At 70.5% G+C, this 57,671-nt stretch carries 38 protein-coding genes and 8 pseudogenes (2 of these 46 cut by a window edge); 20 read left to right on the top strand and 26 right to left on the bottom strand.

The window, feature by feature from the left end; all coding sequences use genetic code 11:
• Together AB0H82_RS08520 and AB0H82_RS08515 are read left to right on the top strand one after the other, a co-directional pair.
• Positions 1–1,413, top strand: partial view of a TIR domain-containing protein gene (locus AB0H82_RS08520; protein WP_362990222.1) — the 3' portion only. It extends 1,122 nt beyond the left edge of the window; the window shows 1,413 of its 2,535 coding nt (coding positions 1,123–2,535); its start codon lies off the left edge, out of view; it ends in the stop codon at positions 1,411–1,413.
• Between the two features lie 275 nt (positions 1,414–1,688).
• On the top strand, positions 1,689–1,928 hold the full coding sequence (locus tag AB0H82_RS08515; RefSeq protein ID WP_362990429.1) for a hypothetical protein: 240 nt from the start codon (positions 1,689–1,691) through the stop codon (positions 1,926–1,928).
• A gap of 45 nt (positions 1,929–1,973) precedes the next feature.
• Here the strand turns inward: AB0H82_RS08515 and AB0H82_RS08510 are convergent.
• The 7 genes and pseudogenes from AB0H82_RS08510 to AB0H82_RS08480 form a co-directional block, all read right to left on the bottom strand.
• Positions 1,974–3,337, bottom strand: a pseudogene (locus AB0H82_RS08510) (site-specific integrase).
• Positions 3,334–3,528: an excisionase gene (locus tag AB0H82_RS08505; RefSeq protein WP_362990221.1), complete on the bottom strand. Its 195-nt coding sequence runs from the start codon at positions 3,526–3,528 to the stop codon at positions 3,334–3,336. Before AB0H82_RS08505 ends, AB0H82_RS08510 begins: the two are co-directional and overlap by 4 nt.
• Positions 3,504–3,890, bottom strand: a pseudogene (locus tag AB0H82_RS08500) (replication initiator); the annotation flags it as partial. The gene AB0H82_RS08505 and the pseudogene AB0H82_RS08500, both read right to left, overlap by 25 nt.
• Before the next feature lie 26 nt (positions 3,891–3,916).
• A pseudogene (locus AB0H82_RS08495) lies at positions 3,917–4,186 on the bottom strand (transposase); the annotation flags it as partial.
• Between the two features lie 17 nt (positions 4,187–4,203).
• A pseudogene (locus tag AB0H82_RS08490) lies at positions 4,204–5,192 on the bottom strand (IS110 family transposase).
• A gap of 291 nt (positions 5,193–5,483) precedes the next feature.
• Positions 5,484–5,741: pseudogene (locus AB0H82_RS08485) on the bottom strand (DDE endonuclease); the annotation flags it as partial.
• A pseudogene (locus AB0H82_RS08480) lies at positions 5,738–6,213 on the bottom strand (winged helix-turn-helix domain-containing protein). The pseudogenes AB0H82_RS08485 and AB0H82_RS08480, both read right to left, overlap by 4 nt.
• Before the next feature lie 468 nt (positions 6,214–6,681).
• On the opposite strand from AB0H82_RS08480, the gene AB0H82_RS08475 reads away from it, so the two are divergent.
• A complete protein-coding gene (locus tag AB0H82_RS08475; RefSeq protein ID WP_362990219.1) occupies positions 6,682–9,060 on the top strand; it encodes a hypothetical protein in 2,379 nt (792 codons plus the stop codon).
• Positions 9,061–10,127: 1,067 nt separating this feature from the next.
• On the opposite strand, the gene AB0H82_RS08470 is transcribed toward AB0H82_RS08475, so the two are convergent.
• Positions 10,128–11,474, bottom strand: coding sequence for a DNA methyltransferase (locus tag AB0H82_RS08470; RefSeq protein ID WP_362990217.1), 1,347 nt, complete (start codon positions 11,472–11,474; stop codon positions 10,128–10,130).
• A 49-nt stretch (positions 11,475–11,523) separates the two neighbouring features.
• The gene (locus AB0H82_RS08465; protein WP_362990215.1) at positions 11,524–13,386 is read right to left on the bottom strand and encodes a TIR domain-containing protein; all 1,863 of its coding nucleotides are present in this window, start codon (positions 13,384–13,386) and stop codon (positions 11,524–11,526) included.
• 119 nt (positions 13,387–13,505) lie between these two features.
• Here AB0H82_RS08465 and AB0H82_RS08460 point away from each other — a divergent pair, with 119 nt between their 5' ends.
• The 5 genes and pseudogenes from AB0H82_RS08460 (at position 13,506) to AB0H82_RS08440 (ending at position 17,242) form a co-directional block, all read left to right on the top strand.
• Positions 13,506–14,039 (top strand): hypothetical protein, encoded by a 534-nt coding sequence (locus tag AB0H82_RS08460; RefSeq protein ID WP_362990213.1) that lies wholly within the window; start codon positions 13,506–13,508, stop codon positions 14,037–14,039.
• 548 nt (positions 14,040–14,587) lie between these two features.
• On the top strand, positions 14,588–14,851 hold the full coding sequence (locus AB0H82_RS08455; protein WP_362990211.1) for a CopG family transcriptional regulator: 264 nt from the start codon (positions 14,588–14,590) through the stop codon (positions 14,849–14,851).
• Positions 14,848–15,263, top strand: a pseudogene (locus AB0H82_RS08450) (DNA-binding protein). The gene AB0H82_RS08455 and the pseudogene AB0H82_RS08450 overlap by 4 nt, the downstream one beginning before the upstream one ends.
• Positions 15,264–15,648: 385 nt before the next feature.
• The gene (locus AB0H82_RS08445) at positions 15,649–16,275 is read left to right on the top strand and encodes a YceI family protein (RefSeq protein WP_362990209.1); all 627 of its coding nucleotides are present in this window, start codon (positions 15,649–15,651) and stop codon (positions 16,273–16,275) included.
• Positions 16,276–16,423: 148 nt separating this feature from the next.
• Positions 16,424–17,242 carry an alpha/beta fold hydrolase gene (locus AB0H82_RS08440; RefSeq protein ID WP_362990207.1) on the top strand — a complete coding sequence of 273 codons (819 nt, stop codon included), beginning with the start codon at positions 16,424–16,426 and terminating at the stop codon, positions 17,240–17,242.
• Between the two features lie 10 nt (positions 17,243–17,252).
• Here the strand turns inward: AB0H82_RS08440 and AB0H82_RS08435 are convergent, their stop codons facing one another.
• The 10 genes and pseudogenes from AB0H82_RS08435 to AB0H82_RS08390 all read right to left on the bottom strand — a co-directional run bounded on the left by AB0H82_RS08435 (position 17,253) and on the right by AB0H82_RS08390 (position 40,070).
• Positions 17,253–19,457, bottom strand: coding sequence for a beta-ketoacyl synthase N-terminal-like domain-containing protein (locus tag AB0H82_RS08435; RefSeq protein WP_362990205.1), 2,205 nt, complete (start codon positions 19,455–19,457; stop codon positions 17,253–17,255).
• Positions 19,454–22,864, bottom strand: a complete 3,411-nt coding sequence (locus AB0H82_RS08430) for an amino acid adenylation domain-containing protein (RefSeq protein WP_362990203.1) — start codon at positions 22,862–22,864, stop codon at positions 19,454–19,456. The genes AB0H82_RS08435 and AB0H82_RS08430 overlap by 4 nt, the downstream gene beginning before the upstream one ends.
• Before the next feature lie 4 nt (positions 22,865–22,868).
• On the bottom strand, positions 22,869–27,002 hold the full coding sequence (locus tag AB0H82_RS08425) for an amino acid adenylation domain-containing protein (protein ID WP_362990201.1): 4,134 nt from the start codon (positions 27,000–27,002) through the stop codon (positions 22,869–22,871).
• Positions 26,999–32,032, bottom strand: a complete 5,034-nt coding sequence (locus AB0H82_RS08420; RefSeq protein ID WP_362990199.1) for an amino acid adenylation domain-containing protein — start codon at positions 32,030–32,032, stop codon at positions 26,999–27,001. The genes AB0H82_RS08425 and AB0H82_RS08420 overlap by 4 nt, the downstream gene beginning before the upstream one ends.
• 53 nt (positions 32,033–32,085) lie before the next feature.
• The gene (locus tag AB0H82_RS08415; RefSeq protein ID WP_362990197.1) at positions 32,086–33,174 is read right to left on the bottom strand and encodes a MupA/Atu3671 family FMN-dependent luciferase-like monooxygenase; all 1,089 of its coding nucleotides are present in this window, start codon (positions 33,172–33,174) and stop codon (positions 32,086–32,088) included.
• Positions 33,159–35,990 carry a condensation domain-containing protein gene (locus AB0H82_RS08410; protein ID WP_362990427.1) on the bottom strand — a complete coding sequence of 944 codons (2,832 nt, stop codon included), beginning with the start codon at positions 35,988–35,990 and terminating at the stop codon, positions 33,159–33,161. Before AB0H82_RS08410 ends, AB0H82_RS08415 begins: the two co-directional genes overlap by 16 nt.
• A 123-nt stretch (positions 35,991–36,113) precedes the next feature.
• Positions 36,114–37,081, bottom strand: a pseudogene (locus AB0H82_RS08405) (AMP-binding protein); the annotation flags it as partial.
• On the bottom strand, positions 37,062–38,606 hold the full coding sequence (locus AB0H82_RS08400) for an MFS transporter (protein WP_362990195.1): 1,545 nt from the start codon (positions 38,604–38,606) through the stop codon (positions 37,062–37,064). The gene AB0H82_RS08400 and the pseudogene AB0H82_RS08405, both read right to left, overlap by 20 nt.
• Entirely contained in the window at positions 38,551–38,757 is a 207-nt protein-coding gene (locus tag AB0H82_RS08395) for an MbtH family protein (RefSeq protein ID WP_362990193.1), read from the bottom strand. The genes AB0H82_RS08400 and AB0H82_RS08395 overlap by 56 nt, the downstream gene beginning before the upstream one ends.
• 200 nt (positions 38,758–38,957) lie before the next feature.
• Complete coding sequence (locus tag AB0H82_RS08390; RefSeq protein WP_362990191.1) at positions 38,958–40,070, bottom strand: Ku protein; 1,113 nt, start codon at positions 40,068–40,070, stop codon at positions 38,958–38,960.
• A gap of 68 nt (positions 40,071–40,138) precedes the next feature.
• On the opposite strand from AB0H82_RS08390, the gene ligD reads away from it, so the two are divergent.
• Both ligD and AB0H82_RS08380 read left to right on the top strand, forming a co-directional pair.
• Positions 40,139–41,026, top strand: coding sequence for a non-homologous end-joining DNA ligase (gene ligD, locus AB0H82_RS08385; protein ID WP_362990189.1), 888 nt, complete (start codon positions 40,139–40,141; stop codon positions 41,024–41,026).
• A 125-nt stretch (positions 41,027–41,151) separates the two neighbouring features.
• A complete protein-coding gene (locus tag AB0H82_RS08380) occupies positions 41,152–41,580 on the top strand; it encodes a nuclear transport factor 2 family protein (RefSeq protein WP_362990187.1) in 429 nt (142 codons plus the stop codon).
• Position 41,581: 1 nt separating this feature from the next.
• Here the strand turns inward: AB0H82_RS08380 and AB0H82_RS08375 are convergent, their stop codons facing one another.
• Positions 41,582–42,391 (bottom strand): nuclease-related domain-containing protein, encoded by an 810-nt coding sequence (locus AB0H82_RS08375; protein WP_362990185.1) that lies wholly within the window; start codon positions 42,389–42,391, stop codon positions 41,582–41,584.
• Between the two features lie 192 nt (positions 42,392–42,583).
• Between AB0H82_RS08375 and AB0H82_RS08370 the strand changes: the two genes are divergently transcribed.
• The 6 genes from AB0H82_RS08370 to AB0H82_RS08345 all read left to right on the top strand — a co-directional run bounded on the left by AB0H82_RS08370 (position 42,584) and on the right by AB0H82_RS08345 (position 48,390).
• Positions 42,584–42,778 carry a hypothetical protein gene (locus AB0H82_RS08370; protein ID WP_362990183.1) on the top strand — a complete coding sequence of 65 codons (195 nt, stop codon included), beginning with the start codon at positions 42,584–42,586 and terminating at the stop codon, positions 42,776–42,778.
• Between the two features lie 70 nt (positions 42,779–42,848).
• Positions 42,849–43,610 carry a hypothetical protein gene (locus AB0H82_RS08365; protein WP_362990181.1) on the top strand — a complete coding sequence of 254 codons (762 nt, stop codon included), beginning with the start codon at positions 42,849–42,851 and terminating at the stop codon, positions 43,608–43,610.
• On the top strand, positions 43,607–44,914 hold the full coding sequence (locus tag AB0H82_RS08360; RefSeq protein ID WP_362990179.1) for a HAMP domain-containing sensor histidine kinase: 1,308 nt from the start codon (positions 43,607–43,609) through the stop codon (positions 44,912–44,914). Before AB0H82_RS08365 ends, AB0H82_RS08360 begins: the two co-directional genes overlap by 4 nt.
• Before the next feature lie 130 nt (positions 44,915–45,044).
• Positions 45,045–45,497 (top strand): SH3 domain-containing protein, encoded by a 453-nt coding sequence (locus AB0H82_RS08355; protein WP_362990177.1) that lies wholly within the window; start codon positions 45,045–45,047, stop codon positions 45,495–45,497.
• A 62-nt stretch (positions 45,498–45,559) separates the two neighbouring features.
• Positions 45,560–46,933: an FtsW/RodA/SpoVE family cell cycle protein gene (locus AB0H82_RS08350; RefSeq protein WP_362990175.1), complete on the top strand. Its 1,374-nt coding sequence runs from the start codon at positions 45,560–45,562 to the stop codon at positions 46,931–46,933.
• Positions 46,930–48,390, top strand: a complete 1,461-nt coding sequence (locus AB0H82_RS08345) for a penicillin-binding protein 2 (protein ID WP_362990173.1) — start codon at positions 46,930–46,932, stop codon at positions 48,388–48,390. Before AB0H82_RS08350 ends, AB0H82_RS08345 begins: the two co-directional genes overlap by 4 nt.
• A 14-nt stretch (positions 48,391–48,404) precedes the next feature.
• On the opposite strand, the gene AB0H82_RS08340 is transcribed toward AB0H82_RS08345, so the two are convergent.
• The gene (locus AB0H82_RS08340) at positions 48,405–49,511 is read right to left on the bottom strand and encodes a ferritin-like domain-containing protein (protein ID WP_362990171.1); all 1,107 of its coding nucleotides are present in this window, start codon (positions 49,509–49,511) and stop codon (positions 48,405–48,407) included.
• A gap of 126 nt (positions 49,512–49,637) precedes the next feature.
• Between AB0H82_RS08340 and AB0H82_RS08335 the strand changes: the two genes are divergently transcribed.
• The 4 genes from AB0H82_RS08335 to AB0H82_RS08320 all read left to right on the top strand — a co-directional run bounded on the left by AB0H82_RS08335 (position 49,638) and on the right by AB0H82_RS08320 (position 53,285).
• On the top strand, positions 49,638–50,576 hold the full coding sequence (locus AB0H82_RS08335) for a diiron oxygenase (RefSeq protein WP_362990169.1): 939 nt from the start codon (positions 49,638–49,640) through the stop codon (positions 50,574–50,576).
• A gap of 107 nt (positions 50,577–50,683) precedes the next feature.
• Positions 50,684–51,409, top strand: coding sequence for a TetR/AcrR family transcriptional regulator (locus tag AB0H82_RS08330; RefSeq protein WP_362990167.1), 726 nt, complete (start codon positions 50,684–50,686; stop codon positions 51,407–51,409).
• A gap of 35 nt (positions 51,410–51,444) precedes the next feature.
• The gene (locus AB0H82_RS08325; RefSeq protein WP_362990165.1) at positions 51,445–51,696 is read left to right on the top strand and encodes a hypothetical protein; all 252 of its coding nucleotides are present in this window, start codon (positions 51,445–51,447) and stop codon (positions 51,694–51,696) included.
• A 431-nt stretch (positions 51,697–52,127) separates the two neighbouring features.
• A complete protein-coding gene (locus tag AB0H82_RS08320; protein ID WP_362990425.1) occupies positions 52,128–53,285 on the top strand; it encodes an NlpC/P60 family protein in 1,158 nt (385 codons plus the stop codon).
• Here AB0H82_RS08320 and AB0H82_RS08315 read toward each other — a convergent pair.
• The 5 genes in view from AB0H82_RS08315 to AB0H82_RS08295 are tightly spaced (at most 28 nt apart) and all read right to left on the bottom strand, a layout consistent with a single transcriptional unit that may run on beyond the window.
• Entirely contained in the window at positions 53,255–54,493 is a 1,239-nt protein-coding gene (locus tag AB0H82_RS08315) for a styrene monooxygenase/indole monooxygenase family protein (protein WP_362990163.1), read from the bottom strand. The two genes, AB0H82_RS08320 and AB0H82_RS08315, sit on opposite strands and share 31 nt — an antisense overlap.
• Positions 54,494–54,521: 28 nt before the next feature.
• Positions 54,522–55,139, bottom strand: coding sequence for an ATP/GTP-binding protein (locus tag AB0H82_RS08310; RefSeq protein ID WP_362990161.1), 618 nt, complete (start codon positions 55,137–55,139; stop codon positions 54,522–54,524).
• Entirely contained in the window at positions 55,120–55,545 is a 426-nt protein-coding gene (locus AB0H82_RS08305; protein WP_362990159.1) for a DUF742 domain-containing protein, read from the bottom strand. Before AB0H82_RS08305 ends, AB0H82_RS08310 begins: the two co-directional genes overlap by 20 nt.
• Entirely contained in the window at positions 55,542–56,087 is a 546-nt protein-coding gene (locus AB0H82_RS08300) for a roadblock/LC7 domain-containing protein (protein ID WP_362990157.1), read from the bottom strand. The genes AB0H82_RS08305 and AB0H82_RS08300 overlap by 4 nt, the downstream gene beginning before the upstream one ends.
• 8 nt (positions 56,088–56,095) lie before the next feature.
• Positions 56,096–57,671 carry the 3' portion of a nitrate- and nitrite sensing domain-containing protein gene (locus AB0H82_RS08295; RefSeq protein WP_362990155.1) on the bottom strand. 1,433 nt of this gene lie beyond the right edge of the window, so 1,576 of the gene's 3,009 nt are visible here — the last part of the coding sequence; the start codon falls outside the window, past its right edge; it ends in the stop codon at positions 56,096–56,098.

Here is a 57,671-nt window from a genome sequence, read left to right as displayed (position 1 = left end):
ATCCGCGGCCGGATGCTCTCAGATTTCGGCGCGTCACCGCTCACCACCTATCTCAAACAGAACAAATTCAGCAACCTGGAGCGCAAGATCCTCCGCGTCATGGCGGCGAACAGCCCGCTTCCGCTGTCCGTCCTGCAGGAGACGACGAGCACCTCAGACGACGGTATTGAGAAGGCCCTGATCCATCTCATCAACGTCTCTCTGATCGTCCCGACCGCTGGCGGTTGGTACGAGGTGTCCGGGCCCGCCGTGGACGCGATCCGCCGCGAGTTCGGCGCCTGCAGCAAGGGCGAGTACGGGGCGGTCGCGAGCAAACTCGACGAGTTCCTGGCCCGGTCCGAGGATGGAACCGACTACTTGGCCCTGCAACGCACCCTGTTCCGCGCCATGGACAAAGCCGGGCGGCAGTCCACTTCCCGGGCGTACGCCTTGCTCACCGACCGAGTGAAGTTGGCCGAGCAGTACTACCACGAGCAGGAGTACCAGCGTGCTGTCGACATGGCGACCGACGCGCTCGACACCGATCCCAGCATCCACCAGGCCCGGACGACGCTCATTCGCGCCCATGTGAAGCTCGGCGAGTTCGCGGAGGCGGGCGACCACATTGCAGAGCTCAAGAAGCGTGGTCAGGTGCGCGACGCGTTCTTCCTTATGGGCTTTTTGGAGAGGCACAGGGGCGAGCACCGAGAGGCCCTGAACCACTATCAGAAGGCGCTCGACAGTGGACGCGGTGGCATGGCGATCCACCGCGAGATGGCGGACTGCTGTCTTCGTCTGGGCGATCTGCTCTGGGCAGACGAGCACATCTCGCGAGCGGAGGAGAAGCAGCCCGACAACCGCTACGTCGTGGACCTGAAGATCCAGATCGCCTGCAAGTTGGGCGACCGGGACACAGCACTCTCGCTGCTCGTGCGTCTGGCGGACATCGATCGCGCCGAGATGGTCAGCCACCGCGCGTCACGTGTGGAGTATCTCTTCGGCAACATGGGAACCGCGTACGAGTTCGCCCAGAAGGCAGTGGAAAAGTCCGATAACACACGCTTCGAGGTGCTGGCCAACTACGTGCTCTGTGCGCTGCGCACCTCACGCATCGGCGAGGCAAGCGCAGCCTTGGACCAACTTGACCGCAAGTTCAGCAAGCAGCGCCGTGACATTCGGACCGGCCTCAGAGCCCGGCTGAGCATTGCGCAGCAGGACTACCAGACCGCGTACGCATACACGGAGCGGTTCATCAGCCCCGAGCGCCCCGTCCACCTCCTCATCCGTCGGGACGCCCTGCGGGGAATGCTCGACCGGACCGCGCTCGCGCCGCAGCGGCGTGCCGATCTCAGGGCGGAGCTGAAGCGGTGCGAGGACCGACTCGCCGGCCGTGAGGAGGACTTCGACCTGGATGCGCGGGGCGACCTGGGCTGACGGGTTCACTGACTCCGTTCCAGTGCCAGCATTACCTCGTCCCGATAGGCGGTAAGGCGTGTTGTCGCGCACAGCGGCACCCGACCGTGGCGGGTCCACGGTCCTCGTCGTTCGGTCATGGCGGAAGTCATGCCGGGACTCACCAGTTCGGCGTCAGCGAGCTGCGATGATGCGTGCCGCGGCACGCCGACGGGTTCCCCAACACCTTGCACGCCCCCGCGCCGGACCGGACATGGTCCTGACCGACAAGGCGTACCCGCGCCACTCGCGATCACCTGTGCAAACGCCACGTCCTCGCGGTGATCCCCGTCCCTGCAGACCATCGCGGCCACAGGCAGCGGCGTGGCAGCCAGGGCGGCAGGCTCCCTGCCTACGACGGTGAGGCCTACAAGCAGCGCAACACTGTCGAACGGTGCATCAACCGACTGAAGCAGTGGTGCGGGATGGCCACCCGCTATGAGAAGACAGCCACGATCCACCCGGCCGGACTCCACATAGCGGGCATTCACCTCTGATCCGCCTAGTGATCCAAAAGAAAGTTCTTAGATCTTGAGGCAGCCTTATCGCTCGTCCTCGCGAAGTAGCTCCTCGATGCGGCGGTTGGCGACGTCCTGCCGTCCGTCGAGGCACTTCGCGTAGCGGGTCAGCAGGACCTCGACGCTGTTGCCGGCGCGCTCGGCCACCTCGGTGGGGTCGACACCGGCGTTGAGCCACGTCGACAGCGCCGAGTGCCGGAGGTCGTACGGCCGACTCGCGAGGCCGCGACGGCCGGCGGAAGCGCGAGAAGCCGAGCTTCCTGCCACACGCGATAGTAGGTCGAGGACGGGACGACCGAGCCCTTCTCCCTGAAGAAGAGCCGTCCGTCGTCCGCCGTGCCAAAGGTGGCCAGGTGCTCGCGGAGCACGGCCACGAGATGGGGCGGGATAGGCACCCGCCTCACGTCCTCGGTTGGCCGATTCTTCAGCCCGCGGTCGTCATGGGTCTCCCCCGAGTCGGTCCACTGCTTGCCGGCAGACGGACGGGTCCGGTGGAGCCGCGCCGAGCCCCAGCCTTCCTCGGGAAGGTTCAGGTCCGTCTGGGCAAGACCGACCGCTTCCGCCGGCCGGAGACCGCCGAAGTACATGGCGGCGAACAGACCCACGAGGCGACGACCACGAGCACGCCGGTACCCGCCCACATAGGAATCCGCCGCCAGAAGTTCCGTGCCTGCTCCGGGTTGGCGACAACCCGCGGGTCGACCTGGTTAGACACCTTCGGCTTCTGCCAGCGGACAGCCGTGATGGGGTTCTCCCGCAACTCCCCCAGGTCGACGGCGTAATTCGCGGCATTAACGAGCGTCCGGCGCTTGCGCCGCACGGTCTCCGCCGCTGCTGCCGTGCCGTCGAGCTCGAGCTTCAGCGAGTCGAGGACCGCGCGAGCCGTGGCCGCTTCAGCGAGATCGGCGAGCAGCTGGGACGCCTTGGACACCCAGTGGAGAACGTTCCGCACGTCGTCCGGGACTTCCCGGTCATCGGGCCCCTGCAGCACGAAGGCCCAGTTGCGCAGTGCTGTGCAGATCTCCTCGTCGGCTGGTCGTCCGGCGCGTTCGTCGAGGAGTGCCAGCGTCACGCTGGTGAGGGCTTCATTAATGTCCTCCCGTGTGTCGGGGGCGGCATGAGGCCATTTCATGGCGAGGTACTTGAGAGCGAAGGCGTACCACGAAGCGGCCGACTTCTTCTCTTCCATCGAGGCCGGAAGTCCAGACTCCGTGTCGGACTCCTCGCCCTCGCGCATCGCACGCATGAGCTTCGTGCGGTAGTGGTCGGCGAGCGCCTTGGTGCGGAAGGACTCTGAGAACACACCGCCTGCGACGGACCACCGGACACCGTACGAGGGCGTTTTGGTGTCCCGCTTGCGGACTGACCTTCACATCGAGAGACTTCACGCCGCCTCCTCCAGCTGTCGCAGCCATGTGTAGAAGTCACTCCGCCGAACCCCCAGCTCTCCGTTGGGCAGCTTGAATGCGGCTGGCCCGTAACCCAGTTCTCGCCAGCGGTGGAACGTCCGACGGGAAACACAGCTCAGCTCATCCAGGACTTGGCGAATGGTCATCAGCTCGTCGCGACGGGCATCCATGTCGGTCCTCGTTCCGTTCCGGGCGTGGGTTCGAGGGACACAGCGAGCCAGGCTTCACCGGTACTGAGGCCGGTTCCAGCGAAGGCCCAGTGGGCGACAACGAGCGTGGTTTCGCCGTCCTGGGGAGCGGCCGTGGCGGCTTGTGCGCGGCGCCATTCGGCGCGGACGTGGCGGAGGGCGCCGAGAGTGGTGGAGTAGCGGCGGGACTTGGTGGAGAAGTGACCGCGGAAGCCGAGCATGTGGGCCCAGGCGCGCAGGCGGAGGTGTTCGAGGTCCTTGCGGGCGCTGAGGGCCCAGGCCGTCCGGATCATGCGCCGCGCGTGGTCGATGATCCGTGCCTGTGCCAATTCGGCGAGGAAGCGTTACTGACCTGCAAAGCGTGATGTCGTCATGATGGTTGGCGTCGAAGGCCAGTGCCGGTGAGGCAGCCATCGAGGACGTCGTGGCGGTACTGAAGCTGACGTAAGCCGCGCCGGACGGCAGTGATCAGGTCGTCGGGGTCGGCGAACGCGCGGTTGGCCGTGGCGGTGCGTCGCAGGACGGACCAGATGCCCTCGACCGGGTTGAGGTCGGCTGCGTAGGGCGGGAGTTGGTAGACGGTGAGCCAGTCACGTTCGGCGATGTAACGGCGCATCCCTGCTGTGAGGTGTGTGTTGAGGATGCCCCTATGTTGCGTCAAGTGGCAGAGGCTGAGGCAGCAAGGGCTGGCGTCGGCTGGATCTGACGGTAGATCTCGCGTTTCGACATGCCCTGTTTCGTGCGTCGTTCGAGGTAGAGGCGTGTGCGGGCATCACGGCGGATGCGTGTGACGACGATACGGTAGAGGGCGGCGTTGGCCTGTCGGTTGCCCCCGCGGTTGAGCCTCCGGCGCTGGGTCTTTCCGGAAGACGCTCGACAGGGCTGACGCCGCACAAGGCAGCGAACGATGCTTCACTAACCAGCCGTTCCGGGTTGTCGCCGACAGCGATCAGCAGGGCAGCGGCACTGTCGGGCCCGACACCGGTGATGTCCAGGAGCTGCGGATGGTCGTGACGGAGGGCCTTGGTGACCCGGTGGGTGAGTTCCTTCACCTCGGCGGTCAACTGCTGGATGCGCCGGGCCAGCAGCCGGAGCGCGAAGACGGCCGCGTCGCCGGCGTCGGGGAGGTCGGCGCACGCGGCGATCAGGGCCGTGTTGCTCAGCTTGGACAGCGTCTCGCGCAGCGCAGGATCGATGCCGAGCAGCACGGCCTTGAGCTGGTTCTTCGCCTGCGTGCGGGCCTTGACGGCCGATTCCTTCGCCAGCCGCAGCACGCGCATGTCGGCCGCCGGGCCCTCGCCGGTCTTGGGCGTGACGTCAGCGCGTCCGGACAGGACCGCGCGGGCGGCGGCCTCCGCATCGACGGCATCGGTCTTGCCTCGCTTGCGGCGCATGGCGCGGTCGGGCTGATTGACCTCGACGACCTGGACGTTCTCCCGGCTCAGGAAGCGTGCCAGGGCCGCCCCGTAGGAGCCGGTACATTCCACACCGGCTCGGTGCAGGGTGCCGAAAGAGCATGCCCAGAACAGGAGTTGGCGGTATCCGAAGGCGGTGGCCGGGAACTTCTGGTGGGCCAGGAGCACCCCGAGCACGGTGATCACGGCGGCAACGTGTACGTCCTTGTGGGTGTCCACCCCCAGGATCATGTCCTCTGCCGGCGGTTCTTCCGGCTGTGCGGGCAGATTCGGCTGGGGCATGCTGATGATGGTCACGCGGCTCCTCGATCGGCACGGGGCTGTGGCCGACGTCGAACCGGTGCGCGGTCAGAACTGTGACGGTGCCTTGTGCGGCAAGGCCCCTATCGAGACACGCCCGCCGGTCCGGCGGCAGCAGACACCGCCCGGGATCCAGGGCCGACAGATCCTCAACAAGGCAACCTGGGCCAGTTGTCCCACGGGTCAGACCCTGGCCCCGGGCAGCACCCCATGAGTCTCACAGTTGTCCCACACGAGCACGATCGGACCGCCGAGCTGCTGGTGGGCGACCTGGATAAGGTCGCGGTAGTCGGTCCAGGCGAACGACTTGCGTCCATTGGGGCGGGCATCCGGACGGGGCCGGTAGAGCAGCCGAGAAGACTGCCCTGGCTTGTAGCAGGCGAGGGCGGCGACCGACAGGCGCCGGCGGGAGCGGCCGCGGACCCGCACAATGGGGGTGTGACCCCGCCGGGACCATGTGCGGGAGATGGGCGGCGTCATCGAGAATCCGGCCTCGTCCTCGAACACGAGCCAGGCGCCGAGCGCCACCGCGGTCCTTCCACCTGGGCCAGGTCTCCTTCACCCAACCGGCCACCAGGTTCTCGTCGCGCTCCAGGGCCCGGCGGGTGGGGACCTGGCAGGTCCAGCCGTACCGCTTGAGCAGGGCGGCCACCCCTTGCACGGTGTAGCCCTTGTGGAACCGGTGTCCAATCAGCGTCTTGTTCCGCGGCAGGGTCCAGGTCTGGTCTGGCCAGCCGTGTGCCACCGGCCCCCTGGCCGGCTCACGCTCGAGCACGGTGAACAGCTCGTCGCCGAGCAGCGGCAGCGACGCCGGGCCCTTCGAGGCCAGGGCTCCCGGCCCGTCCTGCGACCAGGCTTTTCGCCAACGCTGTACTGACCGGAGGCTGACCCTCAGGTCGTGGGCGATGACCGTGTTCTCATGGCCCTGCCTGAACCGCTCGGCCGCTTCCATCCGCAACTTCTCACGGAAGACCCGCCCTTCATCGGTCAGCCCACCCCCTTGCGCATACCTCATGTAGTCGGCATACCGCAGGGATCACCAGACGTCGGCCTCTGCGACACCACGCTTTGAAGGTCAGTAAGCGCTCCGGCGCAACTGCGCCAGCATGGCTTGCTAACGGGCCGCCAGTTTCAGGCGCCAGGCCGTTGCCCATGGATGTATGCAGATCAACTGCTCGCCACGCACAGTCGCCGGTAAGCTACAAGCTCATGCACCGTGCAGGGCGGATCGGAGGGTGGGGTATGCCTGGTTCAGGTCAGGAAATGCTCAGAATCATGCACGAGGTGGATGCAGCGTTAAGAAATGGCCGCTCAGGCGACGATGAGAACGCACGAACTGGCCTACCGGAACTCTCAACGATTGACGGAATCGCCGTAGACCCCTTCAGCAGCCAGGACGTCTTGGAAAGGCTGGTGCGCCGTGCATATCGCGATTAACGCCGAGTGCCGTCGGGGATTGCGCATTATTGAGGAAATTCCCAACATTCCACTGTGTCGCCTCGCCGGATACAACGGAATAGGAAAAAGTAACGCGATCAAGCTTCTCCAGCTATGCACGGGAAGTCAACCTTTCTCTGGAGACACGCCAGCTTGGCAGAGCTTTCGCAGCCAGCTAGTACGTGCCCAAATTAAGGTAACGGGCCTAAGAGGCGCAGACGAGATCACGTGGCAGCTTTCACCGAAGTCTTGGCCCGCATCACCGGAGCCACTGGGGGACCTTGTAGGGAGCATTCAGATTGATGGCCGGAGCGCTCGACCCCGCGACCTCTCCGCGCTCCTAAGCGTCTATCACGTCATCGCCGCAGAAACTCCTGCTACCGTTCTTGCCGATCGAGTGCGCACAGCCCATATGGAAGTTGCCGATTGGCTGAATGAGCCAGGCAATGGCCGAATCGCCGACCTCGACTTGATTCTCGCAGAAATCCAAAACAGGATCAACGTATGCGATCCAGACGATTTTAAACGCAACGCCGCTGCAGCCTCTGAGGCACAGATAGTAGCGCACGACGTTACATCTAAAGTAGAGGAAGGTCGCCGACGTCTCTCCCTTATGGATAAGGCTATCGACGTTGCCGAGAAACTAGAGCGTGTGCGAGGTCGCGGCCCTGAGATGGATGCGAAAATAAAGGAACTGCAGGCCAGGCTCGAATCGATTGACCTACAGCGCCAGAAGCTTGACGAGAAGGTCACAAAAGCAAGCGCACGGCAGCACAGTGACGAAGAGGCGAAACGGAAATTCAACAACGCCCAAAAGCACCTGATCCGTCAGGAAAAGGCACTCCGTGAGTGCAGAAGTTTACTCCAGCGCCGCGCTGCAGACGTTGGCGTCGCTCCTAAGCGAGACGCACTCACAGCTCAGCGATCGACGCTTGGCCGACGCCTCAAAGAACTACAAACACAGCTTCCCCAAGTCAATGCCACCCCCATGCTGGTGGAGCTTCTGACCCACCTGACGTGGAAGCTGGAAGAGGCAGAACAGCAAGACCTGGGTAACGCTGTTCTCATCGAATCTAGCAGTGAACATGGCGAGTGGACCGTCGCCCGGTTCAAGGCCGCATGTGAACATCAAATCTCGATGCTCTCCGACCGAGCGCCTTCTAAAGATGCAGAGGCTCTAGAAGCACACATCGAAGAGACGCGGGCTGACCTCGATGCAGTCGCACAAGCGTTGGAGCAAATCGAGACGTACGAATCTGTCGAGCAAAACTTCGTTAAGGCCCAAGAACGACTCCGTAAGGCCACGAGTGAGCTCCCAGCGTCAACTGCACAGACCCTCGATGAGCTGATGGCTCTCCGCAATGAGCTGGATCAGCAGAGCCGTGCCGTGCAAAACGAGTACGCAAACCTAAGTCATGCCAAGGACATGCTCGGCGGGGGAATGACTGAAGACGCTCTCTCAGCTGAGCTATTCCGACTCTGCCGCGAGGCAGAGGTACCGGTGGTAAGGGTTCGCGGACGTCGGGATCGGCAGCGGGTTGAGCTAGAGGAAATCGAGCGCCGCGAAATCACGGCCACCCATACAGCGGACAACGCGCGGCGCGGGCTGGAAAAGCAAACCGCGGACATTTCAAAGGTACTCGAATATCTTTCCCAGGAAGCGAGCCTGGCGTGGCTGCGCAAGGCTGTGCCGGGTGGGATTGAATCTATCCGAGACGCCGATCCTATCGAGCAGGCAGAATCGCTTCAAGATTTGGCTGTGCGCCTCGAGTCTGTACGCGACTCACTTCGAGAGGCCCAGACAACCGTCCAGGGAATCGGGTCAGCCTTGGGTGACCTGTCAAACAACTTGCGTCGACCGACGGATGAGACACCTCGGGATAACCTTGCCAATTCCGCAGCTCGTTTGTGGCTAGCGGGGGAAGTACGGCAGTGGTTTGACACTGAACTCGTTCGCCGAGCCTTGTTCGACGGAGGTTCCGACATTTCTCTCAACCCCCGCAACATGACCGTTTCATGGAACGTAGACGGCGAACTCCACGAGCGGCCGCTTTCAGCCTTTTCGAGCGGACAGCAGGCCTTCGCGTACACGCAAGCCCAAGTTGCAAACCTTGATCGCGAGGAGGTTCCTGCCCAGAACCGCCTGATTGCCCTGGATGAGTTTGGCTCCTTCCTGGACAGCGACCGCATGCAAGACTTGGCGAGCTACCTGTCGAATCGGCAGACGACCGCTCCACAAGATCAAGTCCTTGTCATCCTACCGCTCGAAGCTCCACCCGGTCAGGCATCAGAGGGGCACACCGATCCGAGAATTGATTCTCTGGAGCGGCGAGGATACTTCGCGGAGGCGTTCAAGCCGTGAAGGATAAGGGCAGCTCCGTCACTAAGGGCAGGGACATTTTCGGGGTGCCGGTCGTTCTCAGTGGGGAAGAAATAACGAGCCTTATCCGAGACCTGACTGTGCTATGGAAGACGACGTATGGAAAGTCTCCCAAAGACCTTGAGGCCGACCTACAGCAATGTCGCAGGTTCTTTGACCCATTGGCGAGAGGTCATACGCTTCGCGAGCGCCTATCGACACTTCAGCCGGCCCCGCGCGATTTACGCAGAAGCACCATGCTGCAGCGGGAGCCGCTAGTAGTTGACGCGGGCGACGGTGTGATGATTGTAGGCATCGAAGCGCGTCTATTGCTCGAACTACTGGAGCAAGAAGACGTTAGCGACGATCACGTTGTTCTTTCCGCAGCTCAGGTCGCTGCGGCTGAGCGGCGCGCCTTAGAAATCTACCGTGGATGGTCACTCAGCAGACTCGATCAGGTCATCGCCCTCAGGAGTGGACAAGGGCGTGAGGTCATGCAAGCCATCTCTGTCGGGCTCGTCCTCGCTCTTCTAGTAAATCGTTCAGACACCCCTGAGCGAGCTGTAGTGCGCTGGGACCACACGACACCGGACGGTCGCAAGGTAGACGTTGCACTGCACGCGGGGGCTGAAAGATTCGCCGAAGTGATCTCCGGAGGCCGCGGAAGTCGCTCAAGAGGAGAGCAGAGACTAAAGGGCGGATATGCCATCAGCGAGGCGCGCAGGAGACTGGCACATAGGCTGGCTGTGGTCCCTGATAGAGGTAGTGGCGGGGAACTGCTTTTCGTGCCACAGGAGCATCGCGGCGAAGTAATTTCTTTCCTCGGCCGAGACCTGGCACGTCGCTCTAGCCTCAGCGATGACACTCTTAGAGTGGGCTTGGATCAGCTAGTTCTTGCCTTCCGAGCCGCTGCTGGCAGCCTCGCCAACCGAGCCATGGTTTTTGAACGACCAGCCGACACGCGTTCACTCAAGCATGAACTACTTGCGTCGTTTCAACAGGCGCGCAGCGCCTAAAATGATTGAGTTCTAAGCGGCGCACCGAGTGCCGTGGCACTCGGTGCACCGACGTTACCGGCGACGCAGAAGCAGTAGTCTTTCACTTAGCTGCACATCGTGTCGCGTGGTGTTCGTAGCCCATCTCTGACCGCGAAGCCGCAGCGTAACATCTTTTTCGACAGTGAAGTTCAGACGCTCGGCTATTTCGCCAATCAATGCAGGAGTGTCAATATAGACACCATAGGGTGCACTATCTCCGATCAGCCACGCAGTTGGCGCACCCGACATGAGCGTCCCGGAAAGATTCTCCAGAACCAGAGCAATGGCCTGGAAGTAATCTGGGACCACTCGGTCGTATTCTTTGCCTCGCTTGCGGCTTGTTCGCTCCGCCTCTAGGCGGCTCGTTATATCCAGGATTCGATTTCCCGTCGCCCCAAAGCGATCAAGAAAATTCTCAGCTTTTCGCGCTGAGCCTACACTACTCTGCTGAGTCGTTGCGGTCAGCATGTCAGATCTCACTGCGGAGCACATTTCTGCCCACGTCGCAGCGACTCCCCAGAAGTAGAGTTCCAGGCGCGTCGCGTCAGCGTAATCGAAATTATTTAGATAGGGTGGCGAAGAAATGCACCCATGGGCGGCCCCCGGTTCTGCCGAGGCCCAAGCCGCTGGGTTTCGAGCATCCCCCGTGGCTACGAAGGCTCGCCCGTCTAGCGTTTCTGCCAAATAGAGGTCTTCCGCCATCCAGGTGACACGTTGGATAAACCGAGGAACTGGATCGATAAATCTTGGTTTTCTTTCGGATCCAGGGCGCTGATAAGGCCATCCAACCTTAGCGGATGCAACGTCGCGCAGTGTTCCCAATAGAGCCCACTTGGCGTAAACCGCGCAAGGATGGGGATACTCCTCTTTAATCACTTCGCGGAGAGCCATTAGGATTCCCAAGGTCTGAACGGTGAAGCAACGTCGGACTAGGTCCGGTTCATCCTCCACCTTCAGATTGCCAGCGCCTGCCCGCGCCGAAGCTGAGGCAGCGAGCTGGCGAGCAAACGCCATGAACTCCGCTGCTGGGACCGGTGACTGCGCTAGCTTCAGGCTGGCCAGCTCCGCGATTTCAGGGTGGGCCTCAACTCCGAAGAACGAGTGGCCAGCTGTCAACGCTGCCGTCCCAGTCACCCCCGAGCCGGTGAAGGGGTCAACGATGAGGCTTGACGGCTGGATGTCCAGCTGGCTCAACAGCATCGCTACGTAGTCTGACGCGAAGCCAGCGGGGTATCTGAACCACCGATCAAACGGCTTGTTGTTGCTGGTGCCGTGGCTGCGCCCTCGGCCAGATGCGGGGCCGACCAGCGGCAGCGCAAGCTGCAAGCTTGATGTGGATGTCTTGGAAGACCCCGAAGGATCCTGATCTTCGCTCAGCATGACTCCATTGCACCACGGCGTAGGCCCCGAACGCCACGGCGCTCAGATATCAACTCATGATGGTACTCAAGACGACGCTCCGTGGCCGCCAACCCGGCTCTTTGTAGTAGCTGATGAGGTCCTGGCTGCGTCCCAAGATCGGCGCGATGACGCTGTCAGCTGGCTGTTCCAGGTCCGCAAGCCACTCGAGCGTACGTCGGCGTTGCTCTGGGTAGTTCCAGTGCGCGTCTGCAGCAAAGAAGGCGCCTGCTATGTCCTGCGCTGGTCCAAGTTGTTCTGATTCGAGTAGAGTGCGAAGGATGGTGTGCGCGAAGGCAAGAGGCATCCCCACGTGCTGCTCATCGCGGTCTTCCCAGTCACTCTCGACAAGGTGTCTCGCCATGCGAGCCGCCAACTCCGCGGCCTGCTCCGGTGCCGACGCGACGCAGCCGCGCAACTTCTGAGTTGGCACCAGAGCAAGGCAGTCGAAGTACAAACCAGGACTCTCTTGATGCGCAGCCGCCAGAGCTAACAAGGCCGCCAGATTGGCCTCGTTGCCTTCGATGATTCCAGTAATGAGGCGTTCTGCCTTTTCTTCGACCGGCTCGCTTCGGGCCGCCAAGACGTCTGGCACCAAAGCGCTGAGCTCCGCCATCGTCTGGGTGCGCTGCTGAACATCCTGCTGAGTAGTTGCCCGCACGAATGGACGCCAATGCAGCATCTCACCATCAGGCATCAGTGGTACGCCAGTTACAGGGTATTCCTTTCGCAGAAACCAGGCCGCTACTCTTCCGAGACTATAGACGTCAACTGCCGGCGTGGCCTCTGCAGTCCTATTTCTAGCGTTATTTGTGGCAAGCTCCGGGGCGTCGAAGCCCGGCGTACCGATGCCCTGCCCAGTCTTAGTTAGGGCCCGTGACATCGCATCTGCCGGGAGTACCATGCCCCAGTCCGCCACGACCCAGCGGTAGGGTGCATCCTCGCTGTCTTGCAGCGCAAGGATATTGTGGGGGGAGATATCTCGATGGATCAAACTTTGCCCGTGCGCAACCGACAGTGCGCTAGCCACGTTAAGCAGGATCGAAGCCAAATCTTCTTCGTCGAGTTCTTCTCTTAGCGTGGCCAAAGTACCAATTGCCAACGGCATCGTGTACCAAGTTGATCCGGGGTCGTGATCCCGGATTGGCATGATGTTCGGGTGCGCTAGCTGCCTCTGGGCTTCGATCTCCCGTTTAATACGATCGCGTGCATCTTGCCGCCTGTGAGCACGCTTCAACGCAACAACGATGCCAGTTCCCTTATGAGTTGCCTGGAAGACGTCGGCATAGCTTCCGCGGCCGAGAGTTTTGGCCTGCAAGCGGTAGTCTTCTTGCGTTGGCCTGCTTAGTAGCTGGTCTCGTAAGCCCCCATGCGGTTGACCTTTTGGCGTCCTAACACTATTGGGAAGTCGGGGCCGGTCGTCAGAGTCTGTGACTGAGTCGTTCACTAGCGCAGGTCTCCCGGGGTAGGCGGGCGCCGAGAGAGGACCGGTGGGGCCGTTGACGGCGTCCAGCAACGCCGCGACAGCGGCCTTCTCGTCCAATCCGTGCAGGTCCTTCCGGATGATTCCCGCCAGAGTGGCAGGGATGTCGGTGCCGGTGAGGGGCTCGATCGTCACCGGGATCAAGCGCTCGCGGCGCGCGACGACGGAGGTCCACTCCTCGTGAGTCCACCGCTCGCGGTTGAAGTAGCTGTTGGAAAACAACGCCACCACCGCAGTGGCCCGCCGTAGGGCATCGTTCATCCTCACAACGAAGTCGTCACCGGTGCGCCAGTCCCACACGTCTAGTTCCACTTGGTGGCCAGCCTCACGCAGCTGCCAGGCAACCCACTCCGCCCAAGCTCGGTCCTGCCCGGCGTAGCTGACGAAGACCGACTCGGAGATCTCACCCATTCCTGCCCCATCCCCCTTACGGCCGACTCGGCACCGCACCGCGTCCATGATCCTGCGTATACGGTGACGGCAGGATCCAAATCCTCCAGATCGCAGCAGTGTAGGTAAGGGGGCACACGATGGTTCGGGTACCGAAGAGCGTAGAGGTCAAGCTCAACCTGCGTGTACTGGAGATCTCCGGCACATGGGAGCCGAACGACACGGAGCGACGAGCGGCCTGGGAACTGTATGTGGAGCTCGTGACCCGGGTGTCGGTTGTACCGCTGCGTACCGACGAGGGCCTGCTGCGGGAGGCCTTGAGCAGCCTGTACTCCCTGTTCACCACGACCCGCGAGGTTTTGCGCAAGTACGGCCCGGAAGTGGCCGAGCCCAAGAACGACGGCCAGTACAACTTCGGCTTCCTGGCAGTGGCCATGCTCAACTACGGCCTCCGCCCCCTGTTGGCCAGCTGGCACCCTGCCCTGGAGGACTGGGAAACCTGCCGCCCCGCTGACCGCTCCAGGCGCGACCACGAAGAGGTGTGGCCCCAGGCTGGCAATGCGCGGGCGGCCCTGCGCGACGCCCGTGGTGTTCTAACCGCTTATGCCGACCTGCTCGCCACCGCCTGCGGCGTCCCCAACCTCCTCGGAGCCATCCCTGCCGCGGGCGAATAGGCGCACCAGCCCCGCAGGGCGACTGCAAGGTGGGTGATTTTGAACTGGCGCTGTTCAACTGAGTTCGAGGAGCACTGCGGCCGCATGAAGGGCGGACAGGCACTCCGCTCAGCGCAGTGTCGATGCTGGTGCGTCCGAGCGGCCCGGAGGCATCAGACGCGTCCAAGGAGAAGGTCTCCGTAGCGGCGGCCAGCACGCGACGCAGACGGCCGTCATGGACTATTTGTGGGTGAGAAAGCTTGTCTCGGCAGCCGAGAAGCCCGTGAGCTTGTCATATGGCCTAGACGCGCAGGCCCTCCGGAGCCATGTGCGCAGGTTCGAATCCTGCCGGGGGCACTCGCCGACAGCCAGTAAGAATCTTGGTCTGGCTTGGGCGGATGCCGACATGAGGGAGCGGGAGTCAGATTTACTGACTCCCGCTTTTTCTCGTTCCCCCTGCGCGATCACACTGGCAGCCACGGCTTCGGGTGTCCGCACCCGGCGCGTCCGGGACCGTCACTCTCAACGGCCACCTCTCGAAGGCGAGGATCGAAGGCAGGATGAGTGGCGTGAGTGGCCCTACCGGTAAGTACTCAATCACTATGCCCCCCGGCATCGCCGAAGCCGCCAAGGCGTGCAGCGGGCGTTCGGGCCTGTCTGCCTATGTCGCCGCCGCCGTCGCGCGCCAGATCGAGCGGGACAATCTCAACGAGCTCATCCAGGTCGGCGAGGCCGAGCACGGGCCCATCACCGACGAAGAGGTCCAGGCTCTGCGAGATCAGCTCCAACAGGCCCGTCACCAGCAAGCGCAGGGCGGGGCGAGCGGCGCGTGACCCGTCCCTCCCCCGCCAACCCCGTCGGCACCCTGGCCCTCGACAGTGAAGGGCTGGCCACGGCCGTCCTTCGCAACCGCACCGTCACCGGCTGCTCGGCCTCGCTCGCGCCAACGACCTGCGGGTGATCACTTCCGCGGCCACCCTTGTGGACGTGGTCCACCCCCGGATCAACCGTCCGCCCCTGGAGTGGACGCTTTCCCGCCTCGTCATCGAACCGGTCACCGAGGCCATTGCCCGCCACGCCGCCGCTCTCCTCGCCGGCGCCGGCCTGCACGGCCATAAGTACGCCATCGACGCCATGTTCGGCGCCACCACCCTCGCCGCCCCCGGCCCAACGGCAGTTCTCACCTCGGATCCCGAGGATCTAACCGCCCTGTGCGGCTCTCGCATCACCGTCATCAAGGTGTGATCACAGTCCCCAGTCGGGCTGGCGGTTTGTGGTGGAACGGGGGTGGCGGGGTATGGCGTCGTAGGGGGAGGGGGCCGAGGCTGCTTCGTTTATGTGCGCCCGTGGTCAATGACGTCGGGTGAGGGGCTGGGAAGACTGTTGCGCGGTGGCGAGCTCGGGGGCGCCAAGGGTTGTTGTGCCTCGGGGTGTTCCTTTGTGACCGTGTGTGGTCTTTCTTCGGCCGTCCGTGCATTCACATCATGTCGATCCTGTGCATCTTTGCCGTCGGCGCCATGGAAGCCGGACCAGGCGGGCCATCTTGCCCGGTGGTGCCTTCGAATGCCGTGATAGCACGGGGTGATCACTTTCGAGGAAGGTGATCACTTTCGAAGGAGGGGACGACCTCGTGGGCATCTTCAGCCGTCGCCAGACCGGCGCCACCGCCACCGTCGAGCCGCCGTCGGCCGGCGGTGTCGCGCTCGACTCCGCGTTGCGGGAGCTGACGGGGCAGTGGACCATCGACCGGCCGCACAGCCGTGTCGGGTTCTCCGTGCGGCACGCGATGGTCACCACCGTCCGGGGTGCCTTCGCCGATTACGACAGCACGCTGTACTTCGACGGCGACCGGCCCTCCGAGTCGCGCGCCGAGATCGTCATCCGGGTCGGGAGCGTCGACACCGGTGTGGAGCAGCGGGACGCGCATCTCGTCGGCGCCGACTTCTTCGACGCGCGGCGCTATCCGGAGATGGTGTTCCGCAGCACCTCCACCGTCCATGAGGGCGGGGAGAGCTTCCGCATGTACGGGGATCTGACCATCCGGGACGTCACCCGCCCCGTCGACCTGCAACTCGACTATCTGGGGTCGGTCGTGGACCCCTTCGGCTTCGAGCGCGTCGGCTTCGACGGCACCACCACCATCGACCGCACCGAGTGGGGCCTCGTCTACAACCGGCGGCTCGCGGCGGGTGGCACGATGGTGAGCGAGAAAGTTCGGCTGCAGTTCGACATCTCCGCCATCCGGTTCACCGGGTAGGTCCGGTGCAGTCCCGGTCCGGTGCAGTCCCGGTCCGGTGCGGTCCCGGTCCGGTCCGGTTCGCTGGGTGGGTCCCCGTTCACGGGTAGGCGCTTCCGTTTCGTAGGTGTGGCAGTGCGATGCTGGCGGGCGTTGTACGCGGAACACCGTGAACACCAGGAACACCGCCGCCGTACGCGGCATGCGAAAGGAGGGCGCGCTCGTGGGCGACTGGATACGTTGCTTCCACCCCGCACCCCACGCCGGGACCCGTCTGCTCTTTTTCCCGCACGCGGGCGGCTCCGCCAGCGCCTACCACCCGCTGTCGGCCGCCGTCAGCGGGGTCGTCGACCCGTTGGTCGTGCAGTATCCGGGGCGGCAGGAGCGGTTCGGTGAGCCGTTCGCCGAGCGGGCCGATGACGTCGTGGACGCCGTGCTCGCCGCGCTCCCCCGGTGGGACGACGGGGCGCCGACGGCGCTGTTCGGGCACAGCATGGGCGCGGTCCTCGCGTTCGAGACCGCGCGACGCATGACCGCGGCGGGGCATCCGCCCGCGGCTCTGTTCGTCTCCGGGCGGCAGGCCCCCTCGCTGCCCTGGCGGCCCGCGGCGGTGGTGCGGCCGGTGGCCGAGATGTCCGACGACGAGCTCGTGGCGGAGATGCGGAAGCTCTCCGGCACCGCGAACGAACTGCTGACCTCCCCCGATCTGCTGCCGATCATCCTGCCGCCGGTGCGCGCCGACTACCGCCTCCTGGACAACCACGTCCACCGCAGCGGCCCCCCGCTCGACTGCCCGGTCGTCGCCCTGACCGGCGACGCCGATCCCCGCGTCACGGTCGAGAGCGTGCGGGCCTGGGAGAGCGAGACGCGCGGCGACTTCTCCTGCCACGTGCTGGACGGGGGCCACTTCTTCCTCGACCCGCATCGGGCGTACGTCACCGAAGTCATCGCCTCCACTTTGGTGGGGCGGCGCGCGTCGACCCGGTGACGTCGCGCCGTCACTCCGCCTCGAACTCCGCGAGGAGCGCGTCCAGCGAGTCCTCCGCCTCGTCCGGCTCCTTCGCCTCGGCGATGCGGTCGGCCAGTTCCTGGAGGGTCAGCTCCTCCAGGAACAGGGTGATGGGTACCTCGATGCCGAAGTCGTCCCGGAGCCTGCCCACCAGGTGGACGGCGGTCAGCGAGTCGCCGCCCGCCGCGAAGTAGGTGGTCTCCGGGGCGACCTCCTCTTCCAGACCGAGGGCCTCGGAGAGGAGGTCGGAGATGGCCTTCGTCTCGGCCGGTTCAGCCGGTTCAGCCGGTTCAGCAGGTTCAGCCGGCTTGGTTTTCGCGGTTGTCTCCGTCGGCGTCTGGTCCGTTGGCTGGCGCGGCAGCGTCAGTGCTCCGTAGTTCTCCCCCGCGAACGGGTACGTCGGCAGGCTCACCCTGCGTCCCCCGCCCGCCTCCTCCGGCCAGATGACCGTGCCGCCCTTCAGCCACACTTCGCCGAGCTCGCGCAGCCCGTCGGTGTCCGGCTCCCCCTCCGTGTCGTTCGGCGGGCGGCCCTCCGCGAGCGCCGTCAGCCGCTCGGCGGCTTCCGCCGGGTTCGAGGCCAGGACGTACGCGCGTACGTCCATGGGGGTGCGGCCGGTCCGCAGGGTGTGCGCCACGTCCGCGAGGGACGGGGCGCCGGGGGCGCGGAGTGCGGTGGCCAAGGTGCCCGCGAGCGTCGTGAGGGCCGACTCCGTGCGGGCGGAGAGGGGCAGGATCTGCGTGCGGGGGCCGGGCTGAGTGGTGGCGTCCGGGGGTGCGGGGCGCCCCGGGGGCGTGGGGTGTTCCGGGGCCTGTTCCACGACGACGTGGACGTTCGTGCCGCCGATGCCGAGCGAGCTCACTCCCGCGCGCCGCTGGCCCTCGGCGGGGCGCGGCCACGGGGTGGGGCGGTCCACGACGTGGAACGGGGTGGTGTCCAGGCGTAGTTCGGGGTGAGGGCGGGTGATGTTGACGGTGGGTGCCAGCGTGGCGTGCTCCAGCATGAGCACGACCTTGATGAGTGAGGCCACGCCCGCCGCCGCGTCCAGGTGGCCGATGTTGGACTTCACCGAGCCGATGCCGATGTCGATGCCGATACCCATACCGGCGCCGGGCCCGGGGCTCGGCTTCTCCTGACTCGCGAACGCCTCCGTCGCCGCCGCCAGCTCGATGCGGTCGCCCAGTTCCGTCGCCGTTCCGTGGGTCTCCACGTACTGGGCCGCGTTCGGTCGCAGGCCCGCCGCCGACCAGGCCTCGACGACCGCCGCCGTCTGCTGCTCGACTCCGGGGGCGGTGAAGCCGACCTTCGTGGCGCCGTCGTTGGTCAGCGCGGTGCCGCGTACGACCGCGCGGATCGGGTCGCCGTCCGCTAGGGCGTCGGAGAGGCGGCGCAGCACGACGATGCCCGCACCGCTGCCCGGCACGGTGCCGCCAGCCCGTTCGTCGAAGGGGCGGCAGCGGCCATCGGCCGAGAAGATGCCGCCCGCGTAGTGGACGTAACCCTGTCTGCGTACGGTGTCGACGCTCACGCCGCCCGCGAGCGCGGTGTCGCACTCGCCGAGGAGCAGTGCCTGGGCGGCGAGGTGCACCGCCGTCAGTGAGGTCGAGCACGCCGTCTGGACGGTCAGGCTCGGTCCTTCGAGGCCGAGGCGGTAGGAGATCCAGGGGGCGAGGAACTCGCGGTCGGTGAGGATGCGGATCTGCATCGCGCCGATCGAGGCGGCCAGGCGGCGGTCGGTGTGGGCGGCGAGCATGTGCTCGGTGGGGCTGCCGCCGACGTACACGCCGGTGCGGTCCCGTGCGGCGAGCGGGTCGCGGCCGGCGTCCTCCAGGGCGGCCCAGGCGGTCTCCAGGAGCAGCCGGTGCTGGGGGTCGAGCGCGGCGGCCTCGGTGCGGTTGAAGCCGAAGAGTTCGGCGTCGAAGCGGTCGGCCTCGGCGAGGTGGCCCTTGGCCGGTACGTGGTTCGGGTCGCGCAGCTCGGCCGGGTCCGCGCCGTCGGCCAGCAGCTCCTCCTCGGTGAAGTCGACGATGGAGCAGACGCCGTCACGGAGGTTCGCCCAGTAGGTGGCGAGGTCGGGGGCGCCGGGGAAGCGTCCGCTCATCCCGACGATCGCGATGGCCGAGTCGAGGTCGCCCGCAGGGCTGGGACCGTTTTCGGGGACGGATGCGCGGTCCCAGGGTGCTGGCTCGGTCATCGTGACGTGCCCTTTCTGGAGCGGAGCCGTTGTGCGGCGGCGTTCTGGCGTGCGCGGCGGTCGCTTCCACGGCGCTCGGCGGGGGTGGTGGGGGTGGTGGGGGTGGTGGCCTCGTCCAGGTGTGCCGCGATCGAGGCGACCGTGGGGTGGCGGAACAGGTCGACCAGCGTCAGGTTCTCCGCCGTTTCCGTTTCCGTCTCCGTCTCCGTCTCCGTCTCCGTCTGCGTTTGCGTTTCGGTCTTGGTCTCCGTCGCGGTCTCTGTCTCCCGGAGTGCTTCGAGGACGGCCAGCAGGCGTACCGAATTGCCGCCGAGGTCGAAGAAGTTGTCGTGGACGCCGACCCGGTCCAGGGTCAGTACGCGGGCCCACACCTCCGCCACGCGCCGCTCGGTGGGGGTGCGCGCCTCGGCGTACGTACGGGTCGACTCCCGCCGCTCCGTGGGCGGTTCGGGCAGGCGGGCCCGGTCGATCTTGCCCGAGCGGTTGAGCGGCAGCTCGTCGAGGTGGACGTAGACCTCCGGCAGCATGTAGCCGGGCAGGCGTGCGGCGAGGTGGGCGCGGAGGGAGTCGTCCGAGGGCATCGCGCCGTCCCGGTGGACCACGTACGCGACGAGGCGCTGCTCGGGCCCGCTCCCCCGCACGGCGGCCGCGGCGACCGCGACGTCCGGGGAGCCCGCCAGCAGCGCCTCGATCTCGCCGAGTTCGATGCGGATGCCGCGCAGCTTGACCTGGGAGTCGGAGCGGCCGAGGTAGTGGAGGCGCCCCCGGGCGTCGGTGCGGGCGAGGTCGCCGGTGCGGTACATGCGGGAGCCCGGCGGGCCGTACGGGTCGGCGACGAAGCGTTCGGCGGTCAGGCCGGGGCGGCCGATGTAGCCGCGGGCGAGCGAGGCGCCCGCGATGTAGACCTCGCCGGTCACGCCGGTCGGCACGGTCCGCAGCCGGGCGTCGAGGACGTGTACGCGTGCGCCGGGCACCGGGCGGCCGATCACCACGGGTTCGCCGGGGGTGAGGTCGGCGGTGGTGGCGTAGACGGTGGCCTCGCTCGGCCCGTACGCGTTGACGATCCGGCGGCCCGGCTCGCTGAGCCGGTCGACGAGTTCGGCGGGGCAGGCCTCGCCGCCGACGGCGAGCGTACGCAGCTCCGGCAGGCGGCCCGTCACGTCGGGCAGCAGCATCGCGGCGGACGGCGGCAGGAACACGTACGTGATGCGGGAGTCCCGCAGCCGGGCGTACAGCGCGTCGCCGAGCCGTTCGTCGTCCCGCGCGATGTGCAGCTCGGCGCCCGCGACCCAGGGGAAGAAGAGGTCGGAGACGGCCACGTCGAAGCCGAACGACACGAACTGCAGCACGCGGTCGCCGGCGGTGACGGGGAACTCGGGCCGCACGCCCACGGCCAGGTTGAGCAGCGCGCGGTGCTCGACGGCCACGCCCTTCGGGACGCCCGTGGAGCCGGAGGTGAACAGGACGTAGGCGAGGTCCTGCGGGGACGGCCGGTCGCCCGGTGGCTCAAGTGGCGGCGCGGGTGTGCCGGGTTCGTCCGCGCGCACGCACGGGACGGTCAGGGCCGCCCCCTTGGCCGCGGTCTCCGCCGCCGTCACGAGCAGGCCCGTGCCCGACGCCTCGACCATGTGCGCGAGGCGCGCGTGCGGATGGGCCTGGTCCAGGGGTACGTACGCGCCGCCCGCGCGGAGCACGGCGAGGGCCGCGATGCCCATCTCGGGCGAGCGGGGCAGCAGCAGGCCGACCCGGAAGCCGGGCCGCACCCCTGCGGCGCGCAGCCGGGCCGCCAACGCGTCGGCTGCGGCGAGGAGTTCGCGGTAGGTGAGCCGGACGTCGCCGCAGACGAGGGCGGTGGCGTCGGGGCGGGCCGCGGCGACGTCCGCGATCAGGTCGGGGACCAGGCGGTCGGTGGGCGCGGCCTCGGCGGTGCGGTCGGCGGCGGCGAGGACGCGGGCGCGTTCGTCGGCCGGGACGGGGTCGAGGGTGGAGAGCGGCACGTCGGGGCGGGCGAGGGCCGCGTCGAGGAAGGTCTCGAAGTTACGGACCCAGCCGCGCACGGTGGCAGCCTCGAAGAGGTCGCTGCGGTAGATGAACTGGGCGGCGAGGTCGCCGGTGGCCGCGTCGACTGTGGCCGCGTTGCCGGTGGCCGCGTTGCCGGTGGCCGCGTCGTCGGCGGCCGCATGCTTGGTGCCGCTCCACCGCTCCACGTGCAGGTGGAAGTCGAACTTGGCGGTGGGGAGGGCCAGTTCCACGCGCTCCACGTGGGCTCCCGCGAGCGCGAGGGAGAGGTCGGTGTCGTCGTCGTAGGCGAAGACCAGCTGCACCACCGGGTCGTGGCTGGTCTCGCGAGCCGGGGCCAGCGCGTCCACGACGGACTCGAACGGGGCGTCCTGGTGGGGCTGGCCGGCGAGCAGCTCGGACCGGACGCGCCCGATCAGCTCGGTGTACGACGGGTCGCCCGTGAGGTCGACGCGGAGCGCCAGGGTGTTGGTCAGCATGCCGACCATCTCCTGGAGCTCGGGCCTGTCGCGCCCGGACACCGGATAACCGATGACCAGGTCGTCGCGGCCGCTGAGCCGTCCGAGGAACGCGGCGTACGCGGCGAACAGCGCCATGAAGGGGGTGGCGCCCCGGGTCCGGGCGGTCTCCGTGAGGCGGGTGCGGACCCCGCCGCCCAGCAGGAACCGCTCACTGCCGCCCGCCGCCGAGCGCACGGCGGGGCGCGGCCGGTCCAGGGGCGGCGAGACGACCTCGGGCGCGCCGCGCAGCCGGCCGGCCCAGTGGGCGACGGCTTCGGCGTAGGCGCCTTCGGTCTGGCGTTCGCGCTGCCAGACGGCGAAGTCCGGGTACTGGAGGGGTGGTTCGGAGGCGGTCGCGGTCTGGGCCACGCCCCCTCTGGACTCGGCCTCGTACCCGGCGGACAGGTCGCTGGACTCGGCCTCGTACCCGGCGGACAGGTCGCGCAGGATGACGCCGAGGGACCAGCCGTCGCAGATCAGGTGGTGGGCGACGAGCAGGACGCGGTGGCTGCCGCCGTCGACGGCGTACACCGTGCACCGCAGCAGCGGTCCGGTCGCCGGGTCGAAGGGGTGGGCGGCGTCGGACCGCAGCCGCGCGTCCGCCTCGTGCGCCCGCACGTCCTTCTCGACGGTGAGGTGCGCGCGGCCGGTGGCGGCGACGATCTGCGCCTGCGTACCGTCGGCCGCAGTGCGGAAGACGGTACGCAGGGACTCGTGCCGGGCGACCAGGGCGTCGAGCGCGCGCGTGAACGCGCCGAGGTCGAAGGGGCCGTGCACGGCGAAGGCGGCGGGGACGTTGTACTGGGCGGTGCCGGGGTTCATCCGGTCGAGGACCAGCAGGCGGCTCTGGGCGTCGGAGACGGGGAACTCGTACTCCTCGATGTCCACTGGGTCACTCTCCCTGGAGGGTGTGTTCAAGGACGGCGGCGATCCGGGCCGCCGGTTCCGCGTCGAGCACCTCGGCGTGGGCGCAGGCCAGTTCGTGCACCTCGACCGCCGCGGCGGCGCGCCGCCAGCCCGCCGCCTTCGCCTCGGTCGGGATGGCCTCGGGGTCGCGGGTGGCGGCGAAGAGGGTCACGGTGCCGTCGTACGGGGACGGGACCCAACTCCGGCCGAGCCGGACGTGGTTGGCGACCGCGCGGGTGAGGGCGGCGAGGCGGTGCTCGCCGATCCCGTCGAGCGCGGCCCCCTCCTCCCGGACGATGCGCCGCGCCTCGTCCTCCACGACGTCGGCGGCGAGCGGCGTGCGGGCGGTCTCCGGCGGCTTCGGCATGGCGTCCACCACGGCGAGCAGGCCGACCTCCTCGCCCGCGGCCCGCAGCCGTACCGCCATCTCGTGGGCGACGGGCCCGCCGAAGGACCTGCCGAGCAGGAGGTACGGGCCGTGCGGGTGGACGGCGCGGATCCGTTCCAGGTACGCGTCCGCCAATGCGGCGACGGTGTGCGGGAGTTGGCGATTCTCGTCGTCTGACAGAGCGGGGGTCTGCAGGGCGTACACCGGGCGGTCGGGGTGGAGGTGGGGCAGCAGGGCCGTGTAGGCCCAGCTCACGCCGAGCCCGGGGTGCACGCAGAACAGCGGGGTGCGGTTGCCTGCGGCGCGCAGGGCGAGGAGGGGGGCCAGGCTGTCGGCGACGTCCGGGCCGGGTTCCGGGTCGGGTTCCGGGGCGTGCTCCCGGTGGGACTCCGCTTCGGGTGCCCGGTCGGGCTTCCGGCCGGGCGTCGCGTCCCGTTCTGGTCCCTGCCCGTCGATACGGGCGATGAGTGCGGCAGGCGTCGGCGCGGCGAAGAGCATCGCCACGGGGATTCGTACGCCCCACTCCCCCTCGACGCGGCCCACGAGGCGCAGGGCACTCAGCGAGTGCCCGCCGGCCGCGAAGAAGTCGGTGCCGGGACCGGCATCCACGATCCCGAGAACCTCCCCGAACAGCGCACACAGCTCCTTCTCGCGGGCGGTACGCGGGGCTTGCGGGGCTTGGCCGGCTCTCGGGGCACCCAAGGGCGTCGTTCCGGAGGGCGGCATCCCGGCGCCGGGCTCGGGCAGTGCGGCCCGGTCGGTCTTGCCGTGCGGCGTCAACGGCACGGCGTCGATACGGGCCCAGGCGGTGGGCAGGAGGTGGGCGGGGAGGAGACGGGCTGCGGCCGTACGGACGCGGTCCAGGGGGTCGGGGGTGTCGGGGGTGGGGTGGGAGGTGGGGGACGGTGTGGGCGGAGGTGGTGCGTCTTCGGAGAGGATCAGCCACGCCGCCAGTCGCTTGCTGCCGTCCGGGGCCGGGGCGGGGCCGACCACCGCGCGGGTCACCCCGGGGCAGGTGGTCAGGGCCGCCTCGATCTCGGCGGGCTCGACGCGGAAGCCGCGGATCTTCAGCTGGTCGTCGGCGCGGCCCGTGAAGACGAGGGCGCCCGAAGGGGTTCTGCGGGCCAGGTCGCCGGTGCGGTACATGCGGGTGCCGGGAGCGCCGTGCGGGTCGGCGACGAAGCGTTCCGCGGTGGCGCCCGGCCGACCGACGTATCCGTGGGCGAGGCCCGCCCCTGCGACGTACACCTCCCCCACGCAGCCGTCCGGGACGGGCCGCAGCCGCGCGTCGAGGACGTGGACGCGCGTGCCGTCGAGCGGCCGGCCGATCGGCACCGGGCGGCCGCGCGGTACGCGTTCCGTGACGCGGTGGGCCGTGGCGAACACGGTCGTCTCCGTGGGGCCGTAGCCGTTGACGACGGTCGTGCCGGGGCAGTGTTCGCGGACCCGGCGCACCGCCTCCGGAGCCACGACGTCACCGCCGGTCCACACCTCCCGCGCCCCGCGCAACGCCTCGGGCGCCAACTCCGCGACCGCACGGAACAGTTCGGCGGTCAGCCACAGCGCGGTGACGCCGCGCTCGGCCAGTACCCGGGCCAGCAGGGCCGGCGTGACGGGCTCGTCCGGGCAGATCACCACCGTGCCGCCGGTCAGGAGCGGCACCCACACCTCGTAGGTGGCGGCGTCGAAGGTGTGCGGGCTGTGCAGCAGCACACGGCGGTGCGCCGGGCCCGCGAAGCAACTGTCGGCGGCGAGCTCGACAACGGCCCGCTGCGGGACGGCGACGCCCTTCGGTTCGCCGCTCGACCCGGACGTGTACATCACGCAGGCGGTGGACTCGGGGCGGGAGGCGTCAACGGCGAAGGGGGCCTCCGGTGACGTTCCGCCTACCGACAACTTGCTTATGTGGGTGGGCAGTTCGGGGTCGGCCGCGGGCTCCGCGTCCGAGTCGCCTTCCACCAACACCAGCTCCGTCGACGCCGCGTCGAGCAGCCGCGCCAGCCGCTCCGGGGGGTGAGCCGGATCGAGCGGCAGCCAGCACGCGCCCGCCTTCAGCACCGCGAGCTGCGCGACGACCAGGGACGGCGAGCGGCGGAGCAGCAGACCCACGGTGGCGCCCGGGGTGACGCCCGCCGCGACGAGACGACGGGCGACACGGTCGGACTCCGCGTCCAGTCGGGCGTACGTCATGACGTCGCCGTCGGCCTCGACGGCGGGCGCGTCCGGGGTGCGGGCGGCGTGCGCGGCGAACCGTGCCGTGATGGTGGCCGGGCCGGCGGCCCCGTCACCGGGCGCGCCGGCGGCCCGTGCCAGCAGCTCTCGGTGTTCCCTTTCCGGGAGTACGTCGATCCGGTCGGCCGGGGCGGCGGGGTCGGCCGCCAGTTGTTCCAAGGCCCGCTCCATGCGGGCCGCGACGGCCGCCGCGGAGATGCCGCGGCGGCAGCTCACCGCGAGGAGCATGCGCTCGCCCGCGACGACCGCGAGCGTCACGGGGTAGTGCGTGGCGTCGCGGACGTCGATCACGCGGACCGCGTCCGGGGCGTCGTCCTGTGACCCTTGGGCTCCCTGCTCCCCTCGGACCCCCTGTGCCCCTTCGGCCCTCTGTGCCTCGCGGGGGAAGTTCTCGAAGGCCAGGACGGAGTCGAAGAGTTCACCCGCTCCCGCCCCTGCCGCCCGCTGCACTTCCGCGAGGCGCACGTGGTGGTACGCGGCGAGGCGCGACTGCTCGTCCTGGACGCGGGTGAGCAGCTCGGTGACGGTCTCGCCGTCGCGCAGCCGGACCCGTACGGGCAGCGTGTTGATGAACAGGCCCACCATCTCCCCGGCTCCGGGCAGATCGTGCGGGCGGCCCGACACGACACCGCCGAAGACCACGTCCCGGGCGCCGGTCATCCGGGCGAGCACCAGGGACCAGGCGGCCTGCGTCAGGGTGTTGAGGGTGACGCCGGTGTCGGCGGCGCGGCGCACCAAGGCGGCGGTCAGTTCGGCGGTGAGGCGGAGCCTGACCGTGTCGGGGTCCGTCTTCCCGCCGGACGCGTGGCCGTCGTCCTCCACGTCCACAACGTTCTTCGCGTCCACCACGTCCACCACGTTCTCCGCGGGCGCCAGCCGTGCCGGGCGTTCCAAACCCGTGAGCGCCTCGCGCCAGGCCGCCTCAGCCCGGCCCTGGTCCTGGCGGCTGAGCCACAGGGCGTACTGGCGGTAGGGCACGGCGGGCGGCAGTGTCCCGCCGGTGGCGAGCGCCGCCAGGTCGCGCTCCACGACCGGGATCGACCAGCCGTCGAGCAGGATGTGGTGGAAGGACAGGACGAGTTCGTGGCCCGCGTCGTGCCGCACGAGCGCGGCGCGGACCAGGGGCGGGCGCGCCGGGTCGAAGCGCCGCGTACGGTCTCTCGCGAGGAACTCCGCCACGCCCGCCTCGACGTCGGCGGGCGCGCGGCCGGTCAGGTCGATGTCCGTCCACGGCACGGTGACGGCGTGCGGGATCACCTGCACGGGCCGTTCGAGGCGTTCGTGCCGGAAGCAGGCGCGCAGGTTGGGGTGCCGGGCCATGAGGGCGTCGAGTGCGGCTCGTACCTTGTCCGGGGCGACCGCGGGGCCGATGCGGAAACGGGCCTGGACCAGGTAGGGGTCGGGGGCGGGGGCCGGGCCTTCGCTGTCCCGCACGGCGTGGAAGAGCAGGCCCTCCTGGACGGGGGTGAGCGGCAGGACGTCCGCGATGCGTCCACTCATCGGGCGCCCTCCGTACCGGGATCGCCTGCATCGCCGGGCACGCCGGGCACGCCGGGATCGTCGTCGAGTAGGCCCGCCATATCGCCCTCCAGCATCGCCAGTTGGTCCGGCGAGAGGCTGACAAGCGGGAAGTCGGAGGGCGTCGCGCCGACCGGGCCGCCCCGCTCCGTCTCCCGTACGAGGGCGTCGAGCGTCTCGCGCCACAGCGCGGCGAGCCCCCGTATCTCCTCCTCCGCCAGCACCCCTTCCGCGTACGAGAAGGTGGCTTCGAGGCGCAGTCCGTCCGCGCCCTCTCTGGCGAGGGCGTCGACCTCGACCGCGTGGCCGAGCGGCACCGCGTCGACGCCGCCGTCGAGCAGTTCGCCGCCCGCCGCGTCACCGGCGGTGAGGCGGCCCAGGTAGTTGAACCGCACATCGGGGGCGGGGTGTGCGGCGAGGGCCGGGGACGTACGCGCGTTGAGATGGCGCAGCAGCCCCCAGCCGATACCGCCGTTCGGCACGGCCCGCAGCTGCTCCTTGACGGACTTGAGCGCCTCACCCAGCGCGGCGTCACCTATCTCCGCGGCGTCACCGGCGCCCGCGTTCCGCCCGATGTCGAGCAGCACCGGGTACTGGGTCGTGAACCAGCCGACCGTCCCGGACACGTCCGCGGGCCGGGACAGCGTCTCCCTGCCGTGGCCCTCCAGGTGCACGAGGAGCCCGGTGCCCGCGCCCCGGCGGCGTACGGCCGCGACGGTCAGCGCGGTGAGCAGGACCGCGTCGGGGCCGCAGTTGTAAGCGGCCGGCAGCGTGGTGAGGGCGGCCGTGGTGAGGGCGGCGGGCAGCTCGACGGTGAGGGTCGCGCGACGCGTGCCCGAATCCGTATCCCTGCCCCTGGCCCGCCCTGCGGTGATCCTCGCGGCGTCCGCCGACGGGCCCTCCACCTGGCCCCGCCAGTACGGGAGTTCAGCCTCCGCCTCCGGCCTCCCCGCCTCCTCGGCGAGCAGTTCCGCCCACCGCCGGAAGGAGAGCCCGGCACGACCGGACTCCCCCGCCCCGGTCCCCGCCCCCTGCCCCGACAGCGCGGCCGCCAGCTCCGGGCCGATGATCCGCCACGAGACGCCGTCGACCGCCAGATGGTGCAGGGTCAGGAGCAGCAGGCCGGGTCGCCGCGGGCCCGCGTCGAACCAGACGGCCCGCATCATCTCGCCGTCCTCCGGGGCGAGCCGGGTCGCCGCCGCCCGGTCACGCGCGGCGGCCATCGCCTCCGCCTCGCCCTCGACCTCGACGCGCACCAGGTGAGCACCGGCCGGGGCCTGCTCGGTGACCTCCGCCACCAAATCCTTCACCACCGGATCCTTCACCACCGGACTCTCCGCCGCCGGACCCTCCGCCGCCGAGTCCTCCGGCAGGAGCCGCATCCGCAGCACCCCGTGCCGCTCGGCGAGTCCGCGGACGGCTTCCTCGATCCGTCGCCGGTCCGTGCCGGGCGGCACGGGGAAGACCATCGACTGGGTGAACGCCCGCTCGTCGCCGCCCTGTTCGCGCCACCACCGCATCACGGGGGTGAGCGGGAAGCGTCCGGTATCGGTACCGGTGCCGGGGTCGGTGATGCCTCCGTCCGGCGCGTCGGCCGACTGCCGTGCGTGGAGCGCCAGTTGCGCGGGCGTACGGAGCGTGAAGACGTCGCGCGGGGCCAGTACGAGTCCGACGGCCGAGGCCTGCCCCGCCAGCTGGATCGCCATGATGCTGTCGCCGCCGAGCCGGAAGAAGTCGTCGTCGGCGCCGGCCTCCTCGACGCCGAGGATCCGCGCGAAGAGGGCGCACAGCTCCTTCTCGCGCGCGGAGGCGGGTGCCCGCGTCGCCGTGGCGGCCCGGGGTGCGGGCAGGGCCGCGCGGTCGAGCTTCCCGCTCGGGGTGAGGGGCAGTTCGGGGAGTTCCACGAGGTCGGAGGGGACCATGTGGGAGGGCAGCCGGTTGGCGGCGTACGCGAGGAGCGTGTTCGGGTCGACGGTGTGCCCCGGGGCGGGCACCACGTACCCGATGAGCTGCGCCCCGATCCGCGGTCCCGTCTGCGGTCCGATCTGCGGTCCAGTCTGCGGTCCAGTCCGCGAGCCGCCGGTGGCATCGTCGCCGTCGCGTACGCCCGCGGCGGCCGCGGCCACCGTCGGGTGCCCCGTGAGGACGGCCGCGACCTCGCCCGGCTCGATGCGCAGCCCGCGCAGTTTCACCTGCTCGTCGGTGCGGCCGAGGTAGTGCAGGGTGCCGTCGTCGGCGCGGTACGCCAGGTCGCCCGTGCGGTACATGCGGGAGCCGGGGGCGCCGTACGGGTCGGCGACGAAGCGTTCGGCGGTGGCGCCGGGGCGGTTCAGGTAGCCGCGGGCCAGGCCCGGCGAGGAGAGGTAGAGCTCGCCCGCGACCCCGGTGGGCACCGGGCGCAGCCGCGCGTCGAGTACGTGCGCGGTGGTGCCCGCGACCGGGGTGCCGACGGTCGGCGGTGTGCCGTCGCCGGTCAGCGGTCCCGAGAGGGTGGCGGCGACGGTGGCCTCCGTGGGCCCGTACGCGTTGTGGAAGCGGCGGCCGCCGACGGCCCAGCGGGCCACGAGGGCGGGCGGGCAGGCCTCCGCGCCGACCGCGAGGGCGCGCAGCGCCGGGTACGCGCCGTCGGGCACGGTCGCGAGGACGGACGGCGGCACCATCGCGCAGGAGATCCGCCGCTCGGCGAGGACCCGGCCGAGCGCGTCGCCGACGAGCGGGCCCGGCGGGGGCACGACCAGCGTGCCGCCGGGCCCGAAGGCCATGCACATCTCGGCGACGGAGATGTCGAACGCGGGTGAGCCGAGCTGCAGCACCCGGGCGTCCGCGTCCAGCGCGAAGCGGTCCTGGAGGCTGCGGGCGAGCGCGGCGACTCCCGCGTGGGGGACCACGACGCCCTTGGGGGTGCCGGTGGATCCGGAGGTGTGGATGACGTAGGCGGCGTGTGCCGGGTCGATGCGCGGGGCGGGCACGGCGACCGGCGGCTCGCCCGCGTACGCGTCGTCACCCAGGTCGTCCAGCACGATGCGGGGCAGGCCGGTGTGCGGCAGCACGTCGGCCTCGGCCGTGCGCGCGTCGGTGACGAGGAGCGCGGGAGCCGCGTCGTCGAGCGTGCGGCGGACGCGGTCGGCCGGGTAGTCGGGGTCGACCGGCACATAGGCGGCCCCCGCGCGCTGCACGGCGAGCGCGGCGACCGGCAGGTCCGCGCCGCGCCCGAGGGCGAGCGCGACCGTCTGCCCGGGCCCCGCCCCGTGGCGGGTGAGCAGACCCGCCAACCGGTCGACGCGGGAAGACAGTTGGGCGTACGTGAGCCGCAGCCCATCGGCTTCGAGAGCGACCGCGTCCGGGGTGCGGGCCGCGTGCCGCGCCACCGTGTCCGGCAGCGTCTCGGGCGCGGGCGCGGCGGGGCCCGCCGACAGTGCGAGGACGCGGCGGCGCTCGGCGGCGGACAGTACGTCCAGGTCCCGTACGAGGGTGGTCGGATCGGCGGTGACCTGCTGGAGCAGTGTGAGATAGCTGTCCGCCCAGCGGGTCACCGCGGCGGCGGAGAACAGGTCGGTGCGGATCTCGAAGCTGCCGTCCATGCCGTCGCCGCTGTCCCGCACGACGCCGACGAGGTCGTGCTCGCCGCCGGTGTGGATGCGCTCGGGCTCGGCGAACTCGCGTACGGCCGACACGCTCGGCTGCTCCGTGAGGTGCATGAACACCCACTGGAACAGCGGGGAGCGGCCCGCGCTGCGCTCGGGCGCGACGGCCGACACGATGCGGCCCACCGGCAGGTCGGCGTTGGCCATCAGCGCGGCGAAGTCGGTGCCGAAGCGGGCCAGGACATCGGCGAAGGAGTCGCCTTCGGCGATGCGCCAGCGGGTCGGCACGGCGTTCATGACGTACCCGATGACCCGCTCCAGGCCCTTGGCGGAACGGTTGGCGACCGGGGTGCCGAGCACCAGGTCGTCGGCGCCGGTGACGCGGTGGGCGAGAACCGCGAAGGCGGTCATGAGGACGACGTACACGGAGGCGCCGCGCTCGCGGGCCAGCGCGCGGACGGCGCGGGCGGTGGGCGCGTCGACGCGGAAGCGGATCTGGACGATGCCGTCCTCGCCGGCTTCCCCGCCCTCGCCGCCGTCCCCGGCTTCCCCTCCCTCGCCGACTTCCCCGCCCTCACCGGTCACCCGGCTGCCGTGGCCCGGCACGGTCAGGGGGCCCGGCGGCGCGGCCAGGTAGCGGCGCCAGAAGTCGAGGCGGGCGTCGAAGACCCCGGCGGCCTCCAACTCGCCCTGCCAGGAGGCGAAGTCGGCGTACTGCACGGCGGGACGGGTCAGCTGCGGCTCGACGCCGTCGCGCACGGACCGGTACGCCTCGGCGAACTCCGTCTGCAGGACGTCGAAGGACCACCAGTCGGTGATGATGTGGTGCAGGCTCAGCATCAGCGTCGAGCGCCGCTCGTCGACGCGCACGAAACGGCCGCGGATGAGAGGCTCCGCGCCCGGGCCGGAGTCGGGGCCGGAGTCGGGGCCGAGGTCGAACGGGCGGCGGCGGAAGGCGCGGAAGGCCTCCTCGATGGTCGTGCCGGTGCCGCGCAGGTCGTCGCGCTCCAGTACGAAGGGGCCCTCGTCGGGGAAGTCGACGCGCAGGTCGTCCGCCGTGCCGGTGAGCCGGCTGCGCAGGATGTCGTGGTGGCGCCGGACGAGGGTGAGCGCGGCCTCCAGGTGGGCCGGATCGACGGGTCCGCCCGCCGTGCCGGGGGCCTCGGGCTCTTCGGGCCCCTCAGACTCCTCGGGCCCCTCGGGCTCCTCGAAGTGGTAGGCGCAGCAGAGGTTGAGCGCCGGGGTGCCGGGATACAGCGACTCGTACACCCATAGGTCCCGCTGCGCGGAGCTGAGCCGCACGGGTCCGGCGGTGGCATCCCGGGGCGGCACGACCGCGGGGATCTCCCGGACGCGGCCCGCCTCGACGAGGCGGCGCATGAGCCGGATCCGCTGCTCGCCGCTGAGCGCGCTGAACCGGTCGGCCATGGAGGGGGCCGAGGGGGTTGACGGGGTTGAGGGGGTTGAGGGGGTCTTCGGGGTCACAGGGCGGCCTCTCTCAGTTCCGCGAGGCGGTGCAGTCCGGCGAGGACCTCGTCCCGCCCGATGCCGAAGTCGATGAAGCAGGCCACTTCGTCGCAGCCCAGGTCGCGCAGGTCGGCGAGCATCTTGGCGCAGGTGCCGGGCGAGCCGAGGAGGCTGCCCCAGTTGAGATAGCGCTGGAACGCGAACTCGGCGAGCATGCCGGTCTGTTCCTCGGTCAGCCGCTCGCCCTCGCGGCCCTCGGCCGCGCGGTTGGCGGCGGTCTGGCCCAGGTACTTGGCGAGGTACGCCTTGAGGGGCGCGGCGGCCAGCCTTCGCACCTCCGCGTCGTCCGCGCCGACGTAGGTGTGCGCCATCAGCGTCACGCGGCCGTGGGCGTCGGTGCCCGCCTGGTCGGGGGCGGCGGCGCAGGCCGCGCGGTAGCGGGCGATCTTCTCGGCGAGCTCGTCCCTGCTCTGGCCGACGGTCGCGCCCAGCACGCCGGCCCTGAGCCGTCCGGCGGCCTCCCAGGTGGCCGGGTTGCCGGACGTGGTGACCCACAGGGGCAACTCGGCCTGTACGGGTCGGGGTTGAGGCACGACGCTGACCGGCTGCCCGGTGCCGTCGGGGTACTGGCCGGGCTCGCCCGCCCACAGCCGCCGCAGCTCGGGAATGGCGCTGAGCGTGCGCTCCCTGCGGTCCTCGTAGTGGCCGGGGGCGAGGGCGAAGTCGGCGGAGTGCCAGCCGGTGGCGACGGAGAGGCCGACCCGGCCGTGCGAGAGGTTGTCGACGACCGCCCAGTCCTCGGCGACCTTCAGCGGGTGGTGCAGGGGCAGGACGACGCTGCCCGCGCGGATCCCGATGCGCTCGGTCGCGACGGCGAGCGCCGCGCTGAGCACGGGCGGGCTGGGGAACACCTGGCCGACCTGCTGGAAGTGGCGCTCGGGCGTCCACACGGCGTGGAAGCCGAGCCGGTCGGCGGTACGGGCGATGGTGAGGATGTCGTCGTACGTGTCCGCGTGCCGGACGCCTGCTCCCGACGGACCGGAGCCGGCCCTCTGCGCGGGGGCGCCGCTGTCGGCGCCGAAGAACATCACGCTGAGGTCCACGGCTTCTCCTCCTGGGTCGGGCGGGGGTGGGACGAGTGGGGCCGGGGCTGCGCCGGGCCGGGGTGAGGTGTGCGCGGCTCGGGCGGGTCCGGGCGGTTTTCCCGGTCCTGCTGCCTGGGTACGCGTGGCACGCGTGGGCGGCGCGGGATGGGTGCGGGGGCGGGGGCGGGGGCGGCCTGGGCGGGTGGGCGCGACAGCTCGGCGGCGAGGGCGGCGACGGTGGGCGCGGCGAAAAGCTGTGCGGCCGTCACGGGGCGGGTCTCTGTGGTGAGGCGCGCGGCGACCCGCACCGCGCGCAACGAGTTGCCGCCGAGGGCGAAGAAGTCGTCGTGCCGCCCGATGGACGGGCCGGCGTGCGGCGTGGCGCCGGGGCCGGAACCCACGCCCGGCCCACCTGTACCCGCACCCGCACCCGGACCCGGACCCGGACCAGCGGACTGTGGACCGAGTACGTCGCGCCAGACCTCGGCGATCTCCCGCTCCAGCGCGTCGGCCGGGGCATCGTCCGGGGCATCGCCCGTCGGCCCCGCGGTCGGCCCCGCGACCGCCTGGGACCCGCCCGTCACCACCCCCGCCCCCGCCCCGGCGTGCGGAACCGCCCGTACGAGTACGTCCCGGTCGTCCGCGCGGCGCGGCGGCTCCGTGGGAACGAGCCGCGAGAGCGGGGTGTCCGGCGCGGTGGCCGCCGCCTCCAGTGCCCGGGGCAGCGCGTCCACGAGCCATGCCACGAAGCGCTCCTCCAGGGATTCGGCGCGGTACTCGAAGGTGAGGGTCAGCCCTTCCGGTACGCCGCCGGGGCCCGTCGCGTCGGTGACGTCCACGAGCAGTTCGAAGCGGGCGGCGCCGGTGCGGACCACCTCGACGCCCCGGTCGGCGCCGGGGAGTCCGACCTCGGCGCGCGCGTTGTTCTGCAGGGCGAGGACGACGTCGGTGAAGGGCTGCCTGCCCGGCGTCCGTACGGGGTTGAGCTCGCCCACCACGTGCTCGAACGGCACGTCCTGGTGGGCGAAGGCGCCGAGGTCGGCGTCCCGGACCCGGGCGAGGAGCTCCCGTGCGCCGGGGTCGCCCGAGACGTCGGTGCGCAGTACGAGCATGTTCACGAAGAACCCGACGACGTCCTCGACGCCGCCGTCGCCCGCGCGCCCGGCGACCGGCGCGCCGATCGCGAGGTCCTCGTCGGCGCCCGCCCGCACGAGGGTCGCGGCGAGCGCGGCGTGCAGGGCCATGAAGAGGGTGGCGCCCTGGGCGCGGGCGGCCTCGACGACCCGGGCGTGGGCCGCGGCGTCGAGGCGGCGTACGACCGTGGCGGCGGCCGGCCCGGGTACGGCGGGCCGGTCCGGGCGCCTGGGCAGCAGGGGCCCGACGGGGTCGAGTCCCGCCAACGCACCTCGCCAGTAGATGACTTGGCGGTTCAGGAGGGAGTCCGGGTCGTCGGCGCGGCCGAGGCGGGCGGCCCGGTGGCGGGCGTGCTCGGCGTAGGAGACGGGGAGGGGCGGCAGCAGCGCACCGACGGCCCCGGCCGTTCCGCCCGCCTCGCCCGCCCCGCCAGTCCTGCCCGCCCCGCCAATCCCGCCCACCCTGGCCGCGTAAGCCCGCGACAGATCACGGAAGAGCGGTGCGAGCGACCAGCCGTCACCGGCGATGTGGTGGACCAGCATGAGCAGGGCGTACTCGTCGGGGCACTCGTGAATGCCGAACAGGGCGGCGCGCACCGGCGGTTCGGCTCGGAGATCGAAGCGGTGGCGGGCGGCCTCGGCGACCGCGGGCTCCAACTCGGCCTCGGCGACCGTCACATGACGGAACGGAGCACGCGCCGCGACCCCGTGGAGCACACGCCTCACCGGTGCGCCGTCCACCTCTTCGAAGACGGTGCGCAGCACCTCGTGGCGAGTCACGACATCCCCGAGCGCCTCCTCCAGCGCGCCCGGGTCGACCGCACCGCGCAGCCGTACCAGCATGGGCAGGTTGTACGCGGCTCCCGCGCCGAGCCGGTCCAGGAACCACAGGCGGTGCTGGGCGTCCGAGACGGGGAGGGGCGCCGAGGCGGCATCCGGCACGGGGCGGGCCCCGTCGGCGGCCTGCCCCGCCGCGCCCTCGACGTACGGCGCGAGCCGAGCCGGAGTGGGCGCCTCGAAGAGTGTCCGCAGGTCGACCGCCGCGCCCAGCGTCGCGTGCACGCGGCCGAGCACGCGCGCGGCCAGCAGCGAGTGTCCGCCCAGCGCGAAGAAGTCGTCGTGCGCGCCGACCTCGCCGACGCCGAGGACATCGGCGAACAACCCGCACAGCGCACGCACGGTCCGGCCCTCGCTCCCGCCCCTCCCGCCGTCGCCACCCCTGCCCTCGGCACCGCCCCCGTCCCCATTCGCGCTCGCGCTCGCGCTCGTCCCCGCGCCGCCGCCCGGCGCCGAAGCGACTTCATCGGGCGCGGGCAGCGCCGCCCGGTCCAGTTTTCCGCTGGCGGTCAGCGGCAGCGCGGCCAGGGGCACGAAGAGGGAGGGCACCAGGAAATCGGGCAGGAGGCGCGCCGCGTGGGCGCGCAACCCCGCCTCGGCGGGCGCCTGTTCACGGTCCGCGTCCCCGCCGCCCTTCTCGGTCCCGCCCGGTACGACGTACGCGACAAGCCGCCGCTCCCCGTCCGGCCCCGCGGGAGTGGCGACCACGGCGGCCCGGTCGACGCCGGGGTGGCGGGTCAGTACGTTCTCGACCTCGCCCGGCTCCACCCGGAAGCCCCGGATCTTCACCTGGCCGTCGGCGCGCCCCCGGTACTCGAAGGTGCCGTCGGGCCGCCGCACCGCGAGGTCGCCGGTGCGGTACATGCGGTCGCCCGGTGCGCCGAACGGGTCGGCCACGAACCGTTCCGCCGTCAGCGCCCCCGCGCAGTAGCCCCGCGCGAGGCCCGTCCCCGCGGCGTACAGCTCGCCCGTCCCGCCGTCCGCGACCGGCGCGAGCCGTTCGTCGAGCACGTACAGCCGCTTGCCGCGCAGCGGACGGCCGATCGGCACCGGTCCGCCGTCCCGCACGTCCCGCGACGTGATCGGGTGGACGGTGAGGAAGAGCATGCACTCGACGGGGCCGTAGCCGTTGCCGAGCCGCAGCCCGGGGCGGCGCTCCAGGGTGCGGGCGACGTGCGGGGGCGACAGCGCCTCGCCGCCGACGATGAGTTCGCGCAGCCCGTCGAGGGCGCGCGGGTACTCGTCGACGATCACGTTGAAGAGGGAGCCCGACAGGTACATGGACGTGACGCCGTGCGCGGCGACGAGCCGGGCGATCACCACCGGGTCGGGGCGCCGGCCCGGGTGCAGGACGCAGGTACCGCCGTTCGTCAGCGGCCCCCACAGCTCCATCGCGAACGCGTCCCACGACACGGGCGCGCACTGCAGCCACACCGCGCCCGGCCCGAAGGAGGCGAACTCCTGTCCGGTCAGCGTGGCGGTGACGGCGCGGTGGAACCGGACGTGAACATCACGCACGCGACGTCGTCGGGTTCCGCCCGCACGGGCCCCCGCTCCAACGGCCCGGCCTGGTCGGCGTCTTCGACGTGTACCGTCGGCACGGTGGACACCGCGGGACCCGGCACCGCGTCGCTCCGGGACAGCAGTACGGCGATCCTCGCGTCCGCCGCCATCCCGCGCAGCCGACCGGCCGGGAAGCCGGGGTCGAGCATCACGTATCCGGCACCGGCCTTCAGCGTGCCGAGGACCGCGACGGCCAGTTCGGTGGTGCGCTCCAGGTACACGCCGACGGTGTCGCCGCGGACCACTCCGCGCGCCGCGAGGAGCCCGGCCAACCGGTCGGCGCGGGCGTCCAGTTCGGCGTAGGTCAGCCGTTCGTCCTCGTACACGAGGGCTGTCGCGCCGGGTGTCCGCGCCGCCTGCTCCTCGAACAGCTCATGCACGCACCGCGCCATCCTTCTCACCGCCCTCGTCCTCGGTCAGCAGCGAGGAACCATGCGCGGGCTCGGGCGCGGGCGCGGGGTCGGGGTCGGGGTCCGGCTCGTCGATGTCCGGCAGGAGTACGTCGATGTCCCGGATGGAGCGGCTCGCCAGGCCCCACAGCGCGACCACGACACCGGCGACACCCGCGAGGAACAGCATCCCCGCCATGCCGCTGCCGGGCTCGTCGCCGAGGAGCGGGCCGAGGGCGGCGAAGACACCGGTCCCGTCGGCGGCCTGCGGCTCGAAGAGCCCGTCGGCGAGCGGCCCGGAGAACGCCATGGCCAGCGGCCCGGAGATCTGCGACAGGAACATCACCGCGCCGAAGACGCGGCCCTGCCACTCGCGGGGCACCTTGGTCTGCACGATGGCCTGCATCGACGCGTTGACGACCGTCATGAGCAGCGCGCCGACCAGCATGGCCGCGCACCAGCCGACGACCCCGCCGACCAGGGACATGCCGATCTGCGCCGACAGGCACATGCCGAGGATGCCGAGCATCATGCCGCTGCCGCGGTTCTTCGGTCCGCCCCAGGCGGCCATCAGCAGGCCGCCGACGACCCCGCCGACACCGATCGCGCTGTTCACGGCGGCGAGCGCGCCGTTGCCCGACTTGAGCAGCACCATGGGCTGGACGACGGCGAAACCGAAGACCATGACGAGGTTGACCGTGCAGAAGTTCACGGTCATGTCGCGCAGGCTCGCGTGCCGGAAGAGGTACCGCATGCCCTCGACGGCCTCCGCGGTGATCTTCGTGCGCGGGGCGCCCGCGCCCTCGGGGACCTTGTCGCCCTTCATGCGGACGATGCGTACGCCGATCAGTGCGAAGGCGTAGCTGACCAGGTCGACGACGAGGACGGCGCCGATCCCGGAGAAGGCGATCATGATGCCGCCGAGCGCGGGACCGCAGATGCCGGCGGCGCTCCGGGCGCCCGCCAACAGGCCGTTGGCGCGGCCGAGTTGGTCCTTGCGCACGAGCAGCGGCACGGCGGCGGTGAGGGCGGGAAGCTGGAAGGCCGCGGAGATGCCGAGGAGGACGGTGGCGGGGTAGACCTGCCATGGCTCCAGGCCGCCGCCGAAGAAGTGCACGAGGGCGAGCAGCCCGACGGCGAGAATTCCGCCCGCGTCCGCGATCTGCAGTGCGGACCGCTTACGGATGCGGTCGATAATCGCGCCAGCAAATGGGCTGAACAGCGCCTGCGGAAGTACGGCGCAGAGGGACAGTGCGGTGACGGCGGACGCCTGCTCGCCGGTGGACCACACCTCGATTATGAAAGCGAATCTGAGAACGGCGCTTCCGACCAGTGAGACGGCCTGTCCCGACCAGACGAGGAGCAAGGGTCCGGCACCGGTGAAGCGTCCCGGGAGCCGGGCCGCACCGCTCTCCCCGTCCGCCGCGTCCCGTTTTCCCTGTTTTCCTTCTTCTCTTTTGCGGTCGGGCACGTCAGGAGCCGGATATCGGGCTCGCGGGACGCAGGTCCGTCCAGTGCCGCTCCACATAGGCCAGGGAATCCGCTCGCGAGCTCGCCCCTTGCCCGATGCTCCAGCCGTCCGGAACGTCGAGGCCGACGGGCCAGAGGGAGTGCTGGTTCTCGTCGTTGACGAGCACCAGATATTCCGCACCCTCATCTTCGAATGGATTACTGGCCATTAACCTTAAACCCTCCGGAAATCTTAAAGAATCCCATTGTGTCCGCAGGGATCATTGCGCGGAGGATCTAATTCCTTCAAGGATTTGTGACATTCATCACAGGGTCACAAAAGGGGCGGGGGGCAATATGCCGCCTGTGCTTTGCAATGTGCCCCGCCGTGTCAACATCGGCGCCGGGGCAGGCCGCGGCGCCGCGCTTGTCAGGCCGAGGCTCTGCGCTTTGCCGTCGACTTCTTCGCCGTGGTGCTCTTCTTCTCCGTCGCCTTCTTGGCGGTGGCCTTACGAGCCGTCGTCTTTGTCGCGGTCGTCTTTGTCGCCGCGGCCTTGGAGTCCGCCGTTTTGGACGCCGTCGACTTCGCCGTGCTCTTCCTGGCCGGAGCGGCCTTCTTCCTGGCCGTCGACTTCTTGCCACCCACCTGTTTGGGGGTGGCGCGGGACGACTTGCGCGGCAGCTGCCTCACCTCGGCCACCGAACCGTCCGAACCGTGCGAATCGTCCGAGCCATGCGAATCGCTCCCCGCGGCCCCGGTCTCCCCGCGCGCCGAACGCGCCTCGCGGACGCTGTTCTCCAGCGCGGCCAGCAGGTCGATGACCTTGCCGCCGCCCTCGCCTGCCGGGGTCTTCCGCGCCGGGGCCGCCCCGTCGGCCTTCGCGGCGACGAGCTCCTCGACCGCCTCGCGGTAGTCGTCGTGCAGGGTGTCGAGGTCGACCTCGCCGAGGGTGTCCATCAGGGCGTCCGCCAGGTCGAGTTCGGCGTCGCGGACCGTCACGTGCTCGTCGGGGGCCACTCCCTCGGGCGCCCGGATCTCGTCCGGCCACAGCAGCCCGTGCATGGCGATCACGTCGTCGACGACGCGCAGCATGCCGAGCCGCTCCCGGCCCCGGAGCGCGTACTTCGCGATGGCCACCCGCCGGCTCCGCTTGAGCGCCTCGCGCAGCAGCGTGTACGGCTTGGCGGCGGGGACGCCGTTCGCCGAGAGGTAGTAGGCGGCGCCCATCTGGAGCGGGTCGATGCGGTCCGCGGGGACGAAGGCGACGATCTCGATCGTCCTGGCCGTCGGGATGGGCAGCGCCGCCAGGTCCTCGTCGGTGATCGGGATGATCGAGCCGTCCGCGTCCTCGTACCCCTTGCCGATCTCGGCCGTCGGCACCTCGCGCTCCTCCAGCTCGCAGACCTTGCGGTAGCGGATGCGGCCGCCGTCCTCGGTGTGGATCTGCCGGAAGGAGATGGAGTGGTTCTCGGTGGCGTTCACGAGCTTGATCGGGATGCTGACCAGACCGAAGGAGATCGCACCGTTCCATATGGATCGCACGTCCGGCACCTCTCAGGGCAGATTCGAGCCTTTGTGGCGTTATGACCGTTTTATGGGACTCTCATCCTATGACGCCGATCACAGAGGTGGAGGGGCGACGGCTCGCGCTCAGCAATCTCGACAAGGTCCTGTATCCCGCGAGCGGCTTCACCAAGGGCGAGGTCCTGCACTACTACGCGAGCACCGCCGACGCCCTCCTCCCCCACCTCCGCGACCGGCCCGTCTCCTTCCTGCGCTATCCGGACGGCCCCGACGGCCAGCGGTTCTTCGCCAAGAACGTGCCGCCGGGCACCCCGGACTGGGTGCGGACCGCCGAGGTGCCCCGCTCCCGCTCGGAGGGGAGGGCGCGGCAGGTCCTCGTCCAGGACCTGGCCACGCTGATGTGGGCGGCCAACCTGGTCACCGAGTTCCATGTGCCGCAGTGGCGGGCCGACGCCCCGGCGCGGGCCGACCGGATGGTCCTCGACCTGGATCCCGGCCCGCCCGCCTCGGTCGTCGAGTGCTGCCGGGCGGCGCTCTGGCTGCGGGAGCGGCTGACCGCCGACGGATTCCACGTGTACGCCAAGACGTCGGGCAGCAAGGGGCTGCACCTGCTCGTACCGCTGGAACCGACCCCCTCCGAACGGGTCACCGCGTACGCCAAAGGGCTGGCAGTCGAGGCGGAGCGCGAGCTGCCCGGGCTCGTCGTGCACCGCATGACGCGGAGCCTGCGCCCCGGCAAGGTCTTCGTCGACTTCAGCCAGAACGCCGCCGCCAAGACCACCGCCGCCCCCTACACCCTGCGGGCCCGCCCAGAGCCGACCGTCTCCACCCCCGTGACCTGGGACGAGGTCGAGGAGTGCGAGGAGCCGGGACAGCTGGCCTTCGCCGCGGACGACGTCGGGCCCCGGCTGCGGCGGCTCGGGGATCTGTTCGCGCCCCTCGCGGACCCGGACCTGGCGCGCCCGCTCCCCTGACCCACTGGCACAGGAACCCCCCGGCACACACCGCATGTGACCGGCATCACCTCTAATCAAGTTTGACTAGCGCCCCTTCACGGCATACCTTCTTCGTCACTAGTCAAAGTTGATGAGGAGACCGCGTGACCCTTCTTCCCGAGACCGGATACGTCCCGACCGCCGAGGACCGCGCGAGCCTGGACGCCTGGTTCGCCGAGTACGACGCGCACAGCGCGAAGCGCGACGTGGAGCGGATGGCCGACCTGGCCGTCTTCCCGCTCAACCTGGTCAGCGACGACTCCGCGGGCGACGGCCGGGCGGCGCAGTGGGACCGGGAGCAGTTCGTGGGGACCATGACGCACGTCATGGGGGACGGCAGCGAGGACATCACCTTCGAGTCCACGCGCACGCCCGTCTTCCTCTCCCCCGCGATGGCCGTCGTCTTCACCGACTCGGTGATGACGGCGAACGGCGAGACGCAGCAGCTGCGCTACGCCGACATCCTGATCAGGCGCGGCGGGTCCTGGGCCTTCCAGACCATGATCCAGGGCGGCTGGGGGGACAACCTGTAACTCAGACCCGCTCCCAGGTGTGGCGGTCCCTGGCCAGGGCGTGCAGGGCCTCCACATCGGCCGGTTTCAGCACCCCGCCGAGCCGGGCCAGCGCCGGCAGGTCCGCCTCGCGCAGCACCCGCACGTCGCGCGGCGGCGCCGCCACGTCCAGGTCGGCTGCGCCGGTCCCGGCCAGCGCCAGGACGGGGCGGACCTCGGCCGTCAGCGCGAAGGAGGCCCGGCCCGCGTCCGAGCGGAGCATGCGCAGCAGCGGGAACGGCTCGGCGCGGCCGACCGTGACCATCGGGTCGGCGATGCGCACCCGCTGCTTGCGGACGGCGAGGGTGCCCACGCAGAACAGGCCACCGGGACCGATCAGCAGATGGTGGATGCGGGCGCCGCCGGGCAGCGGCAGGGAGTGCAGCACCCGCCAGCCCGCGCCCTCCAGAGCGTCCAGGGCCTCCCCGACCGACTGTTCGGCGGCGAGCGCGCGGTGCCGGGGGTCGGCGCGCAGCCTGCGGGCGGGCGCCGGGTCGCGGTCCAGAGAGATCTGCAGGGCCTCGCCGGGCCGGTTGGGGGCGAGGTCGTCGTCCGGGTGGAGGGCGAGGCGGGCCAGCTCTCCCGGGGTGGGGGCGGGCGGTGGGCCCACCGTGACGTGACCGGTCAGGAAGGGCGCGAGGACATCCAGCACGTCCCGCTCGTGGTCCTCGCTGAGCAGGTTGACGCGGGACGCGTCACGGTCGTACCAAGCGATGTTCCTGCCGTCCGCGAGACACACGTACAACCGCTCCTGCCCGTGCCGCCAGGCCGGCACGACGCGCAGTCCTGTCATGCGCCATCACCCCCTGGACCATGGGACCAGCCCGCACGCTCCCGCGGCAAGAACCCGGAGGCGGGCGACGGAAGTCGGGGCGTCTTTGCGCCGGGGGCGCCCGGTCCGGGCGGGAAATCCCTCCGGTGCCGTAACGGCACCGCCCGCACAGCTGTGGCCCGCTGTTACGCGGCGGTCGGCGACACTGTCGGGGTGCCGCGCGCGGACGGCGGCACGGCGGTCTTAGTGGTGCGGAAGATCCAGCAGGTCGACAAGAAGGACTTCCCCACCAATAAGGTGTACGGGGCGGCCGACCGACCCGGGCCGCGCCTGCTGACCTGCGGCGGGCCGCTCGTGGGCGGTCACCGCTCGGACAACATCATTCTCTACGCCGACCTCGTGTCCTGACAGCCGCCCCGGTGTCGCGGCCGCGGGCCCGGTGTCACGACAGCCGCGCTCCGCGGCAGGCAGGAGTGCAGTGAACCGCAGCCGGCTCGCGGCCGCCGCCCTCGCCGCCCTCGCCGTGGCGGCGGTGGGCGGCTGCGGCGATCCGGGCGGGCTGGAGGGCGCCGGCGCGACGCCGACCGCCCAGGGCCCCACTCATCTCTGGCCCGACCTGCCGTCCCCCTCGGTGCCCGCCGAGGACTACGGCGCCATAGAGAGCGTCAAGGTCGAGGGCGTCGAGGTGCCGAAGGGCGGCCTGCGCGAGGTGGACCCGGTCGACGTGGTCCGCGCGGACTTCGCCGAGAACCCGGGGACGTACGAACGTTCCGACTCCGCGTATCAGGAGACCGTCGAGCGGCTGGAGGACTGCGCCGAGGACGGCTCCGGCGAGAAGGGGCGGTGTCCCGTCCTCAAGGCGTACTACCGCGACCTGACCGGGGACGGCGAGGACGACCTGATCGTCGGCGTCGCGACGCCCGACGACAACCTCGACATCCGCGTCTACGCCGAGAGGGAGCGGCAGCTGACGCAGATCATGGAGATGAGCGACGCCGTGCTCGGCGTCGAGCTGGCCGGGCGCGACCTGATCATCCGCGCCGTCTCCAGCCTCGCGGGGTACGAGTACCACACCGTCTGGTCCTGGGACTCGCACCAGAAGACGATGCTGCCGACGAGCGACGAGATCGTCCGCGCCCCGAACGCGCCGCGGCCCAAGACGCCCCGGCCCTCCCCCGCGAAGCCCTCCGGGAGCGGTACGCCTTCGGCGGGCTCCTCCTCCGCGGGCGGCGGGCGATGAGCCACCGGCAGCCGCGCGGGCCGCGGCTCCCCGCCTGGACGGCCACCCTCACCTGGAAGGCCGCGGTCTTCATCACCGTCATGTGCTGCGCGCTCGCCGCGCTGCTCGGCGCGCTCGTGCACGTGTCGGTGACCAACCAGACCGTGGGCCAGGCCCGCGAGCGCGCCCTCGCACGGCTCACCGAGGTCACCGAGCGGTACGAGGCGGGCGACCGGCTCGGGCCCGGCGCCGGCGTCGACCCGCCGGGCCTGCCCGGCAGCCTGCGCGACCTCGCGCTGAGCGGGGAGCGCGGCACGATGGTCGCCGCCCACGAGTCCCGGCCGACGATGTGGGCCGCGGGGCCCGCCGACGGGCACCGGGCCATCGCCGTCCAGGTCGACTACGCGCAGGGCGCCCGTACCATCGACGGCCTCGACCGGGCGATCCTCGGCTCCTCCGTGCTGGCGATCGGCGCGACGCTGCTCGTCGGCGCGTTCGCCGTGACGCGGGTGACGCGGCGGCTGCACCAGACGGCGCAGGTGGCGCGGAGGATCAGCGCGGGCGATCTGGACGCGCGGGTCAGGGACCCGCACTCCGGTCCTGACGCCACGGGGGTGCCCCGCCGTCAGGACGAGGTGGCCGCGGTCGCCGGGGCGCTGGACACGATGGCGTCCACGCTGCAGGGCAAGCTCCTGAGCGAGCAGCGGTTCACCGCGGACGTCGCGCACGAGTTGCGCACCCCGCTGACCGGGTTGCACGCGGCGGCCGAGCTGCTGCCGCCGGGCCGGCCGACCGAGCTGGTGCGGGACCGGGTCGCCGCGCTGCGGACGCTGACCGAGGACCTGTTGGAGATCTCCCGGCTCGACGCGAAGAGCGAGCGGGTGGACCTGGACGCGCACCGGCTCGCTCCACTGGCCGAGCGCGTGGTGCGCTCTTCGGGCGAGGGCACGGAACTCGTCGTCGTACGGGATGTGTGCGTGGAGACCGACCGGCGGCGTCTTGAGCGGGTCCTCAACAACCTCGTCGCCAACGCGCTCAAGCACGGGCGGGCGCCGGTGCTCGTGACTGTCGACGGCCCCGTCGTCTCCGTGCGGGACCACGGCGACGGCTACCCGGACTACCTGGTGGAGCACGGGCCGCAGCGGTTCCGCACCGAGGGGACGAGCAAGGGGCACGGGCTCGGCCTGACCATCGCGCTCGGGCAGGCGGCGGTCCTCGGCGCGCGGCTGAGGTTCTCGAACGCGGCGGACGGCGGGGCGGTGGCGACCCTGCGGCTGCCGTTCGAGGAGGCGCCGGAGGGCGGCGACGGGGGCGAGCCGCGTTAGGCGGTTGCGCCACCCGTGGACTTCTGGGGTTGCGGGTGCGGTTGTGCGCACCCACGGTGTCGCTTTTAGTGAGAATCGCGGCCTTTGCGCAACCGTCCGGCCGCCCCACCCACTCACCTGAGGAGTCCTCATGTCCCTGCGGACCACCGCCATCCGGCTCGGCACGGTCACCGCCGGCTGCGCCCTCGCCGCCCTCACCGTCACCGGCCCGGCGACGGCCCTGGACGACCCCGACCACGTCACCAAGCCCCAGAAGGCCGAGAAGACGCAGACCCAAAAGACGCAGAAGACACAGAAGACACAGAAGCCGCAGGCCCAGAAGCCCCGGAAGGCCGAGAGCAAGCCACCCGTCTACAAGGGCCGCGTCACCGCCAAGTCGGGGCTCCTGCTCCGCACCTCCCCGACCCGCGGCGGCAAGGTGGTCCGCAGCGTGCCCCACGGCAAGGTCGTCACCATCTTCTGCAGGACCAAGGGCGACCGCGTCGCCAACAACTACGTCTGGTACCTGCTCACCGACGGGACCTGGGCCTGGGGGTCCGCGCACTACATCGCCAACATCGGCAAGGTGCCCCGCTGGTGCTGACGCCATGGCCGACATAGTCGACATAAGCGGACTTCAGGGCGATTGCTTGCTACGTTCCGGGCATGGCCGGAACGAGCGCGGACCCCGCACCCCCAGCGGGCCCCGCTGTCCGGGTCGTCCACGTCCCCCGGCGCCGCGGCACCGAACTCGCCCTGCTCGTCGTCGCCGTCCTGCTCTCCGTGTACGGCTACTGCGACGTCGGCCTCGCCCGACACGGCACCGTCCCGCCCGGCGCCGCCGGTTACGGCGCCGGGCTCGGTGTGCTCGCCCTCCTCGCGCACCTCGCCGTCCGCTTCCGCGCCCCGTACGCCGACCCGCTGCTGCTGCCCATCGCGGTGCTCCTCAACGGCCTGGGCCTGGTCCTCATCTACCGGCTCGACCTGGAGACCCCGAACGACGAGGCCGCGCCCGCCCAGCTGATCTGGTCGACGGTCGGCGTGGCCCTCTTCATCGTCGCCGTCCTCGTCCTCCGCGACCACCGCGTGCTGCAGCGCTACGCCTATCTCTCCGTCGTCACCGCGCTGATCCTGATGATCGTGCCGATCTTCTTCCCCGCCGTGAACGGCGCCCGGATCTGGATCAGGGTCGGCGGCTTCTCCATCCAGCCCGGCGAGTTCGCGAAGATCCTGCTCGCGGTCTTCTTCGCCAGCTACCTCGCCGCCAACCGCAACGCCCTCGCCTACACCGGCCGCACCATCTGGCGGTTCGAACGCCTCCAACTGCCCACCGGACGCGTCCTCGGCCCCATCGTCGCGATCTGGCTGCTCAGCGTCGGCGTCCTCGTCCTGGAGCGCGACCTCGGCACCTCGCTGCTCTTCTTCGGGCTCTTCGTGATCCTGCTGTACGTCGCCACGGGCCGCATCGGCTGGATCGCGGTCGGCCTGCTGCTCGCCGCGTTCGGCGCGTTCGCGGTCGGCTCGCTGGAGCCGCACGTCCACAGCCGCGTGGAGGACTGGCTGCACCCCTTCGCCTCCATCGACGCGGGACGGGGGCCGAACCAACTCGCGCAGTCGCTCTTCGCGTTCGCGGCAGGAGGGATGCTCGGCACCGGGCTCGGCCTCGGCCACTCCATCCTCATCGGCTTCGCCGCGAAGTCCGACTTCATCCTGGCCACGGCGGGTGAGGAGCTGGGGCTCGCGGGACTCTGCGCCATCTTCCTGCTCTACGCGCTGCTCGTGGAGCGCGGCTTCCGGGCCGGGCTCGCGCTGCGCGACGCGTTCGGGCGGCTGCTCGCGATCGGGCTCGCCTCGATCGTCGCGCTCCAGGTGTTCGTGATCGCGGGCGGCGTCATGGGGCTCATCCCGCTCACCGGCATGGCGATGCCGTTCCTCGCGCAGGGCGGTTCCTCGGTCGTCACCAACTGGATCATCGTGGCGCTGCTGATCCGCGTCAGCGACTCGGCGCGCGCCCAGCCCGTCCCCGCGGAGACCGCGTGACACGGCACATCCGGCACGCCGCCGCGTTCTGCGCGCTGCTGCTCGTCGCCCTGCTCGCCAACGCCACCCGCGTCCAGGTCGTCCAGGCCGGCGCGCTCGACGACAACCCGGCCAACCGCCGCAACGCCATCGTCCGCTTCGGTCAGCCGCGCGGCGACATCCTCGTCGACGGGCGGCCCGTCACCGGCTCCAGGGACACCGGCGAGCAGCTCCGCTACGAACGGACGTACCGGAACGGGCCGTTGTACGCACCCGTCACCGGCTTCGCCTCGCAGGTGTACGGCACGACCTTCCTGGAGAACACCGAGGACGACCTCCTCTCCGGCACCGATCCGATGCTCGCCCCGCTCCCCCTGTGGAACGACATCACCCGCACGCAGAACCCCGGCGGCAAGGTCGAGACCACCATCAAGGCGCCGGTGCAGCAGGCCGCGTACGCGGGTCTCGGCGGCAAGCGCGGGGCGGTCGTCGCGGTCGAGCCGTCCACCGGGAAGATCCTCGCGCTGGTCAGCACCCCCTCGTACGACCCCGAACGGCTCTCCGGGACCCGTGGTTCGGTCGCGGACAGCTGGGCGGAGCTGAACGGCAGCCCGGACAAGCCGATGCTGAACCGGGCGATCCGCCAGACCTACCCGCCCGGCTCGACGTTCAAGGTGGTGACGGCCGCGGCGGCGCTCGACTCGGGCACGGTGACGGACCTGGACGCGCCGACCAAGTCCCCGAGCCCGTACACGCTGCCGGGCACCACCACACAGCTGACCAACGAGGTGGAGGGCTGCAAGAACGCGAGTCTGCGCTACGCCTTCCGGTGGTCCTGCAACACGATGTTCGCGAAGCTCGGCGTCGACACGGGCCTCGGTCCGATGACGGAGACGGCGCGCGGCTTCGGCTTCGACGACGGCGGGCTGCGGATCCCGTCGTCCGTCGCCGCGTCCCACTTCGACACGTCGATGGACAAGGCGCAGCTCGCGCTCTCCGCCATCGGGCAGTACGACACCCGGGCGACGCCGTTGCAGATGGCGATGGTGTCGGCGGCCGTGGCGAACGGCGGCTCTGTCATGTCACCCCACCTTGTGGACCGTACGACGAGCGACGACGGCGACGTGGTCGACACCACGGGGGCCAGAACGCTGCGGCAGGCGATGAATCCGGGCACGGCGGCGCAGCTGCGCGAGATGATGACGCAGGTCGTCGAGGAGGGCACCGGCGCGAACGCGGCGATCCGCGGCGTGACCGTCGGCGGCAAGACGGGCACGGCCCAGCACGGCATCGACAACTCCGGCACGCCGTACGCCTGGTTCGTCTCCTGGGCGCAGGCGGCCGACGACCCGGAGCCCTCGGTGGCGGTCGCCGTGGTCGTCGAGGACGCGTCGGCGGACCGGGGGGACATCAGCGGGGGCGGCAGCGCGGCGCCCATCGCGAAGGCGGTGATGGAGGCGGCGATCAGCGCCCGCTGACCTCCTCGGTGGAGTCAGTCCGCCGCACCCGACGCGATCGCGTTCCCGACCTCCGCCACGCGCTCCCGCTCCTCGGCCGCGAAGCGCTCCGCGTCCAGCTTCTCGGCGATCTCCTCGTCCTGCGCCATGAGCCGGTCGAGGTTGGCGTCGCCCATCTCGAAGACGCCCATGTCGACGTACGCCTCCTGGAGGCGCTTGCCCCACAGGCCGATGTCCTTGACGCACGGCACGATGCGGGAGAACAGCAACTGCCGGAAGAGGGCGAGGAATTCGGAGTGCTCGCTGTACTCCTGGGCCTGCGCCCCGGGGATCCCGAAGTTCTCCAGCACCTCGACGCCGCGCAGCCTGTCGCGCATCAGGTAGCAGCCCTCGATGACGAACTCCTCGCGCTCGCGCAGTTCGGCGTCCGTGAGCTGCTTGTAGTAGTCGCGCAGCGCCATCCGGCCGAAGGCCACGTGCCGGGCCTCGTCCTGCATGACGTAGGCGAGGATCTGCCGGGGCAGCGGCTTGTCCGTGGTGTCGCGGAGCATGCCGAACGCGGCGAGCGCGAGGCCCTCGATGAGCACCTGCATGCCGAGGTAGGGCATGTCCCAGCGGGAGTCGCGCAGGGTGTCGCCGAGCAGCGACTGGAGGTTGTCGTTGATCGGGTAGAGCATCCCGATCTTCTCGTGCAGGAAGCGGCCGTAGATCTCCGCGTGCCGCGCCTCGTCCATGGTCTGCGTCGCGGAGTAGAACTTCGCGTCCAGGTCGGGGACCGACTCGACGATGCGGGCCGCGCACACCATGGCGCCCTGCTCGCCGTGGAGGAACTGGCTGAACTGCCAGGAGGCGTAGTGCTTGCGCAGCTCGCCCTTGTCCCTCTCGGTCATCTTCGCCCAGTGCGGCGTGCCGTAGAGGGTCATCGACTCGTCGGGGGTGCCGAGGGGGTCGAGCGGGTCGACCTCAAGGTCCCAGTCGATGCGCTTGGCGCCGTCCCACTGCTTGTCCTTGCCCTTCTGGTAGAGAGCGAGGAGGCGGTCGCGCCCATCGTCGTACTCCCAGCTGAGACGGGCCGAACCGGCGGACGGTACTTGCCAGTTGAGCCCAGCCGGCGGACTGGTGTAAAGCTCGTGCGTCGCCATGACGGCAGGCTCACACGCTGATGGACAAGGGGTCAACAAGTCGCGCGCAAGGGATTGACGGCCTTGCTGACAAGCAGTCTCATAAGAGTTGACCGCCGGTAACCCCGCGACAAGGCAGGAACAGTCATGACGACCGTGCCGGAAGACGTTTCGCTCGACGGCCTGCGGGACGCGCTCGGGCTGCTCAAGGACCGGGAGCAGGTCGCCGCCCGCCTCCTGGAGTCGTCCGCCAAGCACTCCTTCGACCCGGACAAGGATCTCGACTGGGACGCCCCTCTTGAGGAGGGCAAGTGGTTCTGGCCGCCGGAGCTCGTGTCGCTCTACGACACCCCGATGTGGAAGCGGATGTCCGAGGAGCAGCGGCTCGACCTCGCCCGGCACGAGGCCGCCTCGCTCACCTCGCTCGGCATCTGGTTCGAGATCATCCTGATGCAGCTGCTCGTCCGGCACATCTACGACAAGTCCGTGACCAGCGCGCATGTACGGTACGCCCTCACCGAGATCGCCGACGAGTGCCGGCACTCGATGATGTTCGCCCGGGTGATCCACAAGGGCGGCGCCCCGACGTACCCGGTCTCGCGCATCCACCACAACCTCGCGCGCGTCCTGAAGACGGTCTCCACCACCCCCGGCTCCTTCGCCTGCACCCTCCTCGGCGAGGAGATCCTCGACTGGATGCAGCGCCTCACGTTCCCGGACGAGCGCGTCCAGACGCTGGTGCGCGGCGTGACCCGCATCCACGTCGTCGAAGAGGCGCGCCATGTCCGGTACGCGCGGGAGGAGTTGCGGCGCCAGATGGTGACCGCGCCCCGCTGGGAGCGCGAGCTCACCCGCCTCAGCTGCGGCGAGGCCGCACGGGTCTTCTCCATCGCCTTCGTGAACCCCGAGGTCTACACCAACGTCGGCCTCGACCGGCGCGAGGCCGTGGCCCAGGTGAAGGCGAGCGGCCACCGCAGGGAGGTCATGCAGAGCGGGGCGAAGCGGCTCACGGACTTTTTGGACGACATCGGTGTGATGCGCGGTGTCGGGCGACGGCTTTGGCGGTCGTCAGGGCTGCTCGCCTAGGTTTCTTCGCTGCGGGTGCGCTGTGGCTGGTCGCGCCCGCGCGGCGGAGCCGCAGATGTCCCGGTCCCGCGCCCCTGAAGGGGCGCACCCCGAGTTACGCTGCGGGCATGACTTCGCCTGCCGCCACCCCTGCCTACCGTCGCATGAGCGTCGAGGCGCGGCGGCGGCAGTTGCTGGACTCCGCGCTCACCCTCTTCGCGCACCGCGCGCCCGAGGAGGTCAACCTCGACGACGTCGCCGAGGCGGCCGGGGTCTCGCGCCCGCTCGTCTACCGCTACTTCCCCGGCGGGAAGCAGCAGCTGTACGAGGCCGCGCTGCGGTCCGCCGCCGACGACCTGGAGCAGTGCTTCGCCGAGCCGCCGGACGGGCCGCTCACCCGGCGGCTCTCCCGGGCCCTCGACCGGTACCTGGCCTTCGTCGACCAGCACGACACGGGGTTCAGCGCACTGCTCCAGGGCGGCAGCGTGGTGGAGACCTCACGGACGACCGCCATCGTCGACGGCGTGCGCCGGGCCGCCGCCGAGCACATCCTCAGCCACCTGGGCGTGCCGGAGCCGGGTCCGCGGCTGCGGATGACGGTACGGATGTGGATCACGGCGGTCGAGGCGGCCTCGCTGATCTGGCTGGACGAGGAGAAGCAGCCGCCCCTCGACGACCTGCGGGACATGCTCGTGGAGCAGTTCATGGCGGTGCTCGTGACGACGGCGGGACGCGACCCGCAGACCGCGGACGTCGTCCGGTGGGCGCTGACCCTGGAGTCGCCGGAGGGCCCCGTCGGCGACCTCGCCCGGGGCGTGCTGCCCGTGGTGGCCGACGCGGCACACCTGCTCTGAGCCCTCTTCGCCCCGCGTGGTGTGACACTGGGGGCGTGAAGAGCGAAGACACCCCGTTCGTGGGCGGCCCCCTGGACGGCCGGGTGCTCCCGGTCCTCGTCGGGCCGACGGGGCATCCCCCGAAGACGTACCGCGTCCCGGTCCCCGACGACGCGGGCGGTCCCCCGACGGTCCTCGTGTACCGCCGTACCCCCGCCAGGCCCGGCAAGTGGCAGTACGAGTTCGACCCGGAGGGCGACAAGGGTGGCGGCCTGAAGTGGCCGTGGTCCAAACCGGGACCTCGCTGACCGTGCGCCTCTGCGGGTAGGTCGTGGCTGATCGCGCAGTTCCCCGCGCCCCTGACCCCGCACCTTCGCCCCGCCCCCCTGAAGCGCCCCCCCGCAGGGGGGATTTCAGGGGCGCGGGGAACTGCGCGACCAGCCACCGCCCACCCGCAGGCACAAACGGCGGGACGCGGGGATTTCAGGGGCGCGGGGAACTGCGCGGTCAGCCCCCACCCGCCCGCAGATGTGGACGACGGGACGCAACCCGCCACGCCGACGCCCCCTGCAAGGGTGACCCAGGTTGCGCCGACCGACCCCCGCCGGGAGGCGACCCCCGCGGCCGGGCCGGAAGCTCACCCTGCGCGCAGGAGAGCCCTCCGCGCACCGGAGGTGATGACGTGTCAGACACGCTGCTGCGGTGGGTCTGCACAGGGGCCGCCCTCGGCGCCCTGTGCATGACCGCTCCCCCGGCCCAGGCGGCCCCGACCCCGGAAGGGCGCAGCGTCACCGCCCTCCTGACGGACCTTCACCGGCTCTACCAAGCGGCCGAGGAAGCCTCGGAGACGTACAACGCGACCGAGGAGAAGCTGAAGAAGCAGCGAGCCAGAGCCAAGGCTCTGGACGACGCGCTGGCGAAGGCGCGCGCCGCCGTGCGCGACAGCCGGGGCGACGCGGGCCTGTTCGCCCGGCAGCAGTACCAGGGCACCACCGAGCTCTCCCCCTACGTACGGCTGCTGCTCGCCCGCGACCCGCAGCGCGCCCTCGACCAGGGTCACGTCATCGGGCGGATGGCCGCGGGCCGGGCCGCCACGGTGGAGCGGCTGCTCGGCGGCGAGAAGAAGGCGGACGACCTCGCGAGGGCGGCGAAGAAGGCACTGACGGACCGGGCCGCGCTCGCCGCACGCCAGAAGAAGCAGCGCGACAAGGTCGAGGGCCAGCTGCGGGAGGTGGAGGAGCTGCTCTCCTCCCTGAGCGCGGACCAGCTGGCCGCGCTCATGGAGGCGGAGGAGGCGGGCACGGCCGAGGCGCAGGAGAAGTTCCTGGCGTCGGGCGCGCTCGGGGAGCCTGGGGCGTACGGAGCGCCCGGGGCACACGGGGCGTCCGGTGCGCGCGGGGCGCGCGGTGGGAGCCCCGCCACCCGGCCCCCCTCCCGCCAGGGCGACAAGGCGCTCGACTACGCGGTCCGGCAGATCGGCCGGCCCTACAAGTGGGGCGCCGAGGGCCCGAAGGCGTTCGACTGCTCGGGGCTGACCTCGCGGGCCTGGGCGCACGCGGGCCGGAAGATCCCGCGGACCAGCCAGGAGCAGTGGGCCGAGCTGCGCCGCATCCCCCTGTCGAAGCTGCGCCCCGGTGACCTCGTCGTCTACTTCCGCAGGGCCACGCACGTGGCGATGTACCTGGGCGACGGCAAGGTCGTCCAGGCACCGCGCCCCGGCGCCCGCGTCAAGGTCTCGCCGATCGCGGCGAACCCGGTGCTCGGCGCGGTGCGGCCCGACCCCGGGGGCCGGGCCGTGTCGGCGTACACGCCGCCGAAGCTGCCCGAGGGCGCCACCTCGGGCAGCGACCTCGGGTACGGCGCGGGTCAGGCGCCGGGCGCCACCGACTCCAGGTAGGCGGCCGCCTTCTCCGGGTCGAAGAAGAAGTTCTCGAAGTCGGCCGGGTCGTTGAAGCCGTTGGCGAACCGGTCGGCGACCGGTTGCAGCTGACCGGCCGCGCCGAGGATGTTCAGGACGTGCTCCGGCGGGGCGCCCAGCATGGCGTTGGTCCACTTGGTGACCCACTGCGCGGTGTCCCAGTAGCGGTCGAACGCCGACTGCATCCACTCCGCGTCGAACGGCTTGTCGCCGTGCTCGACGATGGAGGAGATGTACGAGGCGGCGCACTTGGACGCCGAGTTGGAGCCCTGGCCGGTGATCGGGTCGTTGGCGACGACGACGTCGGCGACGCCGAGGACCAGGCCACCGCTGGGGAGCCGGCCGATGGGCTTGCGCACGGTGGGGGCGTAGCGCCCGGCCAGCGTGCCGCCCGCGTCGGTCAGCTCGACCTTCGTGGCGCGCGCGTACTCCCAGGGCAGGAACTTCTCCAGGAGTTCGAGGGTGAGCGCCAGGTGCTCGCTCGGGTCCTTGACGCCCTGGAAGACGTCGAGCGGGCCGCCGGGGATGCCCTCCCAGAAGAGGATGTCCGCGCGGCCCGACGTGGTGAGCGTCGGCATGACGAAGAGCTCGCCGACGCCGGGCACGAGGTTGCAGCGCACCGCGTCGAACTCGGGGTGCTCGGGGCGCGGGCCGAGCCCGTGGACGTACGCCACGGAGAGCGCGCGCTGCGGGGCGTCGAACGGCGAGCGGGAGGCGTCGCGCTCGAACATGGACACCAGCTCGCCCTTGCCCGCCGAGACGAGCACCAGGTCGTAGGTGCGCGCGAAGTAGTCGAGGTCGGAGACGGCCGCGCCGTGGATGACCAGCTGGCCGCCGCGCTGCGCGAACGTCTCCATCCAGCCCGCCATCTTCACGCGCTGGTCGACGGATTGCGCGTACCCGTCGAGCTTGCCGACCCAGTCGATGACGCGGGAGGAGTCGGGGCCTGCGACCGAGACGCCGACGCCCTCGATCTTCGGGGCCTGCGACTCCCAGAAGTTGGCCTGGATGTCCCGCTCGTGCTGGAGCGCGGTGTGGAACATGCACTGCGTGGACATGACCCGGCCCGACCGGATCTCGTCCGCCGTGCGGTTGGACATCAGGGTGACCTCGTACCCCTGCGCCTGGAGCCCGAGAGCGATCTGGAGCCCGGACTGCCCGGCTCCGACGACAAGTATCTTCCGCATAGGGGGTCCTTCTTCTTCCTCAGGGCTCTTACTCAGGGGTTACGTCGAGCGCGTGGCCGACCAGGGCGAGCAGCGACTCGATGACCGAGATGCGCTGCCGTGCGTCCATGATCAGCACCGGTATGTGCGGCGGCACCGTCAGCGCCTCGCGCACGTCCGCGGGCTCGAACTTCTCGCTGCCGTCGAAGTGGTTGACGGCCACGATGTACGGCAGGCCGCAGCTCTCGAAGTAGTCGAGCGCGGGGAAGCAGTCGGACAGGCGGCGGGTGTCGGCCAGCACGACGGCGCCGATCGCGCCGCGCACCAGGTCGTCCCACATGAACCAGAAGCGCTGCTGCCCGGGCGTGCCGAAGAGGTAGAGCACCAGGTCGTCGTCGAGCGTGATGCGCCCGAAGTCCATGGCGACCGTGGTGGTCGTCTTCTCCGGGGTCCCGCTCAGGTCGTCGGTGTCGGCGCTCGCCTGCGTCATCAGCGCCTCCGTCTGGAGGGGCGTGATCTCGGAGACGGCGGTCACCAGCGTCGTCTTGCCGACGCCGAAACCGCCCGCCACCACTATCTTCGTGGCGATCGGGGCACGTGACCTGTCCGTCTGCCAGGCCTGCAACTGACCCTCGTTGTCGAGGAGTTCAGAGACGGCGGAGTCCACTCAGCACCCTTTCCAGCAGTGCGCGGTCGGGCTGTCCCGGGCCGTGGCCCGTTCCGTACACGCGGATCTTTCCCTGGTCGGCGAGGTCGCTGAGCAGTACGCGGACCACGCCGAGCGGCATCTTCAGGAGCGCCGCGATCTCCGCGACCGTACGCATGCGGCGGCAGATCTCGACGATCGCCCGCATCTCCGGCATGACCTTCGACAGCGTGCCCTTGGGCAGTTCGAGGCGCTCGTCGGGCGCTTCGAGCGCCGGGTTGCTGGCCACGAACGTCTCGACGAGCAGGACGTGGCCGAACCTGGTCCGCCCGCCGGTCAGCGAGTAGGGACGCACACGGGCGGGTTTTCGGTCGCCGCCGCGCTGGGGCAGCTTCGGCGACGTGCGGCTGCTGCTCCTGCTGCTCATCGGGCGCTCTCCATCGACTGGCGCAGTTCGCTGCGGAGTTCGGGGGTGAGGACGTGCCCGGCGCGGCCGACGAAGAGCGCCATGTGGTATGCGACGACGCTCATGTCGCAGTCCGGTGTGGCGTGCACGCCGAGCAGCGAGCCGTCGCTGATCGCCATCACGAAGAGGCTGCCCTCCTCCATCGCCACCACGGTCTGCTTGACCGCGCCGCCGTCCATCAGCTTGGCGGCGCCGATGGTGAGGGAGCCGAGCCCGGAGACGATGGTGGCGAGGTCCGCACTGGACCCCTTGGGCCCCGAGGGCTTCGCCGCGGGACGCTCGGCGTTGCGCCCGGGGTCGGAGGAGAGCAGCAGCAGCCCGTCGGAGGAGACGACCGCGACGGAGAGGAGTCCGGGCACCTCCTCCACCAGGTTGGTCAGGAGCCAGTGCAGATTGCGGGCTTCACTGCTCAGGCCCGCGGATCCGGTCTGCGCGGCGGGTGCTGCGGATGTTGCGGATGCTGCGGGTTCGGCGGGTGTGGCGGACGAACTGGGCGTGCGCATGGGCGCAGTCAACTGCTTGCCTCCTCGACTGAGTCCCCCATTACGTCTGCGGCTCGTTCATTCTGGTCCGACGGCTTCGTCGTCTCTTCCCCGGCGCCTTCCCCCGCGATCTCGGCCTCCACGTCCCGTCGGCCGCTGATCGCGCCCTGGTGGAAGCCGCCGAGGCGGCGGCGGAGTGCTTCGGCGTCCACGGAGCCGGTGCGCGGCCTGGGCGCGGCGGTCGCGGGCGCGGTGATCTTCGGGGTGCGCTTGGGCAGTCCCTTGTCGGTGACGCGCTCCCACTTGGGGGGCGCGGGCGCCGCCGCGGGCTCCGGGGCCGGGTCGTCCGGGTCCTCGTCGGGGTCGGGCTCCAGGGGCTGGGGCGGCACGAGCTCCATCGTGGTCTCCGCCGACGGCGAAGGCTCGGAGTCGGCCTCGGTCCCGGGCTCGGACTCCAGCTCCGGTTCGGGCCCGGCCTCGGACTTCGGCTCCGGCTCCGGCTCCGGCTCCGGCTCCGGCTCGGGAGAAGGCGAAGGGAGCGCCGTCTCCAGGGTCCGCTCGGCCGCCGCGATCAGCGGATCCTCACCGGAACCGGGGGCGCTGGTCAGACGCCCGGGAAGCACGTTGGAGTTGGCCTCGGCCTCGGAGCCCGGCAGCTGCGTCAGGGGCTCACCGGCGCGCGGCGGCGCGACCACCGCGGCCTGCGCGGGCGCCTCCGCGAGGATTCCCTCGGGCAGCACGACGACCGCAGCGACACCGCCCTGCTTCTGCTCCCGCAGCCGCACCCGCGCCCCGTGCCGGGCCGCGAGCCGCGCGACGACGTAGAGGCCGAGCCCGAGTCCGTCCCCGCTCTCCTGGTCGTGCACGGCGTCGGGGTCGAAGTCCGCGAGGCGGGCGTTGAGCTCCCGCATCCGGTCCTGCGGGACGCCGATGCCCTCGTCCTGGACGGAGAGCATGACCTCGCCGTTCTCCAGGAGCCAGCCGGAGACCTCGACGGAGGCGTCCGGCGGCGAGAACGAGGTCGCGTTCTCCAGGAGCTCGGCGGTGAGGTGGCTGATGTCGTCGGCGGCGAACCCCGCCACGTGCGCGTGCGGCGGCAGCGTGGCGATGCGGACGCGTTCGTACCGCTCGATCTCGGAGACCGCCGCGCGCACGACGTCGACGAGCGGGACCGCGCCCGGGTGCTGGTGGCCGTGCTCGGCGCCGGCGAGGACCAGGAGGTTCTCGCTGTGCCGGCGCATGACCGTCGCCAGGTGGTCGAGCTTGAAGAGGGTGGCGAGCCGGTCGGGGTCCTGCTCGCGGTCCTCCAGGTTCTCGATGACGGCGAGCTGGCGCTCGACCAGGCCGAGGGTGCGCAGGGCGAGGTTGACGAAGGTGCCGTGGATGGACTGGCGCACCTGCTCCAGGTGCGCGGAGGCCTCGGCGAGCTCCTCGCGCAGCGCCGCGCGCTCGTCGGCCATGGACTGCCGCTGCCCGATGAGGTGCTTGCGGTCCGATTCGAGGGTGGCGAGGCGCTCGGTGAGGGCGGCCGCGTGGCCGTGCAGCGCGTTGACGGAGCGGACGACCTGGGCGAACTCGTCGTCGCGGCCGGTGAAGCGGATCGGC

This window comes from Streptomyces sp. NPDC050732, assembly GCF_040654255.1.
Lineage (GTDB): Bacteria > Actinomycetota > Actinomycetes > Streptomycetales > Streptomycetaceae > Streptomyces.
Note: the sequence above shows the minus strand (reverse complement) of the source record. Positions and strands in the feature narration are given on the sequence as shown.

What these genes read in the sequence shown, in the direction of transcription:
- AB0H82_RS08330 (WP_362990167.1), top strand. Translation starts at nt 50,684, where the DNA reads ATGACTTCGCCTGCCGCCACCCCTGCCTACCGTCGCATGAGCGTCGAG.
- AB0H82_RS08375 (WP_362990185.1), bottom strand. Translation starts at nt 42,391, where the DNA reads ATGACAGGACTGCGCGTCGTGCCGGCCTGGCGGCACGGGCAGGAGCGG.
- AB0H82_RS08335 (WP_362990169.1), top strand. Translation starts at nt 49,638, where the DNA reads ATGACGACCGTGCCGGAAGACGTTTCGCTCGACGGCCTGCGGGACGCG.
- AB0H82_RS08340 (WP_362990171.1), bottom strand. Translation starts at nt 49,511, where the DNA reads ATGGCGACGCACGAGCTTTACACCAGTCCGCCGGCTGGGCTCAACTGG.
- AB0H82_RS08395 (WP_362990193.1), bottom strand. Translation starts at nt 38,757, where the DNA reads ATGGCCAGTAATCCATTCGAAGATGAGGGTGCGGAATATCTGGTGCTC.
- AB0H82_RS08355 (WP_362990177.1), top strand. Translation starts at nt 45,045, where the DNA reads ATGTCCCTGCGGACCACCGCCATCCGGCTCGGCACGGTCACCGCCGGC.
- AB0H82_RS08470 (WP_362990217.1), bottom strand. Translation starts at nt 11,474, where the DNA reads ATGCTGAGCGAAGATCAGGATCCTTCGGGGTCTTCCAAGACATCCACA.
- AB0H82_RS08360 (WP_362990179.1), top strand. Translation starts at nt 43,607, where the DNA reads ATGAGCCACCGGCAGCCGCGCGGGCCGCGGCTCCCCGCCTGGACGGCC.
- AB0H82_RS08460 (WP_362990213.1), top strand. Translation starts at nt 13,506, where the DNA reads ATGGTTCGGGTACCGAAGAGCGTAGAGGTCAAGCTCAACCTGCGTGTA.
- AB0H82_RS08315 (WP_362990163.1), bottom strand. Translation starts at nt 54,493, where the DNA reads ATGCGGAAGATACTTGTCGTCGGAGCCGGGCAGTCCGGGCTCCAGATC.
- AB0H82_RS08505 (WP_362990221.1), bottom strand. Translation starts at nt 3,528, where the DNA reads ATGGATGCCCGTCGCGACGAGCTGATGACCATTCGCCAAGTCCTGGAT.
- AB0H82_RS08400 (WP_362990195.1), bottom strand. Translation starts at nt 38,606, where the DNA reads ATGTGGAGCGGCACTGGACGGACCTGCGTCCCGCGAGCCCGATATCCG.
- AB0H82_RS08320 (WP_362990425.1), top strand. Translation starts at nt 52,128, where the DNA reads ATGACCGCTCCCCCGGCCCAGGCGGCCCCGACCCCGGAAGGGCGCAGC.
- AB0H82_RS08305 (WP_362990159.1), bottom strand. Translation starts at nt 55,545, where the DNA reads ATGAGCAGCAGGAGCAGCAGCCGCACGTCGCCGAAGCTGCCCCAGCGC.
- AB0H82_RS08465 (WP_362990215.1), bottom strand. Translation starts at nt 13,386, where the DNA reads ATGGGTGAGATCTCCGAGTCGGTCTTCGTCAGCTACGCCGGGCAGGAC.
- AB0H82_RS08300 (WP_362990157.1), bottom strand. Translation starts at nt 56,087, where the DNA reads ATGCGCACGCCCAGTTCGTCCGCCACACCCGCCGAACCCGCAGCATCC.
- AB0H82_RS08350 (WP_362990175.1), top strand. Translation starts at nt 45,560, where the DNA reads ATGGCCGGAACGAGCGCGGACCCCGCACCCCCAGCGGGCCCCGCTGTC.
- AB0H82_RS08410 (WP_362990427.1), bottom strand. Translation starts at nt 35,990, where the DNA reads ATGTACCGCACCGGCGACCTCGCGGTGCGGCGGCCCGACGGCACCTTC.
- AB0H82_RS08435 (WP_362990205.1), bottom strand. Translation starts at nt 19,457, where the DNA reads ATGACCGAGCCAGCACCCTGGGACCGCGCATCCGTCCCCGAAAACGGT.
- ligD (WP_362990189.1), top strand. Translation starts at nt 40,139, where the DNA reads ATGACGCCGATCACAGAGGTGGAGGGGCGACGGCTCGCGCTCAGCAAT.
- AB0H82_RS08420 (WP_362990199.1), bottom strand. Translation starts at nt 32,032, where the DNA reads ATGGCCGACCGGTTCAGCGCGCTCAGCGGCGAGCAGCGGATCCGGCTC.
- AB0H82_RS08425 (WP_362990201.1), bottom strand. Translation starts at nt 27,002, where the DNA reads ATGAGTGGACGCATCGCGGACGTCCTGCCGCTCACCCCCGTCCAGGAG.